Here is a 56748-nt window from a genome sequence, read left to right on the forward strand (position 1 = left end):
TCTGCCGGCCGATTCCACGGCCCATGTAGGCCGGGTCGACGAAGACCGCGTCGACCTGTCCTGACTCAAGGTCGAGGATGGCACTGGCGGCGACCTGGCCGTCGATGACCGCCACATGCCCGCTGCTTTCCAGCCATTCGATGAAGGGCTGGCCAAGGTTGCCAGCGGTCCACACTTGCAGGTCGGCAGCGGGGTAGTACCCCGCGCATTGATGGTTGATGGCCTGGTTGCGAATGTCGAAGACCCGTTGTGCGTCTTCGCCGTGGGCTTTCCTGATGAGCATGGCGTGTCCGTTCCCTGGAGTGAGCCGTTCATCCTGCCAGAGAACTGGAGAGATTGTCCGAGGGTTTCGCTTGTTGTGTTCAGTGAACCACCTTGTTCGGCGGCAGGTGCCCCAGGCGCTCGGTCAGGCGCAGGCGCTGGATCGGATCGTCGCTGAGCAGCAGTGCTCGCTCCAGGTCGAAGCGCTCGGCGTTGGGGCACTCCAGGCGTTGGTAGAGACTGGCCCGGGCCAGATAGTCGGCGGCGCTGCCATCGCCCAATTCCAGTACCCGCTCGGCGTCGATCAGGGCGCCGAGGTGATCGTCATGGGACAAGTGCAGTTGACGCAGGTTACGCGACAGGCGCTGGAACATCTGGCGTGGTTCAGCGGTGAGCAGGTGCTCGGCGTTGAGCTTGAGATGGGCGCCATATTGGCGTTGCAGCAATTCGCGGCAATCGTTGGGGTACAGCCGGCGTCCGCCGCAGGGATCGAGCAGATAATCGGTGCCGGGTATCCGGAGCAGGAAGTGCCCGGGAAAGTTCACGCCGACCAGGGGAATGTGCAGCCGCTGCGCCAGTTCCAGGGCGATCAGGGCCAGGGCCAGGGGCTGCCCCCGGCGCCGCTCCAGGACCTTGTCCATCAAGGCTGCCTGGGGCCTGAGCGGCAGGAATTCGTCCTGCTGGAACCCCAGGTCGTTCATCAGGCGCAACAACGGTTGTCCCAGTTCGTTGGCTGGCAGTGACGGCAGGCTGCCGCCGACCTGTTGCTGGATGTGCTTGAACTCTTCCAATAGCAGGCCGGGCACCAGAGCTGGCTCATGCTCGGCACCAATCCATAACGCTGCCTCCAGCAAGGCAGGCGGTGAGCGGTGCAGGCAGGCGAAGAAAGCTTGACGCGGTTTCATGGCAACCTCCGACGGATGCCTCGTTTTAGCCCCGTCGTCGTGCTTCGTCCAGTCTCTGCGCAGTGGGTAGCGGGTTATTTCCCCTGGGTTGCAAGACGGCGCGGCTTATTCCTGCGTGGCGCAGCAATTTTCAGGCGCAAGCCTATACTGGCGACTACAAGAAGTGATTCGGGAGCCCGTCGATGTTCGCTCTCATGCACAGCACCCGCCTTGAATCGCTGCATCTTAGCGTCGACCCTCGAACCGGGTTGAAGGCAGTGATCGCCATCCATAACAACCGCCTGGGGCCCGCCCTGGGCGGTTGTCGTTATTTGCCCTATCCGGACGATGCCAGCGCTGTGGGCGATGCCGCGCGCCTGGCCCAGGGCATGAGCTACAAGGCCGCGCTGGCCGGTTTGCCCCAGGGCGGCGGGACCGCCGTGATCATCCGACCGGCCCATGTGGAAAGCCGCGCTGCGTTGTTCGAGGCCTTCGGTCGTTGTGTCGAGCAACTGGACGGGCGCTATATCACCGCCATCGACAGCGGCACCTCGGTAGCCGACATGGATTGCATTGCCCAAGAGACTCGTTACGTCACCAGTACCAGTGCCGCTGGCGACCCGGCCCCGCATGCGGCCATGGGCGTGTTCACCGGTATTCGCAGCACCGCCATGGCGCGCCTGGGCAGCGACAACCTGGAGGGCCTGCGGGTGGCGATCCAGGGCCTGGGCAATGTCGGTTATGCCCTGGCCGAACAGCTGCATGCCGCTGGCGCCGAGTTGCTGGTCAGTGATATCGATCCTGGCAAGGTGCAACTGGCCATGGAGCAGTTGGGCGCGCACCCGATCGCCAACGATGCCTTGCTCAGCACACCTTGCGATATTCTCGCGCCCTGTGGCCTGGGAGCGGTGCTCAACAGCCGCAGCGTGGCGCAACTGCGTTGCTCGGCGGTGGCAGGTTCTGCCAACAACCAACTGACCAACCTGCAGGTTGCCGACCAGCTGGAGCGGCGCGGCATCCTCTATGCCCCGGACTACGTGATCAACTCCGGAGGGCTGATCTACGTGTCGCTCAAGCATCACAATGAAGAGCTGCCAGTGATCACCGCCCATCTGTCGCAGATCAGCCTGCGCCTGACGGAGATCTTCGGCCATGCCCAGGCAGAAAAACGTTCACCGGCACGGATCGCCGACGAACTGGCGGAGCGAGTGCTCTATCGCTAGGTCCGCGCACCCGGCCCCTGTCTATGTAACATCGGCACCTGGAGGGTTGGCATGCGAAGGCCAGCCACTGGAGTGCTCAACCACCACGGGAATGAACTGGACGATGCCTGAAGTGCTGGATGCTGAGCTGGACGAACAGCTGTCTTGCGTATTGCACGGTGCCGCGGATCTTGAGGCGATTCGCCAGGTGCTGGTGCTGTACAGGGACAAGGGATTTTCAGCGCAGGCGGTGTACCGCTATCTGGGTCAGGTCAGGGCTGGCGCTGTTGATGCCGTGGAAGACCGAATCCTGGAAGCCATGGACATCGCATCCGGGTATTGCCCGGCAGGTTGCAGGGTGTGGGACACCGCGCGATGACCGTTATGCGGGCCCCCAGGTGGCCTGGCGCAAGCTCGGTCGCCAGGCATGAAAAAAGCCCTGTGCCATTGGCACAGGGCTTGTTCGATCAGGGGCTGCCTATTTGGTGGCCTTGGTCGCTTTCGCAGGCTTGACCGGTGCCTCGGCTTCGGCAGGTTGCTCTTTTTCGACCGTCTCCACGACTGGCGCCGGCTCGCTGAGCAGCTCGGCCAGTGCGTCTGGCTGGCTCTTGAAGGCCCTGGCGAACACATCGCGGTTCTTGGCCATGTAGATCCCAGCCTCTTCCACTTGCTGCTCAGTCAGCGATGGCACAGCCTTTTGCAACACTTGCGCCAGCACTTCAGCCAGTTCGAGCATCTTGTCATGACGGTCAGCTTCGGCTTTATCCATGAACAAGCGCTCCAGATCTCGGCTGCTGCGGTATACCACTTCGACGGCCATTCACCACCTCACATGCCTTCACGATAATGGGTCGATACAAATACTGTATCCATATACAGGTCGAGAGAATAGGCGAAACTATTTCCCTTGGATAGTGGCTTTTTAATGTAGACGGAATTTTTCCCCGAGTTGTACATCCCGCTCCTTGGGGCCAGGTGCACGTGCCTCGCCTGTGATGACCGCCATCTTACCGAGGTGTCCCTGGCCTTTTTTCTGCATGCAGAACAACCGTCACGTCCCATCCGCATCATCCGGTCGAAACGACCTAAGGAATAATCACCGTGAAAATCAATTGGGCCGAAAACCTGCGCCAGAGTGTTCATCAGCTGGCCGAGTCCCTGGGTAACCTGTTCGTCGAGTCGTTCCACTACCTGGCGCTGTTCGCCATCGGCGCGGTGACCGCCTGGGCGGCGGTGATGGAGTTCCTGCAGATGATCGAGGCGGGCCACATCAAGATCGACGACATCCTGCTGCTGTTCATCTACCTGGAATTGGGGGCGATGGTCGGTATCTACTTCAAGACCAACCACATGCCGGTGCGTTTCTTGATCTACGTGGCGATCACGGCGCTGACCCGCCTGCTGATTTCCAACGTTTCCCATCACAACCCGCCGGACCTGGGGATCATCTACCTGTGTGGCGGCATCCTGCTGCTGGCCTTTGCCATCCTGGTGGTGCGCTACGCCTCTTCGCAGTTTCCCTCGGTGAAGATCGAGCATCCACAGCGCAAGCTCGGTGCGGGCTCCAGCGAGCATCCTGAAGTGGAGAAGGGCGAACTCTAGAGCCGCGATGCCCGGGGAGCCTCCTGCGCTCCCGCCGCGGGCGGCAAGGGCAGTGGGTCGCCGTTGGTCATGGCTTCGAGGATGGCCACGGCGCTGTGCCCCTGCTCGATGGCGATGCCGAAGGCAATGCTCTGTACCAGGCGCTCGACACGCCGTGGATCGTTGCGCTGGGCGGCGCTGATCATGCGCTTGGCCACGACCCGACCCGCCTGGGACAAGGTCAGCATGAGGTTGCCATCCAGGCCCTGGATGCTCAGGTTGACCTGATACTGCGGGGTGAAGGTGTCGGTAATCAGTTGCAATGGATTGTCCATGAGGGTCACCGCCTGCTGGGATCGTGCAGTCATTGACCGGCCTGGGGCGAAATTAGTTCGTGATTGCAGACCGTCGGCCGGTCGTTCGTCGAGGCTTGCCAACGTCCGTATTCCTCATGCGGGATCAAGCAAGGGGCATGCCGCGGCCGGCGCCGGCCAATGAATCCGGGAGCAAAAAAAAGCGGACCGCAAGGTCCGCTTTTTCGTTGCCGCCCCGTTTCAGGGCAGGAAGGAGAAGATGATCGCCGACAGGGCGATCAGCCCGATCAACACCACGAACAGGTTCGACAGCTGGCCCGAGTACTGGCGCAGCGACGGTACGCGCTGGATCGCATACATCGGCATCAGGAACAGCAGGCAGGCGATTACCGGGCCGCCCAGGGTCTCGATCATGCCCAGGATGCTCGGGTTGAAGGTTGCCACTGCCCAGCAGCTGAGCACCATGAACAACGCGGTGAGCTTTTCCAGGCGGCTGGAGGACAGGGAGCGGCCGCGACCACGCAGGCTTTTCACGATCAGCCCCTGGAAGCCTTCGCTGGCGCCGATGTAGTGGCCCAGGAACGACTTGGTAATGGCCACCAGCGCGATCAGGGGCGCGGCGTAGGCGATGACCGGGGTCTGGAAGTGGTTGGCCAGGTACGACAGGATCGAGATGTTCTGCGCCTTGGCCGCGGCCAGGTCCGCCGGCGACAGGGCCAGCACGCAACTGAAGCAGAAGAACATCACCGTCAGCACCATCATGGCGTGGGCCATGGCCAGGATGCCGCTGCTCTTGCGCTCGGCCTGCTGGCCATAGTGGCGCTTCTGGTCCACGGCGAAGGCCGAGATGATCGGTGAGTGGTTGAACGAGAACACCATCACCGGGATTGCCAGCCACAGGGTCTTGAGGAACAGCGGCATGGACATGCCGTCGCCGGCGGAGGCGAAGAACGCACCGTTCCAGTTGGGGATCAGGCTCAGGGCCAGCAACAGCAGGGCGGCGACGAAGGGGTAGACCAGCAGGCTCATGGCCCGCACGATCACGCCCTGGCCGCAGCGCACGATGGCCATCAGGCCCAGGATCAGCAGCAACGACAGCACGGCCCGCGGTGGCGGGGCCATGTGCAGCTGGTGCTCCATGAAGCTGCCCAGGGTGTTGGTCAGGGCCACGCTGTACACCAGCAGGATCGGGAAGATGGCGAAGAAATAGAGCAAGGTGATCAGCTTGCCGGCGCCGACCCCGAAGTGTTCCTCCACCACTTCGGTGATGTCCCCGGAGCGTCCGGACAGGACGAAGCGGGTCAGCCCACGGTGGGCGAAGAAGGTCATGGGGAAGGCCAGCAGCGCCAGCACGATCATCGGCCAGAAGCCGCCGACCCCGGCGTTGATCGGCAGGAACAGGGTGCCGGCGCCGATGGCGGTGCCATACAGGCCGAGCATCCAGGTGGTGTCGTGCTTGCTCCAGCCCCGGGAGGCTGGTGCGCTGTCGCGGGGTGTCGCTACGGCAGGATTTTGAGTAGCAGGTGTGGGTACATCGGTCATCGGTATCGCCTCGTTATTATTCTTGCTCGGGCTCACGTGTTACGGACGGTCAGGGAAAGCTCCTCAGCATTCCACCCAGCTCACCGCCAGGCCGCCCCGTGAAGTCTCTTTGTATTTGTCGTGCATGTCGGCGCCGGTATCGCGCATGGTGCGGATCACCCGGTCCAGGGAAATGAAATGCTGGCCGTCGCCGCGCAGGGCCATCTGGGTGGCGTTGATCGCCTTCACCGCGGCAATCGCGTTGCGCTCGATGCAGGGCACTTGCACCAGGCCGCCCACCGGATCGCAGGTCAGGCCGAGGTTGTGCTCCAGGCCGATCTCGGCGGCGTTTTCCAGTTGTTCCGGGGTGGCTCCCAGGACTTCCGCCAGGCCGGCTGCGGCCATGGCGCAGGCCGAACCCACTTCACCCTGGCAGCCGACTTCGGCGCCGGAGATCGAGGCGTTCTTCTTGCACAGGATGCCCACCGCAGCGGCGCCGAGGAAAAAGTTCACGACATCGTCGTCGCAGGCTTGTGGGTTGAATTTCATGTAGTAGTGCAGCACTGCCGGGATGATCCCGGCCGCGCCATTGGTGGGCGCGGTAACCATGCGTCCGCCGGCGGCGTTCTCTTCGTTCACCGCCAGGGCATAGAGGTTGACCCACTCCATGGCCGACAGGGTCGAGGTGATGACGTTGGGCTTGCCGATCTCCAGCAGGTTGCGATGCAGCTTGGCGGCGCGGCGTGGCACGTCGAGACCGCCGGGCAGGATGCCTTCGTGGCTCAGGCCCTGTTCCACGCATTCGCGCATCACCGACCAGATATGCAGAAGGCCGCTGCGGATCTCGGCGTCGCTGCGCCAGGCCCGCTCGTTGGCCATCATCAACTCGCCGACCCGCAGGTCGTGGGTCTTGCACAGGGCCAACAGTTCGGCGGCGCTGTTGAAGTCGTAGGGCAGTTGCACGCTGGCGCCGGCGTCAGTTCCGGCCTCGACTTGCGCGGCCTCGACGATGAAGCCACCGCCCACCGAGTAGTAGGTCTGCTCCAGCAGGGTGCCGTGTTCGCCCAGGGCGACCAGGGTCATGGCGTTGGGGTGGTAGGGCAGGCTTTCGTCCAGCAGGAGCAAGTCCTGCTGCCAATCGAAGGCGATGCTCGAGCGACCGCCCAGCAGCAGTTGGCCGCTTTCGCGCAGTTGCTGGATCCGTGGACCGATGCTGCGCGGGTCGATGCTGTCCGGCCATTCGCCCATCAGGCCCATGACGCTGGCGCGGTCGGTGGCGTGGCCGACACCGGTGGCGGAGAGGGAGCCGTAGAGGCGGATCTGCACGCGCCGTACCTGCTCTTGCAGGCCCTGCTCGAACAGCGCCTGGGCAAAGGTCGCGGCGGCGCGCATCGGGCCGACGGTATGGGAACTGGACGGACCGATGCCAACTTTGAACAGATCGAAAACACTGATAGCCATGCTAAAGCCTTACAAGCAATGGAAGGTAGATCGCTGCCATTTTTTGTAGGCCAAGCGCAATGTCGGCGATACTGCCTCGGTCATTCAGCAGTGACCAACGAAATTTCCTAAGAGATCCTTTAGCAGGGCTAAACGATGAGTCGTCAGTTTCATGCCCAGACCTACGTCTGGCTGCATGTGTTTTCCTGTGCCGCGCGGCACCTGTCCTTCACCCGCTGCGCCGAGGAGTTGCACATCACTCCCGGGGCGGTGAGCCAGCAGATCCGCCAGCTCGAAGAACGCCTGGGGTTTCGCCTGTTCCACCGCCGGGCCCGGGGGGTGGAGCTGAGCGCCGAGGGCCAGCGCCTGGCCCTTACGGTGAGCGAGGCCTACGGCAGCATCGATGCCGAATTGCGCCGCCTGGATGCGGGCATGATCGGCGGTACCTTGCGCCTGCGCTCGATCCCGTCGTTCCTTGGCAAGTGGCTGACCCCGCGTTTGCCGCGCTTGCAGCAGCGCTATCCGGAGATCCAGCTGCGGCTGGTGGCGGAAGACAGCAGCGTGGCCCTGCACGAGGGCGACTTCGACCTGGCCATCGACCTGAACGACGGCAGCTATCCGGGCCTGCAATCCACGGCCCTGCTGGACGAGCAGATCTTCCCGGTGTGCGCGCCGAGCCTGCTGCGCGGGCGACCACCGCTGCATGGTCCGGCGGACCTGGCGCACTTTCCGCTGCTGCACGACATCACCGCCTGGCGTGGCAGCTACGAATATGCCGAATGGGAGTTCTACCTCAATGCCATCGGCTTCGAGGGGGCGGATGTGCGTCGTGGTCATACCTTCAACCGTAACCACCTGACCATCGAGGCGGCGATCGCCGGGATGGGGGTGGCGATCGCCCGGCGCACCCTGCTCAATGACGAGCTGGAGCGCGGCACCCTGATCGTGCCATTCGGTGTTGCGGTGCCCAATCACAAGCGCTATGTGCTGCTCTATGCGCCCGGTGCGCTGAGCCATCCCGGGGTGCGGGCGGTGCATGACTGGTTGGTGGAGGAGGCGGAGATATTTCGTGGTCTGCACCCCCTGGGAGAGGGGCAGGAATGAGCTGTTTCGCGTCGTGTCGCAAGCGCGGCTGACTCCCCACACTAACAGCGCCCTGGCGGTTTGTCCGGCTTTATTTGCGTATGAATATTTATATTTTTCCAGGGGTTGAAATGTTCTTCGCCGTGCCTAATTGTGTAATCAAGAGGTCACGAAATGCTGGTCAAAGCCAGGTTCCAGGCCTCTTGCGAGCAAGCTGAAATAAGGGAAGAACTATGCAAATCCAAGTCCATAGCGATAACCATATTCAAAGCAGCCTTCGGATGGAGGAGTGGGTGCGCAGCACCGTTGAAAGCACGCTCGAACGTTACGAGGAAGACCTGACCCGAGTGGTGGTCCATCTGCGTGACGAGAACGGCGGCAAGTCGGGTCCCGATGACCTGCGTTGCCAGCTGGAGGCCCGGCCCAAGGGGCACCAGCCGATTTCCGTGACCCACAAGGCCGATACCCTGGAGCAGGCCATCGACGGCGCCACCGTCAAGCTGGAGAGTGCCCTGGAGCACATGTTCGGCAAGTTGCGCGCCAAGCGCCCGGCAGCAGTGTCCGACAATGACGGCAGTGAGGCGGATGCCCTGCTCGAAGAAGAATTCCTGGAAAACCAGCAAGCTGCGCTTAATAGCTGATAGCTGGATTTTCCCTCAACCCGACGGGCCTGCATTGCAGGCCCGTTTTCTTTTGTGGGGCCTTAGAACGCGACCGACGTCTGCACGTACAGGGTCCGCGGCTCGCCCACGTACTTGCCCTTGTTGTTGTCGTCGAAGGAGCGGGTGAAGTACTGGTGGTTGAAGATGTTCTTCACCCCCACCGCCACGTTCAGGTCCGACAGTTGCGGCCCGAAGTCATAGCCGGCGCGGGTGCTGAACAGCATGTAGCCGGGAATGCGTCCATTGCTGCCGTCGAGGCTTTCGCGGGAGGTGTTGGCGTTGTCGGCGAACTGGCTGCTCTGGTAGCTGCTGTCGAAGTTGAGCTTCCACGGACCTTCGGTGTAGCTCACCCCCAGGGTGCCCTTGTGCTTGGACGAGAAGGGCACGCGATTGCCCTTGTTCGGCCCGTTCTCGCGGATGGTGGCGTCGACGTAGGCATAGGTGGCATAGACATTGAACCCGGCCAATGCCGGATCCAGGCCGTCGAGGGCGTAGTTGATGCTGCTCTCGATGCCCTGGTGCCGCGTTTGCCCACGGGCGATCACCGTATCGTTGGTCTGGTTGCTGTCGTACTGGTTGTCGAAGTTGATCAGGAAGGCGCCCAGCTCCGCGCGCAGGGTGTCATTGTCGTAGCGAGTGCCGATTTCCCAAGTACGGGCCTTTTCCGGCTTCACCTCACCGCTGGCCACCCGGTTGGGCATCTGGCTGTACTGCACGCTGCCGAACGAACCCTCGGTGTTGGCGTAGAGATTCCAGTTTTCGTCGACGTGGTACATCACGTTCAAGGCTGGCAGCGCGGTGTTGTAGTTGCCCTTGTACTTGACGTTGCTGAGGTTGTTGCTTTGCTGCGACTCGATCATTTCGTAGCGGATGCCCGGGGTCAGTGTCCACTTGCCGATATCGATGCGGTCGTCGACGAACAATGCATGGGCCTCGGTGCCGCCACGGGTGTCGCGGTCGTTGCGGCTGTTGCTGGTGGGCAACTGCTGGTTGGCGCTGATGGGCGTGCGGTAGCGCAGCTCGTGTCCGGCCTCGTTGATGTAGCGATAGCCGATCCCGACTTCGTGGCTACTGTTGCCCAGGTCGAAACCCTGGGCGAGGCGCGTCTCCAGGCCGCGCACCCAGTATTCCCGGGGCGACAGGGAGAGGAAGCTGCCCTGGTCCAGGTAGCCGCTGCGCAGGGTCTTGGTGAAGAAACTGTTGACGGTGAATTCGCGGCGATCCTCCTGGTAGCGATAGCCGAGGTTGAACATCGTCCGCCGGCCCCAGAACTTGTCGTAGGGGCGGGTCGATTGATAAGGGTTGGCCTTGTAGTCCGCCACGTTGAGGCCGCCGGGCATGTCGGCCTCGCCTTCATAGTATTGGGCCATGGCGTTGAGGCTGTTGGCCTCGTCGATCTGGTACTTGCCCTTGAGGATCAGGTCGTCGATCCGCGTACCGCTATGTTCGCGCCAATCGCCGCCGCGGGTGCCGGAGTACAGCAGCGCGCCGCCCAGGCCATTGTCGGCAGTGCCGCCAGCCAGCAGGTTGGCGTTGGTCTTGAAGCCGTCATGGCTGGAGGAGGGGCTGGTCTCGGTCTGGAAGCCGCCCTTGAAGGTCGGCGTCTCGGGAATCGCCCGGGTCACGAAGTTGACGATGCCGCCGACGTTCTGCGGGCCGTAGCGCACGGCACCGCCGCCGCGCACCACGTCCACGGCGTCCATGTTGCCCATGCTGATGGGCGCGAACGAGAGCTGGGGCTGGCCATAAGGGGCGAACGGCACCGGGATGCCATCCATCAGCACCGTGGAGCGCGAAGCCAGGCGTGGGTTGAGCCCGCGGATGCCGAAGTTCAGCGCCATGTCATGGCTGCCGGTGCCGTTGCTGTCCGGCGCGTTGACCCCGGGAATCCGGTTGAGCACGTCCCGCGCCTGGGTGGCGCCCTGGCGCTCGAATTCCTCACGGCGGATCACGTCCCGCGCCCCGGCATGCTCGAAGACATCGACCTGGCGGGCATCGCCCAGCCAATCACCAACCACGCTGGAGGCGCCCAGTTGCAGGGTGGCCGGTGCTGCGCCGGTTGTTGCCGGTTGCAAGCTGAAGGCATTGCCGCCCTCGGCCCGGGCTTGCAGACCAGTACCCTGCAGGAGGATCTGCAAGGCCTGTTCGGTGCTGTACTGCCCATCCAGGCCGTGGCTCTGCACGCCATGGGTGATTTGCGAGCCGAAGGAAATCAGCACGCCTGCTTCACGGCCGAACTGGTTCAGCGCGCTTTCCAGGGACATCGGGGCGATGTGGTAGGACTTGCCCGCTACCTCGGCGGCCTGGAGCTGGGACAGGCTGGCCAGGCCCAGGCTGGCCCCCAGTAGCAGGTGACGCAGTGAGCGGGCCAGGGGCGTGGGGCGAGAGGGTTGCTGAGTCATCGATGGCGATCCTGAGAAGGAGGAATCAAGGTGGCTTTCCCTTCTTGTCACCCGAGCCTGGCAAAACGGCTCATGCCTCATCAAAAAAATGTTCCAGTGTGTACAGACGGCTGTTGCCTATCGCTTCGTGTAGCCGCTGCCGCAGCTGCGCACGGTTCGGCACGAGCCGCTGGATTTGGCGGCCGCTGCGCGCCCGTGCGCAGCCTCGCCGGGGCTCGACAGCGGCTACAGGGGTCAGGCGCGGGCCTCGACGTTGACCCAGTAACGGGTGAAGCGTCGCACCCGGACTGGCAGGCTGACCTGCAACAGGTCGAGGATTCGTTCGCTGTCATCCAGGGGATAGCTGCCGGAAATCAGCAGGTCCGCCACTTGGGGATCGCAATGCAAGCGGCCCCGACGATAACGTCCCAGTTCGGCGAGGAAGTCCTCCAGGCGCATATGGGCCGCCACCAGCATGCCCTCGCTCCAGGCGCCGCTGCCGGCCTCCAGGGCGCGGGGAGCGTCCCAGCCATCGCGGCGAAAGTCCAGTTGCTGCCCGGCCGCTACCTGGGGAGGCGCAACGCTGTAGGTGCCGGGTTCCACACGGGCGATGCCGGCATACACCGCCAGTTGGCTGTGGCCCCTGAACTGGCGCAGATTCAAGCGCGCGGCGCTGGTTTTCACCAGGCCCTCGGCGCTTTGCACCAGCAGTGGCCGCGGGTCCTTGCCGGCGCTGAGCATGATCTCGCCTTCCAGCAGGCGGATCAGCCGTTGCTGGCTGTCGAAGCGCACATCCACCGCGCTGCTGGTGTTGAGCTGCAACTGGCTGCCGTCGCTCAGCTGCAGCTTGCGCCGCTGGCCCCGGGTGCTGCTGTAGTCCGCCAGCAACGGCGGTAGCGGGTTGTGCTCGCGCAGGTTCCAGGCCGCCGCGGAACCGACCCCCAGGACCAGCAGCAACTTGAGAGCCTGGCGTCGGCCGCTGGACCTAGGGGCATTCAAGGCCGCATGGGCTAGGGGCGCGGGCAAACCGCGCAAACGCTGGTTGACCCGCAGGATATGGGCCCATGCCCGCTGATGTTCGCTGTGGGCGTCGTGCCACTGCTGCCAGGCCTGCTGCTGGCGCGGGTCCAACGGGCCGTCCTGCATCTCGATCAACCAGTGCACCGCCTGCTCGGCGACCTGGTTGCTGAACTCAGCTTGGGCATTGAGGTGGGGATTCATCGGCGCTCTCAAAGGGCGAAGTAGCAGCGCATGGCCGCCCTGTTCAGGTGGCGCTTGACCGTGGCGATGGAAATGCCCAGCTCGCGGCCGATCTCGGCGTAGCCCAGGCCATCCAGTTGGCACAGCAGGAACGCACGCTTGATCTGGGCTGGCAGGCCATCGAGCAGGCTGTCCAGCTCCTGCAAGGTCTGCAGGATGATCGCTCGTTCTTCTTCCGATGGCGCGACCTGCTCGGGCAACTGCGCCAGGGCTTCCACATAAGCGCGTTCCAGGTCCTGGCGCCGGTAGTGATTGCACAGCACGCGCTTGGCGATGGTGGTGAGGAAGGCCCGGGGTTCGATCAGGGCCGGGGTTTCCCGGGCGCCCAGGATCCGGATGAAAGTGTCCTGGGCCAGGTCGGCGGCGCTGTCGGGGCAGCCGAGGCGGCGCCGTAACCAAGTGTTCAACCAACTGTGATGGGCCAGGTAGAGGCCTTCGACGGTAGCGGAATGGGACAAGCCGGACGCTCCTGCACTGACAAGACGCATAAGGTAACGAGAATTGTTCGCATTGTAGTGGGGCGATATGAACTTCGGCAATTGGCGCGGATGGACGGGCAGGGCGGTGACCCTCAGCGCTTTTTGCGTATGAGAATATTTATCATTAGTATTGTCCGCCTTCTGTACCCGGGCATGCGCGTCCGGGCTTTCTTTCGCTGCAAGGTCCGAACATGAAAAGCAAGGCCGGCGGGATCTCCGCTTCCTATCGCCTGGCGGTGGCATCGCGGGTTTGCGCCGCGGTCCTGGGCGGCTATCTGCTGGCAGCCCTGGTCACTGCCTGCCTGTCCCTGCTGCTGCCGTTGTCCAAGGTCGACGCGGTGCTCAGTGGGATGATGAGTTCGTTCCTGTTCTACCTGTTGGCGGTGATCTGGTGCTTCGCCTGTCGTACGGCCTGGCACGCCTGGTTCGGCTTGCTCCTGCCTTGCCTGCTACTGGCGTTGGTGGCCGGTAGCGCCTATTGGGTGGCCCTGCCATGAAAGAGGGTTTGCGCCAGTCCATGGCCTGGTTGCACACCTGGACCGGGTTGTTGTTCGGTTGGCTGCTGTTCGCCATCTTCCTCACCGGGACCCTGTCCTATTTCAAGCACGAGATCAGCCACTGGATGCAGCCCGAGATCCCGGCGCGGGCGGTGAATGTCGAGGCCAGCCTGGGTCTGGCCCAGCGCTACCTGGAGCAGCATGGCCAGGGCGCGCAGCGCTGGTTCATCGGCCTGCCCGATGCCCGTGAGCCGGCCCTGTCGGTGGCCTGGCAGGCACCGGGTAAACCGGGCGAACGCGGCGCCTTCAGCGAGAAGCTGCTGGACCCGGCCACGGGCAGCGAGCTGCATGCGCGAGAGACCCGGGGCGGCGAGTTCTTCTATCGCTTCCATTTCCAATTGCAGATGCCCTACCCATGGGGGCGCTGGCTGTCGACCATGGCGGCCATGGTGATGTTCGTCGCCCTGGTCAGCGGCATCATCATCCACAAGAAGATCTTCAAGGACTTCTTCACCTTCCGCCCGCGCAAGGGCCAGCGCACCTGGCTCGATGGGCACAACGCACTGGGCGTGCTGGTGCTGCCGTTCCACCTGATGATCACCTACAGCAGCCTGGTGATCTTCATGTCCATGGTCATGCCGGCGGGTGTCCTGATCGCCTACAAGGGTGACAACAATGCCTTCTTCCAGGACCTGCAACCGGCCGCGCGCAACACCCCGGCTGCAGGTGAACCGGCGCCGCTGGCGCCCTTGCAACCGATGCTCAGGCAAGCCTTGCAGCACTGGTCGGGAGGACGTGCGCAGCGGGTGGTGGTGAACTATCCGGGAGACGCGAGCGCCTCGGTGCAGGTCATGCGCCATGGGGCCGACCAGGTGGCCCGCAACTTCGGCAGCGCGCTGGCGTTCAACGGCGTCACCGGCCAGCCATTGTCGGAAAGTCCCGGGCAGTCGCTGCCCAAGGCCATTGGCGGCAGCTTCTATGGGTTGCACATGGGGGTGTTCGCCGGACCGGTGCTGCGCTGGCTGTACTTCATCTGCGGCCTGGCCAGCACCGCGATGATCGGCACCGGGTTGGTGATCTGGCTCGGCAAGCGCCAGCTCAAGCATGCCAAGAGCCCAGCCATGCCCTTCGAACTGCGCCTGGTGGAGGTGCTGAACATCGCCAGCATGCCTGGGCTGGTGCTGGCGGTGGCGGCCTTTTTCTGGGCCAACCGCCTGTTACCGGTGAGTCTTGCCGGTCGCGCGGACTGGGAGGTCAACGCTTTCTTCATTGCCTGGGGCCTGAGCCTGCTGCACGCCCTGGTGCGCCGCGGTCGTCGTGCCTGGATCGAGCAGTTGAGCCTGGCGGCCTTGCTATTGGCCGGCATCCCGTTGCTGGATGCCTTGACAGGGCCACACCTGGCCGATGGTTTCCTCAGCCGGGGAGACTGGACCCTGGCCGGCTTCGACCTCGCTTGCCTGGTCAGTGGCCTGTTCCTGGGCTGGGCGGCGCGCAAGATGCAGCGCACAACCCCGACGCCCGACTCCCACAAGCGGCGTGCTCGTTCGCGGCTGATTGATACCGAGGTGGATTGAATGCTCCTGGTGCTGTTGCTCTGTTATGCCGGTTTCACCGGTTTGTGCCTGTCCCTGGATCGGCACCACGGCGAGTTGCTGGGCAGCAAGCCGACGCCCCGTCGCCGTCATGGGCTGCGCCTGGGCGGCTGGCTGCTGCTGGGGTTGTCACTGGTCGCTGCCGTGCAGGGCACCGGCTGGAGCCTGGGGTTGGTGCAGTGGTGCGCGGTGTTGATGTGCAGTGCCTTGCTGTTGGTCCTGCTATTGCCGTACCGCCCGCGGCTGGTGCTGTCGATGGCGGGCGCCAGCTTGCTGGCCAGCCCGCTCGCGGCCCTGGCCCAGCTCTGACCGGGAGCTGGCCGATGAATGCCCTGCCTCCGGAACCCGGCAAGCTGGATCACCACGATCCCCTGGGGAGCCGCGCGCATTTTCTCCAGGTATTCCTGTCCCAACGCTCGCAGATGGAAGCCCTGGTCAGCCGTCGGGTCGGCTGCCGGGCGACCGCCGCGGACCTGGTGCAGGACCTGTTCCTGCGTTTCTGGCGTCGCCCCCTGGTGCAGGTCGAGGAGCTGAGCACCTACCTGTTGCGCTGCGCCGCCAACATTGCCATAGACCATTTGCGCAGCGAGGGCGCGCGGGTGCGCGTCAGCGCCGGTTGGGTCCCGGAGCAGCAGGACCAGCATGGCCTGGAGCCCCAGGCCGTGCTGGAGGCCGGCAACGATTTGCGTCATGTGGAGGCTGCCCTGCGCAACCTGCCCCAGCGCACCCGACAGATCTTCCTGCTCAATCGTATCCACGGACGCAAGTACGCCGAGATCGCCAAGGCCATGGACCTGTCCCAAAGCGCCGTGGAAAAACATATGATGCGCGCCCTCGAAGCCTGCAAGGCCAGCCTGCGGGAACCCTCGACCACGCGTACGCCAAGGAATGCCCCGTGAACCAGCGCTCCACCGTCACCCCGACGCCCGCCCAGGAACAGGCCGCCCTGGCCTGGTTGAGCCTGCTCCACGACCAGCCCAGCAGTGGCGACCAGGCCACCTTCAGCCAGTGGTTGCAAGCCGACCCGGCCCATGTCGAGGCCTATGCCCAGGCCCAGGTGCTGTGGGAGTTGAGCGAACAGCCGGCGCGTACCCTGGCCGCCGAAGACGCCCAGGCCCTGCAAGGCTTGCTGCAGCGCATGGATGGGGCCAAGGGGCATGCCCGCCGACGCTGGTCGGTGGGGCTGGCGATGGCTGCCAGTGTGCTGTTGGCAGTGGCCCTGGGAGCTGGCTGGCAACCGCGCCACTGGGTCGACGACCTGGGGGCCGACTACGTTTCGTCCCAGGGGCAGGTGCGCACGGTGGTCCTTGCCGATCACAGTGAAGTCACGTTGGACGCCGACAGCGCCATCGCCGTGGATTTCAGCCACGGCCAGCGGCATGTCCAACTGCGGCGCGGCGTCGCTTTCTTCAAGGTCAGCCATACCGGCGAGTCTTTCGTGGTGAGTGCCGAGCAAGGCGAGGCCCGGGTCCTGGGCACCGAGTTCGAAGTTCGCCTGCAACCCAGGGGTGCCCAGGTCACGGTCCTGTCCGGGCGGGTCGGGGTCACGCCGGCCGAGGGTGCGCCCCTGCAGGTGCTCGGCGCCGGCCAGCAGGTGGCCTACGGCCAGGGCCAAGCCGATCCGTTGCACGCCGCCGACAGCGCGACACAACTGGCCTGGCGCCAGGGCTGGTTGAACTACTATCACGCGCCCCTGGCCGAGGTGGTCGCGGACCTGCGCCGGTATTTTCCCGGACGCATCCTGCTGCTCAACGATGAGCTGGGCTCGCGGCGGATCAGTGGCAGTTTCTCCAGCAAGGACCCACAGGCAGTCCTGGACTCCCTGCAGGCGGTATTGGGTTTCAAACAGCACAAGATGCTCGGCCGGTTCATCGTCCTGCGCTGAGAAGCCTGTCCCAGAGCTCCCGAACATTCATCGATATCACTTCGTTCTGTCACCAAACCGTTACACGAGGCGCGGATGATCTGCGCATTCCTGAGTACATGGTCAGGATCGGAGAGGGTTGTGATTCAGCTCTCGTAGGGGAGGGATGGCTGAAGCAGGAGCAAGTCGATGCGCAGCTGGGATGTAGCTAAAAAGAAAAAAGCCCATATCGAAATCATCCCGATGATCGATGTGATGATGTTTCTCTTGGTGTTCTTCGTACTCATCAGTCTCAACGTGATCCCGGCCGTGGGGATCAAGACGCAGTTGCCGGTCGCCAGCACCGCGCAACAGTTGAAACCGCAAAACAAGGCGGTCATCACCCTGGGCCTGCAGGAACGCCTGCAACTCGATGGCCAGGACCTGGATGAAGGTGCGCTGCTGGCACAACTCAAGGTGCTCAACACCGGCAGCGAAAAGCTGGTGATCATCATCAATAGCGACCAGGGTGTTGAGGTCAAGCGCCTGGTCTCGGTGATGGACCTGCTCAAGGGCAATGGTTTCTCGTCCGTCTCCATCGCCACACGCAAGTCCTGACGCCATGTTCAGTCTCTATCGAACCCGCAAGCTGCTGGCGTGCCTGCTGCCGGCCGGCCTTCTGTTGCTGGTGATCTACAGCAGCCAGTTGCAGCAGTTGCAGATCACGCCGGTGTATGACGAAAGCACCGTGGAAGTGGCCCTGGTGGATGCCAGCGAGCTGTTGGCCGCGGCCGAGCCGCCACCGCCCGAACCGGAGCCGTTGCCCATCGAGCCCGAGCCGCCGGTGGTGGTCCCGGATGAAGAACCCCTGGTGATCGAGCCGCCCAAGCCCAAGCCGGTGGTCAAGCCCAAGCCCATGGTGCCCAAGCCGCTGGTGGCCAAGCCCGAGCCCGCCAAGCCCGTGGCGCCTAAACCGGCCCCGGCACAGGTGGCCAAGAGCACCCCGACGCCGCAGCCCGCCGTGGCCGAGGCGCCAAAACCACCGGTGGCGACACCGGCCCCCGCACCGGCCCCCGCATCCGCGGCGCCAGCCAGTGCCATCAAGGAAAGCCTGTACACCGCTGCTTTGCGCAAGGAACTGGAAAAGCACAAGCAATACCCCAGCGGCCGCGAGGCCTCGTTGCAGCGCCCCCAGGGCGATGTGGTGATCTGGCTGGAAGTCGATCGGGCCGGCAACGTGCTCGACAGTGGCATCGAAAACAAGGCGCCGAACATGTTGCTCAACCGTGCCGCGCAAACCAGTTTGCGTCGCGTGGAAAAGGTCTCGCCATTCCCGGCGGACGCCTTCTCGGGCAAGAACAAGCAACGGTTCACCGCGACCTTTAGTTACAACGTGGAATAACCCATCACCTATTAACGAAAGTTGTAAGCAAGGGATTGACCCGTGAAGATCAATAAACTTTATGCCCTGCTTCTGGCATCGGGCCTGGGCAGTTTTGCGCCATTGGTTCTGGCCGACGATACCGTGGACGTCGGTGCGGTGAACGTTGCCGGCAAACAGTCCCTGGGCAATGGCCACATGATCAAGGAAGAAAGCGCCAAGGCGCGCTCCACCGTGACCAAGGAAGCCATGGACCAGATGGCGCCCACTGCCAACGCCGTGGACAAGCTCAAGTACACCCCGGGGATCAACGTCTCCAGCAGCGATGCCACGGGCCTGAGCGGCACCAGCTTCACCATGCGCGGGATGAACTCCGACCAGGTGGGCCTTTCTTCCGATGGCTTCCCGATCAACGACTCGGGTGACTACGCCATCTACCCGAACCTGATGGGCGACTCGGAAAACTTCAGCGAAGTGTTCGTCACCCAGGGCTCCTCCGAGGCCGATGGCCCGCATATCGGTTCCAGCGGTGGCAACATCGGCCTGGTGAGCATGCGCCCGACCAAGGATTTTGGTGTGTTCGTCAAGCAGTCGGTGGGCTCGAACAACCTGCGCAAATCCTTCGCCCGGCTGAACACCGGCGACCTGGGAGGCTTCAAGACCTGGGTCTCGGCCTCTCATACCGAAGGCGACAAGTGGAAGGGCAAGGGCACCCTGCGTGCCGACAAGGTGGAGTGGAACACCTTGTTCGAAGACGGCAATGGCAACTCCACCAACGCCATCTTCAAGTACAACAAGCAGGAGAACTACAACTACAACAGCGTCAGCAAGGCCCAGTTCCAAACCCAGGGCCGGCGCGTGGACTACTCGGAAAGCACCGTGTTCAAGAACGGTAGCGTGTCCCAGTCCTACAAGCTCAACCGCAACCCCTTTGAAAGCCTGACCGCCTCGGTGACCCAGCGCTTCCAGCTGCGTGACGACCTGAGCCTGACCTTCAACCCGTACTACGTATGGTCCAACGGCGGCAGCTTCAGCGGCCAGACCGCCACGACCTTGTCCAGCTCTTCCAGCAAGGCCGGCAACTATGACCTGAGCGGATTGCCCAGCGGCAGCTACTACCGGCCCTCCTGGACCGAGACCTGGCGCCCGGGGATGACCACCAAGCTCAAGTGGGACCTCAACGAAGAGCACAGCCTGGACTTCGGCTACTGGTACGAGCGTGCCCGCCAGCGCCAGACCCAGCCCTTCATCGGCATCAAGGGCAATGGCGCGCCCGAGAACGTCTGGGGCGACTACAACGGTTCCGACCAACTGGTGGATCGCAATGGCGCTACGGTCCAGGGCCGGCACCAGTACACCGTGACCCCGGCGCAGAAGCTCTGGGTGCAAGACACCTGGCAGGCGACCCCGGACCTGACCCTGACCGGGGCCCTGGCGTACCAGCATGTGGAGCGTGACGGCAACAACCTCGGCAGCCTGACCGACAAGCCGGAAAAGCGTAATGTCCGCTATCACGAGTTCCTGCCCAGCTTCAACGCCAAGTACCAGATCGACCCGAACAACCAGGCGTTCTACAACGTCACCCGCAACATGCGCACGCCGCCCAACTACGTGCTCTACAACAAGGGCGACTCCATCAGCCTGAAACCCGAGCTGAGCTGGAACCAGGAACTGGGCTGGCGCTACAGCGAAGACAACATGGCCCTGAGCGCGACGCTGTTCTACATCACCTTCAAGGACCGGCAGATCTCCACCACCGACCTCAACGGCGACTACGTGGTGGCCAACGTCGGCGAGGTGAAGAACCGCGGCCTGGAGCTGGAGTGGAGCGGGCTGCTGCCGCACAACTTCAACTACTACGCCTCGTACACCTACACCAAGTCCGAACAGATGGACGACCTGACCAACAAGAACGTGCTGCTGCCGACCTCCGGCAAGCAACTGGTCAACGTGCCGGAGAACATGTTCAACCTGAGCCTGGGCTACGACGACTCGCGCTACTACGGCAACGTCGTCGGCAAGTACGTCGGTGCGTTCTACGGCGACCTGACCAACGACGAGAAGATCTCCGGGCGCACCGTGTTCGACCTCAACGCCGGTATCCACCTGCCGGTGGACAAGAAGGTGCTGAAGTCCGCGACCCTGCGTTTCTCGATGCTCAACGTGTTCGACAAGGAATACCTGGCCTCGACCCGCACCGTGTCGTTCAACTCGGTGAAGACCAATGGCCTGGCACCGAGCACCGCCTACTACAACGTCGGCGAGGAGCGGACCGCGATGGTCTCCCTGGAAGCTGCGTTCTGATTCGTTTCAGGCACAAGAGGACATGACGATGGACATGAATCTGCTGCACGACATCACCTTCTACACCATGTACGGCGCCGCCGCGATCGCCGCCTTCATCGCGGTGGAGCGGGGTATCTACTTCAGCTTCAGCCTGCGCCAGGCGAAGAAACTGGAGACCGTGCTCAACCCGAAGATGCACAGCGTCGACGACCTGCCGGCGCAGCTGCGCGAGCGCAACAGCCTGCCGCTGGAGATGGTCGCCGAACTGTTCGCCCACAAGCAGGGGCTGGCCAGCCACAAGGACCTGGAAGACCTCAGCGAGTCGATCTACATCGCCACCCGCAGCAAGCTGATGCATGGCCTGTGGTTGCTGGAGACGGTGGTCACTGCGGCGCCGTTGCTGGGCCTGCTGGGGACCATCCTGGGGATCATCGACACCTTCAAGGCCCTGGCCGAGACCGGTGTCTCCGACCCGGGTGAAGTCTCCAAGGGCATCGGCACCGCGCTGTACGCCACGGCCCTGGGTATCGCCATTGCCCTGGGCAGCATGATCTTCCACAACCACTTCCAGGATCGGGTCGAGCGCATTACCGACCACCTGAAGATCCTGCTGCTGCGCGCCGGCATGGGCACTGCCCTGAAGGCGCCGCCAGCTCCACAAGTGGTCCACGGCAGCCTGCAACCTGCCTGATGGCCTGACCGGTAGCCGCGGGTGCGGGCTGCGATCGACGATGAAACCGGTGCTGTTTCCAGTACCCTTCGCCGACTGATCGCTGCCTTCGCCGGCGGCTTTTTCTTGCCGACAATACAAGGACTTTTTCCATGTCGCGTCCTCGTCCCATGCCCCGGTTGCTGGGGGCACTGACTCTCGCCCTGGTTGCCCTGGCCGGTTGCAGTTCGCTCTCCCATGAGCCGCAGCCAGTGGCGGTGAACATCGTCGCCATCAACGACCTGCACGGTTACCTGCAAGCCAACCCCTTCAGCTTCAAGGACCCGAGCGCCCCAGGCGGCGTGCGCAAGCTCCAGGCCGGTGGTGTGGCCACCCTGGGCGGCATGCTCGGCCAGTTGCGCCAGCAAGACCCCCAGTTGCTGTTTATCGGCGCCGGCGACCTGGTCGGTGGCAGCCCACCCTTGTCGGCCATGTGGGCCGACGAGCCGACCCTGGATGCCCTGCGCCAGATGGGCATGAAGCTCAGCGCCATTGGCAACCATGAACTGGACAACGGCAAGGCCGAGTTCCTGCGCCAGCTCAACGGTGGCTGCCAGTCGTCGCGGCCGGACAAGGCCTGCCAGTTCCGCCCGGACTATCCAGGCGCTGGCTTTCCCTACCTGGCGGCCAACCTGATGGACAGCGATACCGGCAAGCCGCTGCTGCCGGCCTACCGCATCGAACAAGTGCATGGGGTCAAGGTGGCTTTCGTCGGCGCGGTATTGCGTGACGTGGCTTCGGTGGTCAGCGCCAAGGGCATGCGTGGCCTGCAGGTGGCGGATGAGGCCGACTCCATCAACAAGCTCATTCCCGAGCTCAAGGCCCAGGGGGCCAATGCCATCGTCGCCGTGGTGCACCAGGGCGGCTCGACCCCTGAACCGTTCGACAAGCCGGATTGTTCGCAACTTGGCGGCGACATCGTCGATGTGGCCAAGCGCCTCGATCCGGCGGTGGACGTCCTGATCAGCGCCCACTCGCACCAGGGCTACCTGTGCAAGGTCGGACCGTTGCTGGTGACCCAGGGCAACTCCTACGGCCACCTGCTGACTCACCTGACCCTGCAGGTGACTCCAGGCCAGCATCGCGTGACAGGCATCCAGGCGCTCAACCTTGTGGCCGATCCGGCGCGTTATCCACAGGACCCGGCTCTGGCCCGCCTGCAGCAGGACGTCGAGGCGCGGAGTAACCAGGTCTTGCTCAAGCCCGTGGGGGCGATTGCGGCTTCGCCGATTTCTCGTCGCACCGATGCCGCAGGAGAGATGCCCCTGGGCGATCTGATCGCCGACGCCCATCTGGCCGGCGGCCAGGCCAACGGCGCGCGGATCGCCTTCATGAACAATGGTGGCATCCGCAGCGACCTGGCCCTGGAGCCGGGGCAAAGCAAGATCAACTATGGACAGTTGGCGACCTTGCAGCCGTTCAACAACAACCTGATCGCCTTCGACCTTACCGGCCGGCAGATCGAGCAACTGCTCAACCAGCAGTGGAAGGGCACCGAGGACGCGAATATCCTGCAAGTGTCCCGGGGCTTCAGCTATCGCTGGGATGCCAAGCGCCCGGTGGACAGTCGCGTGGTGCCTGGCAGCATCCGCCTCGACGGCCAGCCGCTGCGCGCCGATGCCAGTTACCGGCTGGTGATGAACGGCTTTTTGGCCGATGGCGGTGACCGTTTCAGCCTGTTCAAGAGCGGCATCAACCGCAGCGACCTGGGAATCAGCGACCTGGACGCCATGTTGCGCTACGTCGGTGACATGGATCGCCAGGGCAAGCCGGTAGGGTCCGCCACCAGCGCCGGACGTATCCAGCGCAGCAACTGAGGCATCCGGGCGGCCACCGATTGGTGTTGGCCGCTCGGGCGTTGAAGGTCCTGCGGACCTTGTCGCAGCTTCGCGGGCTCAGCAGCGGCTACAGGTGCGTGCGTTCGCTCGCTTCGTGTAGCCGCTGCCGCAGGCTGCGCCCGGGCGCGCAGCGGCCGTAGATCCGGTTTGCCAGGTCCGCTCGTCGACTCACGCCAACGCGTCGGAAAATATTTTCAAAAAATTGCTGAGGTCTTTGTCCTCGACATCCGTGTACTGCTTGAAAGTGCGACTAATTCGCATTCATAGCGCTCCTACACACGAGTCTCAAGCATGAAGTCCAGGGCAAGTTCGGCGGTAAACGCTTCGGTAAAACGGTGGTTCGGTGCATCCGCGCTGATGGTGTCGGGGTTGGCGCTGTTGCCCCTGGGCGTGGCCCTGGCAGCCGAATCCGGCAGTGCCCAGCACAACACGCTGTTCAATTTCGCCATCGCGGCCAAGCCACTGCCCCAGGCCCTGAGTGATTTCACCCGGGTCACCGGTATCAGCGTGGTCTACACCACCGATACGCCCTATGGCGTCCAGGCGCCGGCGCTGCAAGGCCAGTTCGGGGCCGAACAGGCCTTGCAGCGCCTGCTGGGCGGTTCCGGGTTTACTTACCGGCGCAGCGATGCCCACACCCTGGTCCTCGAACCGCTGCCCCAAGGCGCCGGCTTGAACCTGGGTGCTACCAGCGTCACCGCCCAGGGCCCGGACGACAGCACCAGCTACCAGCCACCGGCCACCACCTCGGTGGCGCGCAGCCAGGCGCTGACCCAGGAGATCCCGCAGATCATCAACGTGGTCCCGGCCCAGGTCCTGAAGGACCAGACCCCGCGCAACCTGGACGACGCGCTGAAGAACGTCAGCGGCATCACCCAGACCAACACCCTGGGCGGCACCCAGGATGCGGTGCTGCTGCGGGGTTTTGGCGACAACCGCAACGGCTCGATCATGCGCGACAGCATGCCGGTGGTGCAGGGCCGCGCCCTGAACGCCACGGCCGAGCGGGTCGAAGTGCTCAAGGGGCCGTCATCGCTGCTCTACGGCATCCAGGACCCGGGCGGGGTGATCAACGTGGTCAGCAAGAAGCCCGAACTGCAGCCATCCACAGCGCTGACCGTTCGCGGCTCGACCTACGGCTCGGGCAAGAACGGCAGCGGCGGCAGCCTCGACACCACCGGGCCGATCGGCGATTCCGGGTTGGCCTATCGCTTGATCGTCGATCATGAGGACGAAGACTACTGGCGCAACTTCGGCACCCATCGCGAATCCCTGGTGGCGCCGTCCCTGGCCTGGTATGGCGAGCGCACCAAGGTCCTGCTGGCCTACGAGCATCGCGAGTTCCTGACCCCGTTCGACCGTGGCACGGCCATCGATCCCAAGACCAATCATCCACTGGACATCCCGGCCACCCGGCGCCTGGACGAGCCGTTCAACAACATGGAGGGCCGCTCGGACCTGTACCGCTTCGAGGTCGACCACGAACTTGGCGACGACTGGAAAGCCCACTTTGGCTACAGCTGGAACCGCGAGACCTACGACGCCAGCCAGGTGCGCCTGACCGCGGTGAATGCCAACGGCACCCTGACCCGGACCATGGACGGCACCCAGGGCGCCCTGACCACCGACCGCTATGCCACCGCCAGCCTCGAAGGCAAGGTGCAGCTGGCCGGCATGCAGCACGACCTGGTGTTCGGCCTAGACGACGAGTACCGCAAGATCTATCGCGCCGACCTGATCCGCGGCAAGAACACCAGTTTCAACTACCGCAACCCGGTGTATGGCCAGCAGGTGGCGGGCACTAACGTCAGCGCCCCGGACAGCGACCAGACCGACCTGCTGCGCAGCGATTCGCTGTTCTTCCAGGACGCCATCCACCTCACCGACCAGTGGATCCTGGTGGGTGGCGGACGCTTCCAGGAGTACGACCAGTACGCCGGCAAGGGCCGGCCGTTCCATGCCAACACCAACAGCAACGGGCAGAAGTTCGTGCCCCGTGCCGGCCTGGTGTATCGCTACACCGACCAGCTGTCGTTCTATGGCAGCTACACCGAATCGTTCAAGCCCAACTCCAGCATCGCCCAGCTGGCCGGTGGCACCGCGGTGCTGGATGGCTCCATCGAGCCTGAAGAAGCCAAGTCCTGGGAGCTGGGGGCCAAGCTTGATATTCCCGGGCGCATCACCGCCAGCGCGGCGCTGTTCGACATCACCAAGCGCAACGTGCTGGTATCCACCGCCACGGCCACCGAGACGGTCACCAGCGTGGCCGGCGAGGTGCACTCCAAGGGCCTGGAGCTGGACCTGACCGGCCAGCTCACTGACCAGTGGAGCCTGATCGGCAGCTATGCCTACACCGATGCCGAAGTGACCAAGGACACCCAGTACAAGGGCAAGCAGTTGCAGAACGTGGCCAAGAACAGCGGCTCGCTGTCGGCGGTCTACGACTTCGGCAGCCTGCTGGGCGGCGATCGCCTGCGGGTCGGTGCCGGTGCCCGTTATGTCGGCGAGCGCGCCGGCGATGCGCCCAACAGCTTCGACCTGCCGGGCTACACCGTGGCCGACGCCTTCGCCACCTACGACACCAAGCTCGAAGGGCAGAAGGTCAAGTTCCAGCTCAACGTGAAGAACCTGTTCGACAAGACTTACTACACCTCCTCGGTGAGCAAGTACTTCGTCTCCCTGGGCGATTCACGCCAAGTGTCGCTGTCCAGCACCCTGGAGTTCTGATGAAGATCCGTCACCTGTGGTTCCTGGCCCTGGGCTTCTGCCACCTGGCCCTGGCGGCGCAGCCCGAGGGTGCGGCGGACGATGCCCGCTGGTATCACCGTGAACACCAGGCGCTGTTGCCGGGCGCCGGTTCGAGCTGGGGCTTCATCGCCCTGGACCCGGTCCGGCCGTACCTGTTCCTGGCCCGGCGTGACAACGGCCTGAGTGTGTTCGATGTGGACAAGCAGCGCCCGCTGCGGACCCTGGAGCAGTCGGCGGGGGCCAATGGCGTGGTGTTCGTGCCCGAACTGGACCGGGTGCTGGTGCTCAATACCGATGGCAGCCTGGGCGTGGTGCAGTTATCCACACTCAAGCCGCTCAAGCGTATCGCCGTGACCCAGAGCAACCTCAACAGCGCGGTGTACGAGCCGAAAACCGGCCAGGTGATCATCGTCAGCGGGCGCCGGGCCGATCGCTCGACGCTGTTCGTCTTCGATCCGCAGCAGGAGCGGATCGTCGCCGCCCATGACCTGGCGGTGAAGAAGATCGACCCGCTGCTGCTCAAGGGCGATGGCAGCTTCTTCTTGCCGATGCGCGACGAAGGTGTGCTGGCGCGGTTGTCGTCCAGCAGCTTTGAGGTCCTGGATCGCTGGCAGTATCCCGATTGCCAGCGGCCCAGTGCCCTGGCCCAGGATGAGCAGCGTGCGCGGTTGTTCCTCGCCTGCCGCGGCGAACAACCGCGGTTGCTGGTGCTCGATCGCGACAACGGCGCGCTCAAGGCCAGCCTGCCGATCACCCGGGACGTCAACGCCCTGGCCTACGACCCGCAGTCCCGGCGCGTGCTGGTGGCCAGCGGGGTGGATGCCAACCTCAGCCTGATCACCCAGCTCGATGCCGACCACTATCAGGCGCTGGGCAGCGTCAGCACCCAACCCATGGCCTATAACATGGCGTTCGACCCGCGTAGCCGGAAGGTCTACCTGGCAGCGATGGACTTCACTCAACCGGCGCCGACCCCGGATGAGCCGAAGCCGGACCCGTTGTTCCATGCCAATACCTTCAGTGTCCTGACCCTGGCGCCCTGAGGCCGGGGTCAGCCGGCGAAAGCCTGGCGGTATTCCCCCGGGGTGCCGCCCAGGGCCTGGCGGAAGCGGTTGGTGAAGTGGCTGGCGCTGGCGAAGCCGCAGGCCAGGGCGATGTCCCCCAGGGGCCGGGTGCTGCTGCGCAACAGCAGGCGCGCCCGCTCCAGGCGCCGGGCCAGCACATATTGGTGCGGCGGCAGGCCGAAGCTTTCGCGGAACATCCGCGCGAAGTGGTACTCGGAGAGGGCGCACAGGCCGGCCAGTTGCCCCAGGCTCAGGGGCGTGTCGAGCTGGCTGTCGATGTAGTCCGCCAGCAGGCGCCTTTGGTGGGCGGCCAGGCCGCCCTTGAGGCGCAAGCCCTGACGCAGGCCAGCCTGGTTGAGCAAGGCGTGGCCGAGCATCTCGTGGGCCAGGCTGCTGGTCAGCAGGCGTTCGCCGGGCTCGTCCCAGTTCAAGCGGATCAGTTGCTGGAAGTGCCGGGTCTGCTGCGGGTCGTCGAGGAACACGCTCTCGCGCAGTTGCATCTCCCGGGGTTCGCGGTCCAGCAGGGTGACGCAGCCCAGGGCGAACTGTTGTGGGCTGAAGTACACGTGGGCCAGGCGAATGTCGCCATTGATCACCCAGGCCGACTGGTGCTCGGCGGGCAGGATGCACAGCTTGCCCGGGCCGCCCATGGTCCCGGGCCGGTCGCGGCGGAAGGTACCGGTGCCGCCGGCGATGTAGCAGGACAGGGTATGGTGGCTCGGCGCGGCATATTCCTGGGCGTCGTGATGGTTGCTCCACATGGCCGCCCACAAGCCGTCCCCCAGTTCGGCGCTGTGCTCCAGGCGCGCGTTGGGCGAGCGGTTCAGGGCTTGGAAGACTTGCAGGCTATCCAGTGCGGACATGATGGTCGAATCGCGAGGTTCGTGTGCCGATGTTGCGCATCCTACTCCGTCGCGTCCGAGCTGCCAGCCGGTTGCCGATAAAAACCGCAAGTTTGTGCAAGCGCAGGCTGCTTGTCGGGCGCGAGACTGTGTTCCTTATACGAGGAGCCGTGCCATGAACCTGTCGTTGTACTTGTTGACCGTGCTGATCTGGGGCACCACCTGGATCGCCCTGAAGCTGCAGTTGGGCGTGGTGGCGATTCCGGTGTCCATCGTCTATCGCTTCGCCCTGGCGGCGCTGGTGCTGTTCGTCCTGCTCCTGGTCAGCGGCAAGCTGCAGGCGATGAACCGCCGCGCCCACCTGATCTGCCTGGCCCAGGGCCTGTGCCTGTTCTGCCTCAACTTCATGTGCTTCCTGCATGCCAGCCAGTGGGTGCCCACTGGCCTGGTGGCCGTGGTGTTCTCCACCGCGACCTTGTGGAACGCCCTCAATGCGCGGTTGTTCTTCGGCCAGAAGATCGCCCGCAATGTGCTGCTCGGTGGCGGCCTGGGCCTGCTGGGGCTGGGGCTGCTGTTCTGGCCGGAGCTGGTGGGCCATAGCGCCAGCCCGCAAACCCTGCTCGGCCTGGGGCTGGGCCTGTTGGGCACCCTGTGTTTCTCGGCCGGCAACATGCTCTCCAGCCTGCAGCAGAAGGCCGGGCTCAAGCCCATGACCACCAACGCCTGGGGCATGGCCTACGGGGCGACGATGCTGGCGCTGTACTGCCTGGCCCAGGGCATTGCCTTCGATGTGGAATGGAGCACGCGCTACATCGGCTCGCTGCTGTACCTGGTGATTCCCGGCTCGGTGATCGGCTTCACCGCCTACCTGACCCTGGTGGGGCGTATGGGACCGGAGCGGGCGGCCTATTGCACCGTGCTGTTTCCGGTGGTGGCGCTGAACGTCTCGGCGGTGGTGGAAGGCTACCAGTGGACCGCCCCGGCCCTGGCCGGCCTGGTGCTGGTGATGTTGGGCAACGTGCTGGTGTTTCGCAAACCCAGGGCCTTGGCGGCAATTCCCGGGAAGTTGGCCTGATTCTCCACGCCGGCCTGTCGCTGCCGGCGGAGGGCGATCACGTCGGTGGGAGCGTTACTGGCAAGGATCGGACCCATAGTCCTGATGGCCCCGGCCCGGGTAGCATTTCACCTGGGTCGTCTTGTCGGTCACGGTCCAGCGCTCGTTCTCGATGGACAGGTTGAATATTGTCTTTTGCGCGAACACCGAGTCATCCAGCAACCCTGACTCCTCGATCTCGACCACCGCCTCGGTCGGGGACTCGCCGGTGACTTTCTGATTCACCATCACGTTGCTGGGTTCTTGCTGGAAGTGGCTGCCCATGGACTCCAGGGCCACTATCAGCGGCGACTTGGCCGTGGCGCTGGTCGCCTGTGCTGGTGATTGCTGATCGCAGGCCGCGAGGAAGAACGCCGGGGCCAGGAGTAGATATTTCAACTTCATGCAGGATCTCTCTGAGACAGTGGCCAGCCTGCGGGCATTGCCTTGGCAGGGCAGGTTGGCCAAGCGGGCTTGGCCATCTGACTGGTGGCGCAGGTTTTCGTTCATCGTCCGCCGGCTGTGCCTGGCTATGCGGTTGTGGGCGCGAAGTGGGCCGGGGGTATCGTTTGCCGGCTGTTACTGGGCCTTCCACACCTGCGGGTTGACCAGGTCTTGCGGGCGCTGGCCCAACAGGGCACTGCGCAGGTTGCTCATGGCGCGCTCGGCCATGGCGTCGCGGGTTTCGCCGGTGGCCGAGCCGACGTGCGGCAGGGTCAGGGCGTTCTTGAGCTGGAACAGCGGCGATTGCGCCAGCGGTTCCTTCTCGTACACGTCCAGGCCGGCACCGCGGATCTGGCCGTTCTGCAGGGCTTGGACCAACGCCGGCTCGTCCACCACCGGGCCACGGGAAATGTTCACCAGGATCGCGCTGGGCTTCATCAACGCCAGTTCGCGCTGGCCGATCAGGTGCCGGGTCTGCTCGCTCAGCGGCACCACCAGGCAGACGAAGTCGGCCTCGGCCAGCAACTGCTCGAGGCTGCGGTACTGCGCGCCGAGCTCCTGTTCCAGGGCGGCCTTGCGGCTGTTGCCGCTATAGAGGATCGGCATGCCGAAGCCCAGGCGCCCACGGCGGGCGATGGCCGCGCCGATATTGCCCATGCCGACGATCCCCAGGGTCTTACCGTGCACATCGCAGCCGAACAGCGCCGGGCCGACGCTGGCCTGCCACTGCCCGGCCTTGGTCCAGGCGTCCAGCTCGGCGACCCGGCGGGCGCTGCCCATGAGCAGGGCGAAGGCCAGGTCGGCGGTGCTTTCGGTGAGCACATCAGGGGTGTTGGTGAGCATCAGCCCACGTTCGTTGAAGTAGTCCAGGTCGTAGTTGTCGTAGCCCACCGAGATGCTCGACACCACTTCCAGTTGCGTGGCGTGCTCGAGCTGCGCGCGGCCCAACTTGCGGCCGACACCGATCAGGCCGTGGGCCCGGGGCAGGGCTTCGTTGAACTGGGCGGCGATATCCCCCTGCTTGGGGTTGGGCACGATGACCTCGAAGTCCTGTTGCAGGCGTTCGGTCATCTGGGCAGTGATGCGGCTGAAGGCAAGTACAGTCTTTTTCATTGCAGGCAGGCTCGTCAGGCAGGCGGAAATGCCAAGCAAGCTAACATCAAACAGCCCGATCCATGGGCTTTTTCTGGCGCTGACAACGGCCCCGGGGCGGGCTGTTCACTTGCCGTGGCGGGTACCGGCCAGGGTGCCGCTCAGTTCATAGGAGGCCAGCTCGGTCTGGTTGGCCGCGAGGATCTCCGGCAGCGAACCTCGCAGGTACTCGACCCAGGTCTTGATCTTGGCATCCAGGTACTGGCGCGACGGGTAGATGGCGTACAGGTTCAGTTCCTGGGAGCGGTACTTGGGCATCACCCGCACCAGGGTGCCGTTGCGCAGGCCCTCGATGGCGGCGTACACCGGCAGCACCCCGACCCCCATGCCGCTGATGATCGCGGTCTTCATGGCATCGGCGGAGTTCACCAGGAACGGCGAGCTGTTGATGGTGACCATCTCCTGGCCTTCGGGTCCGTCGAACAGCCATTTCTCCAGGGGAATCACCGGGCTCACCAGGCGCAGGCAGGCATGGTTCAACAGGTCGCTGGGCTTTTGCGCGCAACCATTGGCCTTCACGTAGGCCGGCGAGGCGCAGACGATGCTGTAGGTGATCCCCAGGCGCTGGGACACGAACCCCGAGTCGGGCAGTTCGCTGGCCAGGACGATGGACACGTCGTAGCCCTCGTCCAGCAGGTCCGGCACGCGGTTGGCCATGGTCAGGTCGAAGGTCACGTCCGGGTGCGACTTGCGATAGCGGGCGATGGCGTCGATCACGAAGTGCTGGCCGATGCCGGTCATGGTGTGCACTTTCAACTGCCCGGCGGGGCGGGCATGGGCGTCGCTGGCCTCGGCCTCGGCTTCCTCGACGTAGGCCAGGATCTGCTCGCAGCGCAGCAGGTAGCGCTTGCCGGCCTCGGTCAGGGCGATACGCCGGGTGGTGCGGTTGAGCAAGCGGGTTTGCAGGTGCGCCTCGAGATTGGAGACGGCGCGCGAGACGTTGGCCGTGGTGGTGTCCAGTTGCACGGCAGCGGCAGTGAAGCTGCCGGCTTCGGCGACACAACTGAAGGCACGCATGTTTTGCAAGGTGTCCATGGGGTGCTCTCAAAGGAGATTGCAAATTGTGACACGAAGTTTCTGTTTTTACAGGCGTCTGGGGATACGACCAAGGGATTATCGCGTTTACGGTAACAAAGATTCACAGGAATCCCAGCTTATCGCCGAACCGGCCGCCCCCTAGAATTGCGCCGATCCGCAGGAGCCTTGCCGACGAAGCGCCGTCCGACCCGATATCCGGGCCTGGACCGTTGGCCAGCCGGCACCTGCGAGAGATTTGCCATCCCCCTCGATCTCAGGAATTCGCAGCAGTGCCGCGTCGCATCAGCAGAGGGTTCAAGACCCTCAGTGTTTGGGCTTTATCGTTAGCAATCAGCGGCTGCATCGGAACCGGAGGCATTGCCCCACAAGGCAAGACACTTCCCGCTAATACATTGGCCACCGACGAGGCGATCCAGAGCGCCGCGCGGGATGCCCGCTGGCCCAGTGCCCAGTGGTGGCAGGCCTATGGCGACCCGCAGCTCAACCGTTGGATCGACCTGGCCATACAAGGCAGCCCGAGCATGGCCATGGCCGCTGCCCGGGTGCGCCAGGCCAAGGCCATGGCCGGCATCGCCGAGTCGGCCGAGTCGCTGCAGGTCAAGGGCGATGCCACCCTCAAGCGCCACAACTGGCCCACCGACCCGTTCTACGGCCCCGGGGCGCTGTCCAACAGCACCACCTGGGACAACAACGCCGCCCTGGGCTTCAGCTATGCGCTGGACCTGTGGGGCCGGGAAAGCAACGCCACCGAGCGCGCCGTGGACCTGGCCCACATGAGCGTGGCCGAGGCCCGCCTGGCCCAGCTGGAGCTGGTGAATAACGTGGTGCGCAGCTATATCCAGCTGTCCCTGCACTTCGCCCAGCGCGATATCGCCCTGGCCACCCTCAAGCAGCAGCAACAGATCCTCGAGCTGGCGCAGCGGCGCCTGGACGCTGGCATCGGCACGCATTTCGAGGTCAGCCAGGCCGAAGCACCGCTGCCGGAAACCCATCGCCAGATCGACGCCCTGGATGAAGAAATCGCCCTGGCCCGCAACCAGCTGGCGGCCCTGGCCGGCAAGGGGCCGGGGGAGGGCGCGCAGTTGCAACGGCCGAGCCTGGTCCTGGGCGCGGCGCTGAAACTGCCGTCGGCCCTGCCCGCCGAGCTCCTGGGCCAGCGCCCGGACGTGGTGGCCAGCCGTTGGCAGGTGGCGGCCCAGGCCCGGGGCATCGATGTGGCCCATGCCGGTTTCTATCCCAACGTCGACCTGGTGGGCAGCATCGGCTTCATGGCCACCGGCGGCGGGGCCCTGGAGTTCCTCACCGGCAAGAAGCTCAACTACAACGTCGGCCCGGCCATCAGCCTGCCGATCTTCGATGGTGGGCGCCTGCGTTCGCAACTGGGTGAAGCCTCGGCTGGCTACGACCTGGCCGTGGCCAAGTACAACCAGACCCTGGTGGATGCGCTCAAGGGCATTTCCGACCAGTTGATTCGTCGTGAGTCCATGGACAAGCAGCAGTCGTTCGCCGCCGAGTCGGTAGCCGCCGCGCAGAAGACCTACGACCTGGCCACCGTGGCGTTCCAGCGCGGCCTGACCGACTACCTCAATGTGCTCAATGCCCAGACCCTGCTGTTGCATCAGCAACACGTGCAGCAGCAAGTCCAGGCCGCGCGCCTGACCGCCCAGGCCGACCTGGTGACCGCCCTGGGCGGTGGCCTGCAAGCCGGTCGCGACGTGCCCTTTGACAAACAGATCCAAGCGCCCAAGACCCCGGCGGCCCTGGCCGTCTTTGATCACTGAAGCAGGTTTCGATGACTTCCTTGCCCGCACCCTTGCGCTGGCTGTATTCCCTTGAGTGGCGCCGGGGTTTCTTCGACTGGGCACGCAGCGATGGCGTGACCTGGGTCTATATCTTCAAGGTCCTGGCGGCAGCGTTCCTCACCCTGTGGCTGGCCATGCGCCTGGAGTTGCCGCAGCCGCGCACGGCGATGATCACCGTGTTCATCGTCATGCAGCCGCAGAGCGGCCAGGTGTTCGCCAAGAGCTTCTATCGCTTCCTCGGCACCCTGGCCGGCTCGGCGGTGATGGTGGCGCTGATCGCCCTGTTCGCCCAGAACACCGAGCTGTTCCTGGGTTCGCTGGCGATCTGGGTCGGTATCTGCTCGGCCGGAGCTGCGCGCTATCGCAACTTCCGCGCCTATGGCTTCGTCCTCGCCGGCTACACCGCGGCCATGGTCGGCCTGCCGGCCCTGGCCCACCCGGAAGGCGCCTTCATGGCGGCGGTCTGGCGGGTGCTGGAGATCTCCCTGGGGATTCTCTGCTCGACCCTGGTCAGCGCCGCGATCCTGCCACAGACCGCCAGTGCCGCCATGCGCAACGCCCTGTACCAGCGCTTCGGGGTGTTCGCGATGTTCGTCACCGATGGGTTGCGTGGGCGCAGTCAGCGCGACATTTTTGAAAGCAGCAACGTGCGCTTCATCGCCGAGGCGGTGGGCCTGGAAGGGCTGCGCAGCGTCACCGTGTTCGAAGACCCGCACATGCGTCGGCGCAACGGTCGCCTGAGCCGCTTGAACAGCGAGTTCATGGGCATCACCACGCGCTTCAACGCCCTGCACCAGTTGCTCGAGCGACTGCGCAGCAGCGGTACCGATCACGTCGTGGCGGCGATCAAGCCCGGGCTCTACGACCTGGCTGAGCTGCTGGACGGGTTCTCCGGCCGGGCCCTGACCAGCCCCGATGCGGCCCGCCTGGCCACGGCGCTGGCGGCCTATAAAGGCGAGCTGCCGGCACGGGTGCGCAGCCTGCGCGCGGCGTTCCAGGAAACCGCCCCCAGCGATGCCGAGCAGCTGGATTTCCACACCGCCTACGAACTGCTGTACCGCTTCGTCGACGAACTGCACAGCTATGCACAGACCCACGCCTCCCTGGCCGAGCACAGCCATGAGCGCGAGCGCTGGGACGAGCCCTACACGCCACAGACCAACTGGCTGGCCTCGGCCGCCTCGGGGATTCGCGCCGCCTTCGTCCTGGTGGTGCTGGGCAGCTACTGGGTGGCCACCGCCTGGCCCAGTGGCGCCACCATGACCCTGATCGCAGCCGCCACCATTGGCCTGTCGGCCGCCACCCCCAACCCCAAGCGTATGGCATTCCAGATGGCCTGCGGCACCTTCATCGGCGCCCTGGTGGGGTTCGTCGAGATGTTCTTCGTGTTCCCCTGGCTCGACGGCTTCCCGCTGCTGTGCCTGACCTTGGCGCCGGTGATCGTGCTGGGCTCGTTCCTGGCCTCGCGGCCCAAGTACGCCGGGGTCGGCCTGGGCCTGCTGATCTTCTTCAGCACCGGCTCGGTGCCGGACAACCTGACGATCTACAACCCCTACACCTTCATCAACGACTACATCGCCATGGTCATGGGCATGCTGGTCTGCGCCGCGGCCGGGGCGATCATCCTGCCGCCCAACAGCCGCTGGCTGTGGCGCCGCCTGGAGCAGGACCTGCGCGGCCAGGTGGTGTACGCCATCAGCGGCAAGCTCAAGGGCCTGGCGTCGAGCTTCGAGAGCCGCACCCGTGACCTGCTGCACCAGGCCTATGGTCTGGCGGTGGGCCAGCCCAAGGTGCAGAGCGAGCTGCTGCGCTGGATGTTCGTGGTGCTGGAGGTTGGCCACGCCATCATCGAGCTGCGCAAGGAGCAGGCGATCCTCCCGGTGCACCCGGCCTATGCCGAATCCCAGCCCTGGCGCCAGGCGATCCGGGTCATGGGCCGCTCCCTGGTGCGGCTGTTCCTGCAACCCAGCCAGAGCAACCTGGAGCGCGGGCTGATCGCCGTGGACCATGCCATCAGCCGGGTCCAGGCCACCGATGAACCCTTCGCCCCGCACTTCGACACCTCGGCCCTGCGCCGGGTGAAGAGCTACCTGCATTTCATCCGTACTTCGTTGCTCGACCCGCAATCGCCGCTGGCGGCCTATGCCGTGGCCACGCCGGCGGTGCCTGCACCCCAAGGACCTGCACATGCCTCGTGAAATCGCCTTCCACGGCGTTTACATGCCGACCATGACCCTGATGTTCTTCATCGCCGCGGCCCTGGCCTGGGCCCTGGACCGGTTCATCTCCGGTTATGACCTGTATCGCTTCTTCTGGCACCCGGCGCTGCTGCGCCTGAGCCTGTTCTGCTGTCTGTTCGGCGCCATGGCGCTCACTGTCTACCGTTGAGACCCCCGCAATGAAAAAGTTCTTCAGCCTGCTCGCCACCCTGCTCGTGCTGGCCCTGGCCCTGTGGATCGGCCGTACCCTGTGGGAGCACTACATGTACACCCCCTGGACTCGCGATGGACGAGTGCGCGCCGACGTCATCAACGTCGCCGCCGACGTCACCGGCGAGGTGGTGGACGTACCGGTCAAGGACAACCAGCTGGTGCACAAGGGCGACTTGCTGATGCAGATCGACCCCGAGCACTACCAGATCGCGGTCAAGCAGGCGCAATCGCTGGTGGCCTCGAAAAAGGCCACCTGGGAGATGCGCAAGGTCAACGCTCGGCGCCGCGCCGACCTGGACAGCCTGGTGATCTCCAAGGAAAACCGCGACGACGCCGGCAACATCGCCGACTCGGCCCTGGCCGACTACCAGCACGCCCAGGCCCAGCTGGAAGCCGCCGAGCTCAACCTGGCGCGCACCCAGGTACGGGCGGCGGTGGACGGCTACGTCACCAACCTCAACGTGCACCGTGGCGACTACGCGCGCATCGGCGAGGCGAAGATGGCGGTGGTGGACATGAATTCGTTCTGGGTCTACGGCTTCTTCGAGGAAACCAAGCTGCCCCACGTACGCGTGGGCGATAAGGCCGACATGCAGTTGATGAGCGGCCAGGTGCTCAAGGGCCATGTGGAAAGCATTTCCCGCGGGATCTACGACCGTGACAACCCCGAGAGCCGCGAGCTGATCGCCGACGTCAACCCGACCTTCAACTGGGTGCGCCTGGCCCAGCGGGTGCCGGTACGCATCCATATCGACGAGGTGCCCGAGGGCGTGCTGCTGGCGGCGGGCATCACCTGCACCGTGGTGGTCAACCAGGAGCCCCAATAGCCCCTGGCTGCTGCATGCAGGCGCTGCAGGCCAGCGAAAGAGGCCTTCAGCCCTGCACCGGGCTTGCTGGCCTCTTGGCTGGCAAGCCGGTTCCTGCGGTAGGGCGGGTTACTTGTAGCTTTTCTGCATGATCGCCAGGGACTTCTTCGCCGCAGCTTCCAAGCCGTCGTTGACGTTGTTGATAATGGCCACGAGCTTCGGGTTCTGCAGCACATCGACGCCGGGGTAACGCTGCTGGGCCAGGCGCGAGACGATGATGTACTGGGTCACCGCGTAATGCAGCTTGAACTGGCCGCTGTCCCGGGCCTTGGCAATGGCGGCTTTGACAAAGGCCTGGCGCTCGGCCGTGGTCATGCCCTTGAACAGGTCGGGGAGATCGAAGTGGATCTCGGCCGAGAAAATCGCCACCTCTTCATCCCGCGCCTCGTCGTACATCACCTGCTTGCTGGTCACGCGCTTCTTGAGGTCGGCAAAGCGCTGTTCGCCTTCGGCCAGTTGCTCAGGGCTCATCTTGCCTTTCAAGGCATCCAGCTGGCTGGTGTCCTCGGTGTTGTCGATGATCTTCAGCCAGGCATAGGCCTTCACCAGGTCGCCGGACTCTTCGGCTGCGTCGGCCAGGTTCTGTTGCGGTTCCGGGTTGCCGTGCAGCGCCGAGCGCTCCAGCCAGCGCAGGGCCAGCTCGCGGTCCTTGGGAATGTCCTTGTCGCCGAACCAGTAGGTGGCGTACATGCCGTACTCGGCGCACCAGTCGTTCTGCGACGCCGAGTAGGCGATGTAGTGGAAGGATTCGCGGTTGCGCTCGGCCTTGGGCTTGTCCGTTTCCTGATCGGTGGTGGTGGACAGGTAGCAGAAGGCCCGGGTGTAGTGCGGCGCGGCCATGGCGAAGCAGCTCTTGGCGCTCTTGTAGTCCTCGGCCTCGTCCAGCTTGTAACCGGCGCCGTACAGCACATCGGCGTCCATGGACGGGTTGCAGTATTCGTTAGGTGTCACCTTGGGCAAGACACTGTCCAGCGTCAGCTTGGGCAAGGTGTCATTCAGGTCGGGGACTTTGGGTTCGGTGTTTTCCGGAGCGGTGGTGGCGCAAGCCGCCAGCAGGACAGCCAATGCCAGTGGCAGTGCGTTGAACAATTTCAATGGATATTCCCTGATCGGCGAATGAAAGAAGTCGCGCATGAAATCAGCCAGGGACGGCAAAGGAGGGGAGCGTGAGCAGTTCCGTGCTTGAGGAGCGACGCCAGCGATTCCATGCTGCATGAACCCAGGGGTTCAAGGGCGGGCATTCTACTGGGATTGAGACGGGGTACAACCTGAACTGCGTGTGCACCGGCATGTCGGTTACCGAGCAAAGCAGAAACGATCGGCAGCTACCAAGCAGTGGCTTCGGGCAGACGCGGATCTCTATATTCGGCGCACGTTGGCGCCCGCCCCGAGCCTTGGTGCAGGGTGGGTGGTTTGAATGAGCAAGGAGTGCGGGTGTGCGTTATGTCGGCAAGGTGCTGGTGGGGCTGGTGATGCTCTGCTGTGCGGCGGGAGCCTTCTTGTGGGGCTGGGATTTCTTTGCACTCAGGTTCACCGGTGTCCATGCCACGGCCCAGGTGGTCGGCGCTTCCCGATCACGAATGGTCGGGGTGCAGAGCGGTAACCTATCACTCCACCAGAACGGTGTCCTATGTGACTGCTGACGGCAGCGTGATGACCCACACCTTCGACAGCGAGTTTCCCGAGACACAAGTGGGCGACACGGTGGGGGTTTTCTACAACCCCACCAAACCCGCCGAGGTGATCCCCGATACCTGGACCCACTTGTACTTCGCTTCGTTGATGAGCATTGGCGCCCTGGCGGCGCTGGGCATGTTATTTGGCCTCTGAATGGCCTGCGGCCGCGGCGTTGTCGGGGTTGCGCTTGGCCAGGATGGCCAGGCCCTGGGCTACGGTGTCCTCCAGGCCGAGGTTTTCATTGACCAGCAGGGCGTGCAGCGCCGGGTCTTGCCACAGGTTCACGGCGGGGGCCGTGAGGTTGGCTTGCCGGGCAATCAGCACGTAGGCGTAGAGCTGGCGGCGCTTCTGGAAGTCCGGATTGGGCTCCAGGGCATCCACCACGTTGGCCATGAACTGCCGACGCTGCAAGGGCGACAGGCCCTCGAATGCCTGGGGGTGGTTCATGTAGACGTCGGCCATGTGCAGGGCGATCAGCTCCTTGCGGTCGGCCTTTTTGCGCAGCTCCTGCGGTGGCAACTGAGTGAGTAGCTGCTGGTAGTGCTGCTCGCCTTCGGCGATTTGTGCCGGGCTCATGGCCTGCTTCAGCGGCTCGATGTTCTCGGCATCGCCCAGCACCCTGGCCCAGGCATAGGCCAACGCCAGCTTGTTCTGCTTCTTGCTCTGGCTGAGCATTTCCTCCTGCGCCTCGAGTGCGCCGTGCCGCGCCGAGCGTTCGAGCCAGGCCATGGCCAGGGCCTTGTCGGGTGGCTGCTTCAATTTGCCGATGCTGTAGATGTCGTACAGCGCCCACTGCGCGCAGCCTTCGTTTCTCCTGGCGGCATAGGCGATGTAGTTGAACGCCTCGCTTTTGACATAGACGTTGGGACGCTCGGCGGTGACCATGGCCAAGCTGCAAAGGCTGCGGGTGTAGCGGGGGGCGGCCATGGCCAGGCAGCTCCTGGCCATTTGCACTGCTTCGCTGGCGAACTGGGTACGCAGCACACCATGGGTTTCCTGGTCTTCATCGATCAGCAGGCGGCCGATGCCAAACAGCAATTCGCTGTCCATGTCCGCCGTGCAATACGCATTGGCCTCGGCCTTGGGCAGGATCTGCTCCAGGCCGAGGTCGGGCAGGCTCTGGTCCAGTTTTTCGTCTGGCGAGGAGGGCTCGCAGCCGGTCAGCAAGGTGAACAGGGCCAGCGGCAGGGCACTACGACAGTTCAATGGCTAGTCTCTGGGGGATCGATCAAGGGCATGGCGTGTCCTGGCGCGTGGCTGTTACGCACAAGCGCCGGGTGAGTTGTTAAGACTCGGCAGGGTCAGAGCTTGGCGGCCAGGCCGAAGCGCTTCATCAGCCCCTTCTCCAGCAAGCCCTTGGGCAAAAGGTTGGCCAGTAGCGGCAGGGCGCGGCTGCCGTTGCCCAGGCGGACCAGGCGCGGCGGGTTGGGTTGTTGCACGGCCTTGAGCAGGCCAGCGGCGAATTCACTGGCCGGGGTCGGCTTGTCCTGGGAGGCCTTGGCCCGGGAGCGGATGCCCTCGCGCAGCGGCCACCAGGGCGATTGTTCGTTGAGCAGTTGTTCGGCTTCATGCCCGGCGTTCTTGGCAAAGCTGGAGGCGATGGCCCCGGGCTGCACTTCCATGACCTTGATGCCGAACGGCGCCAGCTCCATGCGCAGGGCATCGCTCAAGGCGTGCACTGCGGCTTTCGAGGCGCAGTAGGCGCCGGCAAATGGCGTGACCAGCACCCCGGACACACTGCCGATATTCACCACCAGGCCACGGCTGCGGCGCAGCACCGGGAACAGCGCCCGGGTCACCCCGACCACTGCGAACACGTTGGTTTCGAACTGGCGCTGCATGGCTTCCACGCCACCGTCCAGCAGCGGGCCCATGGCGCCGTAGCCGGCGTTGTTGATCAGTACATCGAGGCCGCCGTGCTGCTGGTTGATGTCCTCGGCCAGGGCGGCCAGGGCCGCGCCGTCATTCACATCCAGCTGCACCGCGTGGAAGCCGGCGGCTTGCAGGGCGGCGACGTCCTCGGCCTTGCGGGCGCTGGGCAGGACGGTGTAGCCGGCCTGTTTGAAGGCATCCGCCAGGGCGCGGCCGATGCCGCTGGAACAACCGGTGATCAACGCTACGGGCATGGCGCGGTCCTTGTGCTGGGCGATGGGAAGGGGATCAGCGAGAGAAACTACCCTGTAAACGCTCGGCGCGAAACTCCAGGGTTTGCGGGCGATAGCCCGGGCGTAGCGGTGGCAGGGGCAGGCAGTCCTGCCAGCTGGCGCCGGCCTGCAATTCGCCGGGGCCGCGATAGCGTGGGGCGCTGTATTGGTTGTCGGCAAGGTTGACCGTGTCGCCCGGGGCGTAGGCGGCGACGCGCCAGCGCAGTTCAATCAGGGGGACTTTGTTGCCGTTGTTGAGCTTGACCTGTAGCGGGCGGTCGGCGGGGCAGTGTTCGGGGGCGTAGGCCAGGCGCAGTTCCAGGCGCGCTAGCTGCTGGGCTTCGCGGTTGTCCAGCCAGACCACCCAGCCGGCCACCAGGGCCAGGCCGCAGGCGGCGGCCAGGGACACGGGCAGGGCTTTGGCGGGGTAGCGCAGGAGCAGGATCAGCCAGGTAATGATCAGCAGGACGCCGATGAACATGACGCGAACCTCTGGGGAATGTGGGTGCATCCTACCTAAGCGTAGGTGGGGTTGGCGATGGTGGGGGTTGTGGGGCGGGGCGGCCTGATAGCCGGCCCGGGCTCTTTGGGTTTTGTGTACATATCCGTTGCTGCGGGTGTGGCGGCTGGCGGTTTCGCCCTTACGGCGAGTCCCTTTTGTCAGTCGACACAAAAGGAACCAAAAGGTCTTGCCCCCACGTCCGGCCGCTCGCTGCGCTCGGGTTCCCTCGTTCCGGTACTTCTCAGGGGGCATCGCTTCCAGCGATGTCCTCGACTGCGTCGAGGGGCGCTGCGCGCCATTCCCCTGATAAGCACCTGCACTCGGCCTCCCCAGGGGGCGGGTGAATCAAGATCACAAGCCCCACGGCGCGCCCTACCGGGCGGCGCATCGCGGGTGGGGTGTGCGTGTTTGGCATCGCTTCGTGTAGCCGCTGCCGAAGGCTGCGCATGGGCGCGCAGCGGCCGCTGGGTCTTGAATTCGCTGAAGGTCCTTCGGCTCTTGTCGCAGCCTCGCGGGCTCGGCAGCGGCTACACGAGGTGATGTGCTTTCCAGGTCAATGGCATGGACATAAACTGCGACGCCTTTGTCGTTGCTCCGTGTCGAACCCGGACTAGCCTTTGAGCGTCGCTGCCCATTCAGCGACTGGGCTTGGTAACCCATTTCGATACAGGCGCAAGAGCGCCACATATCACTATTGCAGGCGCTTTTTTTGTGTCTGCACATCCGTGCAATGGCAGCTGTGCGTGGTAGGGCTCGCCCCTGCCGGGTTCCTGTATCTCCGGTTTACCAACCTGCGCGCAGCTGCCCCCCTTCGCTTGGCAGCCCGTTTTGATACAGCTGCCGCAGTGCCCCCTTTCGCTATTGCAAGCTCGTTGTGCGCCTGTGTATTCGTGCAATGGCAGCTGTGCGTGGAAGGGCTTCAGCCCTGCCGGGTTCTTGTATCTCCGGTCGACCAATCCACGCACGGTTGCCCCCCATAGCAGGGCTGTGCATTTTCTGGTGCAGAGGGGCACGGCAGTGATCAATGAGATGGGTTGGAGATGAAGGAGAGGGGATAGGCCTGCAGATCGTTCCCCCCGCATTTGAAGGAGGGAACGATCACGGGGCGTTTTAGTTCAGGTACTGACTATCACGAATCCGCCGACCCAACACGTCCAGCAGATCGCAACCGTCCCGCAGTAGGATGGCGCAGGCATGGGCGAATTGCGTGAGATCCGTGGCATCGGCGTGGCGGCTGTCCATGTGCACGATGCTTTCCATCAGTTGAGTCACCGCGAGGATGCGGTAGGCGGCGCTGGCATGGAGTTCGTCCAAGGGCGCTCGGGTGTCGATAAACAGGGTGGGAGTGGAGGATTCGTTGCTAGTTAGCGCGATACGGTCGGTCATGCTGTGCTCCAAAGAAACAGTGCTGGAAAACTGCGTTCCTGAGAAAACAACCGAGCCGTCAACCTCGATCACGAATGAGTCGTAACAGGCGCGAGGATAGGGAGCGAGAAGAGGGCGGTCAACCCGATATGTGTAGCCTTGAACGACCTTTTGTATCCACAGATGGCTGTTGATCTGGCTTGCCGCTTGAGGCTTGCCCCTTGGCACTGCTTCTGAAAAAAATCCCCCTGTCCAACCGCCTGCGGATAGGGGACGCAGGCGACCGGAAGGGGGTGAAAGGACTCGCTGGCAACGACTATCTGCTTCTACTTGCAGCTTGCCGCTTGAAACTTGCTGCTGCTCTTACTGAGCGATGGTCTTGACCGAGATGCCGCGCTCCAGCGGGGTCGAGCGGCCGTAGATATCCTCAAAGCGTTCGATGTCGTCTTCGCCCAGGTAGCTGCCCGATTGCACTTCGATGATCTCCAGGGGAATCTTGCCGGGGTTGCGCAGGCGGTGCACCGAGGCGATGGGGATGTAGGTGGACTGGTTCTCGGTGAGCAGGAACACGTTCTCGTCACAGGTGACTTCGGCGGTGCCGCTGACCACGATCCAGTGTTCGGCGCGGTGGTGGTGCATCTGCAGGGACAGGCACGCACCCGGCTTGACCGAGATGTGCTTGACCTGGAAGCGCCCGCCCATGTCTACCGAGTCGTAGGAGCCCCACGGACGGTAGACCTCGCAGTGGTTCTGGGTTTCGCTGCGGCCTTGTTCGTTGAGGGTGTTGACCATCTGCTTCACGCCTTGGACCTTGTCCTTGTGGGCGATCATCATGGCGTCCTTGGTCTCGACCACGACGATGTTCTCCAGGCCGATCACCGACACCAGCTTGCCGTTGCCGTGGATCATGCAGTTCTTGCTGTCCTGGATCACCACGTCGCCCTTGCTGACGTTGCCGTCGGCGTCCTTTTCATGCACGTCCCACAGCGATGACCAGCAGCCCACGTCGCTCCAGCCGGCACTGAGCGGCACCACGCAGGCGCGCTGGGTCTTTTCCATCACCGCGTAGTCGATGGAGTTGTCCGGGCAGCAGGCGAAGGTGGCTTCGTCGATCATCACGGTGTCCGGGTCCTGCTGGCTGCGTTCCAGGGTCAGCAGGCAGGTGTCGTAGATGTCCGGATCATGTTTTTTCAGCTCTTCGAGGAAGCGGCTGGCGCGGAACAGGAACATGCCGCTGTTCCAGAAGTAGCCACCGGCCTGGACGAACTCGGTGGCGCGTTTTTCATCGGGCTTCTCGACAAAGTGCGAGACCCGGCTGACGCCCTCCGGCAGTAGCGCATCGTGGGTCGACTTGATGTAGCCGTAGCCGGTTTCCGGCTTGGTCGCCGGTACGCCGAACAGCACCATCTCGCCGCGCTCGGCGGCCACGGTGGCCAGGGCCAGGGCCCGCTGCAGGGCTTTCTGGTCGTCCATCACGTGGTCGGCCGGCAGCACCAGCATCAGCTCGTCGCGACCTTCGTTGACCAGCATCATCGCGGTCAGGGCCACGGCCGGCGCGGTGTTGCGGCCGAAGGGCTCCATCAGGATGCGCTGGGATTCGAGGCTGCGGTTGCTCAATTGTTCGTTGACGATGAAGCGGTGGTCCTTGTTGCAGACCACGATGGGGGTGTCCATGCCTTCGAACACCAGGCGCTCCAGAGTCTGCTGGAACAGCGTGTGTTCGCCGGTCAGGGCGAGGAATTGCTTGGGGAACTGCTTGCGCGAAAGCGGCCAAAGACGTGAGCCGCTACCACCTGACAAGATCACCGGAATCATGTTGTTACTCCTAATAAATGCAGTTGCGAGCCGCAAGCTGCAAGCGACAAGTTAAAAGCTCTTCACTTGCCGCTTGAGGCTTGTGGCTGATAGCTCGCGCGGTTAGCGCGTTGATACGGGGCGCTTGACCCAGACCGGCGACAGGTTGCTGCCGTTGCCGGTGACGTAGAGCACCGCCGCTTCGCCGCGCTCCAGGGCCACGGGCTTGAGGTCGCTGACCTTCTTCTGGCCGTCGTACAGGGCGAAGCTGACCTTCACCGGGTTGATTTCGCGTTCGCCGCGGCCCTTGGCGGCCACGGCCTGGACCACGTCGGTCTTGCCGTCGGCGGTCTTGAGCGTCAGGGCCTGGTCGCTGAGGTTCTGCACTCGCACCAGGGATTTCTGCTTGTTCTTGAACGGCGGCTCCTCGATCAGTTGCGGCTGGCCGCTGGCGTTGTTGACCAGGGTGTAATAGTGGTCGGCGGCCAGTTTCACCGGCACGCTCTGGCTGCCCAGCTTGGCGGTGTAGTCGCCGCCGGGCATGAAGCTGAAGTCGCTGCTGGCCAGGGGCGCGACGTCGTTGACGTTGGTGCTGCCGATGGTGGCGCTGACTTCGCTGTTGCTGGCGTTGTAGATGCGCACGAAGGTCGAGCCCTTGGGCGCGGTGGGGCCGTACAGCGCGGCGTCGCCCCCGGCGAAGGCGGGCAGGGACAGGACGCTCATGCCGGCAGCCAGGGTGATGGCCTTGGCGAGACGACGCGGATTGATAGTGAAAGTCATGGGTGTCACCTCTCTTTTCAGTTGTGTGCCCGGTCGGGCGTCTCGGATTTGTTCAGTGCCACAGTTTGTTGGCGGGCACCGGTTTGCTTGAGCTCTGCGACCCACTGCGGGTCGGCGTCGCCAATTTCGTTGTTCACCGGCAGGTAGCGTTCAGGGAATTCCCAGATCAGCACCTGGGGCGGGTGGTTCTTGAAGTCGTCGCTTTTGAGGTAGCTGAGCATCGGCAGGATCGGGCCGTGGCCGTCCTCGGCGTAGCTCAGCACATCGCTGTGCAGGGCCTGCTTGAGGGCGCCGACGAAGTTCCAGTTGGGGTTGGCGCTGTAGCTGGTGCCCACCAGGGTCACGGGCACTTCGTGGTCGGCGAACAGGTTGTCTGCGGCGCCGGCCTGCTCCCCAGCGGCGTGGGTCTCGCGTTTTTGCAGGGGCTCCGGGGCCGGCATCAGGTTCTCGAACAACGGGTCCAGGGGCAGGAAGCGGCGCAGGTCGCCCTTGTGCTTGACGGTCTCCTGGGTCTGGGTGACGAAGCGTTGTGGCTGGCCACTGAGCGGGGTCTTGGCGGCGATGGCCTGGGCCAGTTGGTGGGCGACGACTTCGGCGCCGGCCGGCGTCCAGTGGGTGTCGGTGCGCAGGAACACTGGCTGGCCCTGTTGCTTGGCCTGTTGCAGGGGCCCCAGCAGGTCGGGGGCGAGGATCTTGTCGGCGGCCACCCGGGCATGGAAGTCCTGGTAGAGGTTGGCGTGGATGCGCGCCGGGCGCACGGCGTCCAGGTGTTCCGGATACAACCGCACCTTGGCCGGGACGATCGCCATCACCAGTTTCACCCCGTGCTGCTTCAAGGTCTGGCGCACACCCTCGACCAGGGCGTAGTTGCCCTGCAGGTTGAGTTCCTCGTTGACCACCGGATGGAATTCTTCATCGCTGTACAGCCACTGGTCGCGGCCGAGGATCACCCCCGGACGACCCTCGTTGAACAGCTTGAAGTCCAGCGCGGCCCAGAGGTTGGTACCCAGGCGCTTGATCGGGAACTGGTCGTCGTAATGGGTTTCCACGGCCTTGGTCCAGCGCCCGTTGAGCACGGTGGCGTCACTGTTGGTGCTGAAGCCGAAGAAGCTGCGCGCCGACCATAGACCCAGGACCAGCAGGGTCACCAGGAACAGTGCGACGTAGAACAGGCGTAATGAGCGGGTCATGGGCGGCCTCCTCAGAACTGGAAGTACAGGAACGGCGAAAAGCTTTGCGCCGAGAGTTTGAGAATCGAGGCGATGAACAGCAGCAGCACCAGGGCGCGCATGGCATAGCGCGACCAGTCGGCGCTCCAGTAGGCCGGTTGCACCTGGGCCTCGCGGCCGACGATGTAGCCCGGCTGGTGGATGCTGCCGGGGTTGTCGCCGGGTGCTGCCTTGATCAGGCCGGGTTGGGCAGTGGCCGGGCCATCGGCTTGGGTGTCCAGGGCCGGGCCGGTTTCGGGCTTGCCCTTGGTCGGCGCCGGGTTGCGATACAGGTCGCGCAGGCCGAAGAACGCCAGGGTCAGGTAGGCCACGACCAGGGTCGCCACTTGCAGGCCGGTGAGGCTGGCGCGGTTGAGTTCCGACAGCGACCAGTCGCCGAAGCTGAACATGGCGCCGTACATGCGCCCGGCCACGTGCAGGTTCTCGGCGCGGAAGATCACCCAGCCCATCACCACCAGCAGGAAGGTCAGGGCCCAGCGGATCGGGTTGAGGCTGCGTGGGCTGGTGTTGATGCCCAGGGCCTTCTCGATGGCCAACCACATGCCGTGCCAGGCGCCCCAGACGATGTAGGTGAAGTTGGCGCCGTGCCACAGGCCGCCCAGGAGCATGGTCAAGAACAGGTTGCGATAGGTGATCAGGGTGCCTTTGCGATTGCCGCCCAGGGTGATGTACAGGTAGTCGCGCAGCCAGGTGGACAGGCTGATGTGCCAGCGCCGCCAGAACTCGGTGATCGACTGGCTGATGTAGGGCTGCTTGAAGTTCTCCATGAAGCGAAAGCCCATCATCAACCCGAGGCCGATGGCCATGTCGCTGTAGCCGGAGAAGTCGAAGTACAGCTGCGCGGTGTAGGCCAGGGCGCCCAGCCAGGCGTCACCCGTGGTGGGGTGTTGCAGGGCGAAGCAATGGTCGGCGACCACCGCCAGGGTGTCGGCGATGAACACCTTCTTGATGAAGCCCTGCATGAAGCGCGTGCAGCCTTCGGAGAACTTGTCCAGGGTGTGGGTGCGGTGGTTGAACTGGTCCGCCAGGTCGCGAAAGCGCAACACCGGGCCGGCGATCAGGTGCGGGAAGATCGCCACGAACGCTGCGAAGTCGATCAGGTTGCGGGTCGCCGGGGTGTCGCCGCGGTAGATGTCGATGATGTAGCTGATGGACTCGAAGATGTAGAACGAGATACCGATCGGCAACAGCACGTGGGTCAGGATGAACGGCTCCAGGCCCATGGAGGTCATGATCGCGTTGAGGCTTTCGACGCCGAAGTTGGCGTACTTGAAGTAGCCGAGGATGCACAGGTCCACCGCCACTCCCAACAGCAGCCAGCGCTGGGCGGGCTTGGTCATGACGCCGGCGGCGCCGACCTTCAGGCCGATCCAGTAGTTCCACAAGGTGACCGCGGCGAACAGCGCGAGGAAGTCCACCCGCCACCAGGCGTAGAACACGTAGCTGGCGATCAGCAGCAACAGGTTGCGATAGCGTTGCCCGCTCACGTAGTACAAGCCGAGGAACACCGGCAAGAACAGGAACAGGAACACATTGGATGAGAAAACCATCCCGAGCTCTCCATGTTTAACCAATAGTCAGGGGCCGCAGCCCCCCCCAAACCCCCCCGTGGAAAACCATGGGAGGCGTATTGCATTCACCGACGCCGTCCGGCGTGCGCATCAACCCTCACAACGTCCCCTGTAGGTTCTGTGCATGGCCTACAGGCCTTTGTTGCCCTTTTCATGGTTCGGGTCGTAGACCTTGGTCAGGTCGCCGCCCAGGCGGAAGGTCTTGAACGGCTGCATCTTGTGCTTGCGTTCCAGCACATCCGGGGCGCAGGTGTAGAGGCTGCAGAAGGGCTCGAGCCAGGCGAATTTCGCGTCGACCTTGAGGTCGGTCATGTCCTGCTGCTTGCCGTTCTTGCGCTCGAAGGTGTCCGGGTCCTTGACCCCGGCCAGCACCCGCTCGCCCAGGCGCTTGAGCGCGCTGTTGTTTTCCTGGCGCAGATCGACGCCGTTGACCTGGGCGAAGCTGGCGATCATCGCCAGCGGCGGCAGGGCGTAGTTGTGGTAGGCCAGGGCCCGTTGCTGGCGCTTGAGTTCGTTGGGCAGGTAGCCGTCGGCGTCGACCTGGCCTGCGCCGACCTTGTATTCCTTGACGGCCCAGTCGAACAGGTCGCGGCGGTTGGTGGCCACGGCGGTGGCCATTACCGACCAGGCGGCCCAGTAGGAATGGTTGTTGGTCTTGTCCAGGGGCAGGTTGTCCCAGTCGCTGACCACCTGGTCGGCCATCTTGCCGAACCAGGCCTCGATCTTCTGCGCCTGCTCCTGGTGAGTGGCCAGGGGATGGGAGTCGGAGAACTTCAGCCGCAGGTAGGCCGAGGCCATGCTGCCCAGGGCCCATTTGCGCATGGACTTGCCGGTGTGGTTGAAGTCCTTGGACATCAACGCGTCGGCCTGGGCCCAGGCACTGAGCCAGTTCAGGGTGCAGTCCAGCTGCTGCGGACGACCGTCGCGCATGAACTGCATGACCTGCTTGCTGGTGCCGCGCTCGATCTTGGTGATGTCCGCGGTGCTGTCATGGAAGGCCTGTTGCGATTGCACGTTGAGGGTCGCCCGGGCCTTGTCCGAGCCTTCGTACTTGCTGCGAAACTGCAGGGCGCCGGTGTAGGGGGCCGGCATCGCATCGCAGCCGTCACTGTTGTCGCCGGTCTTGAACTTGTCTACCGGGGCGTAGTAGCCCTGGGGCGGGCGCAGCGGCGCGGCGGCCTGGGCACTGCCAGCGACCATCGCCAGCCCCAGCAGGCCCGGTATCAGTAGTTGTGTCACGCGTGTGCTTTGCATGGATAACCTCACTGCCCGATCTGCGCGGTGCGTTGCTCGGCGCTCGGGAACACGTTGCGTTTGCAGATTTTCGCTTCGACCTTCTGCAAGGCGGTGCCGGCCTCGGGGCCCTGGATTTCCACCGCCAGCAGGTTTTGCGCGGCCCAGTCCTCGTCGGTACGCAGTTCGAAGGCGAAGCGCCCGTCGGTGTCGGATGTCTCCGGTTTTTCGATCTTGATGTCCTCGTGCCGGCCGTTCATGTACCAGAGGGTGGCCTGCAGGGTTTTCACCGAGGTGTCGGCGAAGCGGATGTCCACCTGGTGGGCGCTGTTGCGCAGGTCCTTGTTCTGGCTGTTGACCAGCAGCTCGTTCTTGCCGGGCTTCAAGGTGGTGCTGGCGCTCATCTGCGCCGGCTTGCCTTCGCAGCCGTTGTCCAGCAGCGCCATCATCTGCCGGTAGATGGTTTCCTGGTCCAGGCGGTACAGCGGCGAGAACTCCCAGATCAGGATCTTCGGCGGGTTCTTCTGGAACTCCTCGCTGCCCAGGTATTGCAGCATCGAGCCTTCCAGGCCGCCGCCGGGGAAGGCGACGTTGAGGATGTCGGCACCGATGGCCTCTTCCAGGAAACCGGCGAAGTTGTAGTTCTTGCCGCTGTGGCTGGTGCCCACCAGGGTGATCTGCGGGTTGCCGGAGTCGCCGAACAGATCGCCATCGCCGGCCTCGCCCTTGGGTTCGGTGGTGAACTGGTCCATGTACTGGATCGCATAGCTGGTGCCGCACAGCTGCCCGGCCATGTTGTGCAGGGTGCCGGTCTTGCCCATGCGCCCGGACTTGTGGGTCTGGAACTCGCGCCGGGGAATGTCGGCGAACGCCGGCAGGTGCTTGACCTTGTCGGCGACGATCCGCGCCGTGCGCTGGGCGCCGTAGGGGGTCCAGTGCTGGTCCCCACGGAAGTAGAAGTCGTGGGCCGGCAGGGTCTCGGGCAATTGCTCGTCGGTCAGCGGCGACAGGTCCGGGACCACGTAGCCCATCTGCGCGAAACGCCCGAGCATGGCCTTGTAGTTGGCCAGGGCCTTGTCGTAGTCGAAGCGGGCTTTTTCCGCCGGGTTGAGCTTGTTGCGGTTCACCAGGCCGCGGGTCGGCTGGTAGACCACCACCAGTTCCACGCCCTTGCTCTTGAAGGCTTCGTGCAACTGCTTGAGGCGGCGATAGCCTTCGGGTGTGGTGTTGAACTCGGTACGCAAATCTTCCTGGGTACGGAACAGCCAGTCGCCCTGTGCCTGTACCAGGGTGGTGAAGTTCTGCTGGTAGCGGGTCACGTAGTTCTTCGCATCGTGGGCGGCCGGGCACAGGTTGCAGCATGGCTCGGCCTTGAACGACGGCGCGGCGACCTCATCGGCCCGGGCCGTGGCGCTGGCAGCGAGGATGCCCGCGGCGAGGGCCGACAAGCCCAGGAATTTGATCAAGTGTGGGTGCATGCAAGTCATCCTCAATCGCGCATTTCGGTCTGGCGTTCGACGGGGTCGATCAATACGGCTTTGCGCTGGCGTACCAGCAGGTCGAGAATTTCGTCCTGGCGCTCGCCCAGCACGCCGGAGAAGCTGATGCCGCTGCTCTTGGTCGGTGCCAGCATCGACACCCGGTACAGCTCCACACTCAGGGGCGAGTCGATGGACATCGGTCCGCTGCCGTTGGCCGCCAGCTCGCCGCCGACCACGATCAGCGAGACCTGGGCATCGAACGGGTCGAGCTTGATGTCGCGGTCGGTGTTGGTCAGGTCCTTGATGTGGCCGTAGACCCCGGTCAGACCGTTGGCCATGGCGATGTTTTCGTACAGGCGGATGTTGACGCTGTTGCGGATGCGGATGCCGTGGCGGCGGTTGCTGACTACCTTGTTGCCGTAGATCAGGTTGTCGGCACTCTCGTAGAGGGTGATGCCGTCGGTGTGGTTGCGGTAGATCTCGTTGTAGGCGATCAGGTTGTTGATGCTGTTACGGTCGATCACCAGCCCCGAGAGGTGGTTGTCGTAGCTGCGGTTGTTGAAGATGAAGCTGTCGTTCACCTCCCGGGAAATGATGATGCCGTGCTTCTTCCGGGTGCCGTAGACGGTGTTCTCGGCAATGATCAGACCGTGGGAACGGTCGTGGGGGTCGATGCCGTAGACGATGTTGTCGCGGTAGGTATTGCCTTTGAGCACGAAGCCTTCGGTCTCGTAGCAATAGAAGCCGTACCACATGTCCGAGAACGCAGAATCGATGATCCAGCCGGTGGGCTCGGGGCGCTTGAGTACCTTGGCCATGTTCGGCGTGTACTGGGAAATGCTCACCCCGTAGGACTTGGAATTGGCGTAGCCGAAGCTGGCCATCTTGCTGTTGGCGATGTAGGTCTGGGTGCCGCCCCAGGCCAGCAGGAAGGGGCGAAACTCCTTGGCCGAGCGGAAGGTCGCCGGGCCGTTGTCCTTCTCGCGCCAGCCGGTGACCTGGGTATCGCGCACGAACAGCTGGCCATCGTTGACCAGGAACGCGCCGGCTTCCTGGGACAGGCGCAGCTCGCGGGTCTGCTGGTCGATCTCCAGGATGCCGTGGCGCCCGACCACGATCGGCAGGCGGGCCAGGTAGACCCCAGGGGCGGTTTCGCTGATGTACTGCTTGGGCAGCTTGCCTACCAGGTCCTTGAGGTTGACGTAGCCATCGTCGACGAAGATCGCCTGGGGAATGCCGTGTTGGCGCACCACCCATTCGGCCATCTTGTTGTCGCCGCCGATGAAGTCCTTCAGGGCGTCTTCCTGCATCATCCGCCGCACGCTGATCTTGCCCGGCTTGCTGCGCACGATCTTCGCCGCCACGGCTTCGGCGGTGTAGCCGGAGAGGTCGGGCAGGGTCGGCTTGGCCAGGGCCAGCGGTTCGGTGGGGGCGCTGCTGACGGTATAGGTCTTGGCCTGTTGCAGCTCTTTGGCAACGATCGGCGCCTTGGCCGCCTCGACGTTGCCCAGGGCTGTGCCGCTGGCCAGCAGCAGGGCGCCGGCCAGCAGGCCCAGGGAGCCTTTGTGCAGCGGGGTGTGGGGATGGCGATGCATCTGGGGGACTCCGTTCATGGCTGGCCTCAGAAGCGCCAGATCACGTCGATGAAGGCGCGGTGCATATAGGAGTCGACGTCCTTGCCGTAGGCGTCGCCGGGCTTGAACACGCCACCGCGAAAACGCACCAGGGCCGCGGGCTCGTCGATCGACTGGCTCAGGGCCGCCGGCAACAGGCCTTGCTTGAAGTACTTGGTGACCACCAGGTCCATCTCCTGGCCGAGGTCCTTCTTGCCGTCTTGCAGGGGGAGCGAGGTGCTGCCCAGCAGGGCGCCGGTGGTGTCGTCGTAGTTGTTGTCCACCGCGTTGATACCGTTGCTGCCCACCGGCTTGTTGCCGTCCACGCGCCAGAACTTGTGGTAGACCAGGCTGGCGTCGTAGTCCTCGCGCAACTGCCAGGCGCCGAACAGGGTGGCGGTCTGGGTGTTGTTCATTTCGCCCCGGAAGGCTTCGCCGAAGCGGTGCACCCGGGAGCGGGTGCCGGTGTAGTTGGAACGGTTGCTTTGCAGGCCGTTCTGCTCGTACTCGGCGCTGGCCCGGGCATAGGCCGCGCCCACTTGCCAGTTCGGGTCCAGGCGCAGGCGCACCCCCAGGTCGGTGGCCCAGCCGTTGAGGTTGTCCCCGCGCTTGGCCTGGGTCGGGCGACTGCCGTCGGCGTTCAGCGGGTTGACCGTGTCGCGGTCGCCGCGCATGCCGGTGAGGCTGGCCCAGTAGTTGACGGTATTGGTGTTGCGCCAGTTATAGGCGTCGCTGTTGGCTTCCAGGCCGAGCCAGGTCAGGTCGCCGTTCTGCTTCTTGTCCAGCGGGTCGCTGGCGACTCCGGGCTCGGCATAGTCGAGCTTGCCGTCATCGTGGGTGTGATGGGCGCGAATGCCCACCCATTGGCCGGGCGTCCACTGGTAGGCGACGTCGGCGTAGGCGTGCAGGCGGTCCTTGTCCTTGGGCGCCAGTTCCTTGAGGTCGGTGCGGTATTCGCTGAAGCGCTCGGCCAGGCCCAGGTTGGCCCGCAGCAGGGTGGTGTCGAAGGTCCAGTTCAGCGCTTCGATGTTGGTGTCGCGCCATTGGCCGTCGTCGTTGCGCAGGCGCTGGCGGCCGAACTTCAGTTGCTCGCCGGGGTAGGCGGTGAAGCCGCTGTAGCCGACCCAGAACTCGCGCAGGGCCAGGTAGTTCTTCTTGGCCTTGCGGTCGTCGTTGGCCGACTGCTGGCTGGCATCGTCGCTGGATTGTTGCAGGGTGTCGGTCTCGATCACATCGGTGGAGGTCACCGCCTGGCCCATGGCATAGGCGCTCCAGTTGCCGCTTTCGCCATAGACCCAGGGACGCAGGTCCAGGCCGATGCCGTTGACGTCGCCGCCACGCTGGGTACCCAGGTCGCGGTCGTCCTCGGATTGCGCGGTGATCTTCACTTCCAGACCGAAGTTCTTGGTTTCGCTCAGTGCCGCGAAAGAGGGTGTCGACCAGGCCAGGGCGCAACCCAGGGCAAGCCCCAGCTTCGACAGGCGCAAGGGGGCCTGGCGGTCGCAGCCTGCGGCAGCGGCTACAAGGTGAGTAGAGCGTTTCATAGGGATTCCTCGCCGTCTTCTTCCTGCAGGGCCTGCAGTTGCAGCGTGCTCTGGGCCAGGGTGCCGCGTACGGCCTGTTCCTGTTGCAGCAGGCGCTGGGCTTCGGCGCGTTGGCCGGGGGGCAGTTGTTCATCGAGTTGCTGGGCCAGTTCGTTGGCCTGGGGGGTGTCCTGGACCTTGGCCAGCTGGCTGAAGACGTAGGCATTGACCGGATCGGGGCGGGTGCCGCGGCCCTGGGAAAACAGCTGGGCAATGGCGAAGTCGGCGCTGTTCTGGCCGTTGCGGGCAGCGGTCAGCAGATGGTCCAGGGCCTTTTGCGGATACACCTGGCCCAGGTAGCCACGGCGGTAGATCTGCCCCAGGTAGTAGTCGGCGGCGACCTCGCGGCCCAGGGCTTGCTTGAAGTGTTGCTCGGCCACCTTGGCATCGGCCGGCACCCACTTGCCCTCGTAGTAGAGCTTGCCCAGCAGCAGTTCGGCGCGGGGCTGGTCGGCGGCGCGGCCGTTGTCCAGGTACTTGATCATTTGCTCGACGTCGCCCAGTTCGGGGAAGTCGTAGAGCAGTTGCGCCAGGCTGACCCAGGACGCCGGGTACACCGGGGCCACTTGCTCGAGCAGGGCCTGGGCGGTTTTTTCGTCGGGCTTGCCGAGGCTGGCGTCGCCCAGGACCCGGGCCACGCTGTCGACCCGCTGGGCGCTGACGGTGCCACGGCCATGGCTGGCTTGCAGTTGCTTGACCAGATCGGCTTGCTGCTCGGCCTGGCCGCGCTTCTGGTAGACGGTGGCCAGCTCGACGTAGCAGATATCGGTGCTGTTCAAGGAGGCCTTGCAGATCTTCTCCACCTCATCCAGGTGCTGGTCGTAGGTGCCCTGGGTGCGATACAGCAGGACCTGGGCCAGCCCGGCCTCGGGGTAGCCGGCGGCGCGCCATTGGCCGATCTGCCGCTGGGCGTCGACATTGGGGAAGCTGTGGGGATATTGCAGGTAGAGCATCGCCAGGGGGATCAGGGTGTTGCCTTCGCCGTTGGCGAAGGCCTTCTTCAACAGGCCCTCGGCTTCGTGCTGTTCGGCGTCGCTGGCCCCGGGCTTGGCCGCCAGCAACCGGCCCAGGCGCGCCTGGGCCCGTGGCGAGGTATCGGCGGCGGCGCGGTAGGTGGCCTCGGCCTGCTTGACCTGCGCCGGGTCGCGGCTTTCCACCTGGATATCCGCCAGGCCCACTTGCGCCTCGCTATAACCCAGGTCCGCCAGCTGGCGATAGTTCTGCTGGGCCAGGGCGGTATCGCCGCGCTTGAGGGCTTCGTTGGCCAGGCGCTGGTCCGGCAGGCCGGCGCAACCGGCCAGGGCCAGGGCAGCCACCAACGGCAACACCGCGAGTTGGGTAGGCGTGTTCATGGTTACAGACCCGCGGCCATGGCTTTGTCGATCAGCCAGTTCATCGAAGGCCCGCGGTCGCTGCTGACCTCCACCGGACGGCCGGCGAACTCGCTGCCCAGGGGCGCGTCGGGCTTGATCTGTACGCGGATATCCGAAGACAGGTCGTTGCCGTTGAGGCTGGTGCTGCTGACGATGGTGCCGGTGCGCACCTGGTCTTCGCCGGCGACCTGCAAGTTGACCTTGGTGCCCGGGCGCACGTCGCCGAACTGGCGGTAGGAGAAGCGCGCCTCGACAGTGGCCAGGCTGCCCCGTGGCACCAGTTGGTAGATCACGTCGCCCTTGCTGGCGTACTGACCGTCGGCCACCAGTTGCTGGGCCACGGTGCAGTCACAGGGCGAGGTCAGGGTGCCGGTCATCTGCTTGCCGAACAGCTCCTCGACCTTGGCTGGTTGTAGCTGGTTTTCGTCCAGGTGGCCCTTGAGCACATCCAGCATGCTGGTGCTGAAGCTGGCCAGGGGCGCGCCCTTGGCCACGTTGCCGTTGGCTTGCACCAGGCTTTGCACGGTGCCGTCGCGGGGCATGGTCACGTTCATTCCCGGCACATTCACCAGGCCAGCCTCGGCGTGGCTGACGAAGTACATGCCATACACCGACTTGAGGATGAAGCCGAAGGCGGCCAGGCCGACGATGAAGATCCCGGCACTGAAGGTCACGGCCCGCAGGCGGCCCAGGGGGCTCATGCCGCTGCTGTTGTCCTTGCTCTTGCGCGCCTTGGTGAAGTTGTCGCGCTGCAGGGTGGCGAGCACGTCGCCCATGCTGACGAGGTCGCCGGCCAGGTGCGAGGTGATCAGGTGGCGCAGGGTGGCGATGTCCTGGGGTTCCAGGTTCTGGAACTGGCAGCCGACGCGGCCGTTCTGGCGGTCGAAGGAGCGCACTTGCAGCTCCACGTCCATGGCCAGGCCGAGGTTGTCGATGACGAATTGCAGGCGGCCCTTGTGCACGCTGCCCACGGCCAGCAGTTGTTGCCTGGCGTTGAAGCTCAGGCCGCCGGCGGAGAGGTCGTGGATCCGCACCTCCAGGGGCTTGGCCTCGGTGCCGAAGAAGCGCAGCTTGGCCGGGATCCTGACCCGGGCGTGCTGGCGCTGGGCTTCGGATTCATGCACTACGTTGACGTTGACGGCGGTGTTCATAGGGTCGATTTCCTAGTTCATTCGGGCAGGGCGGTTCAGACCATCAGCAGCAGTACGGCGACGAATACGCTGCCGGCCGAGAAGGTCATGGTCCGGGACGACCAGGTGTTGAACCAACGTTGAAAACTGGCGAGGTCGCGGGTCAGCTTGGTGTCCTGGCGGGTCCAGGATTGCTGGTCGAGGCGGAAGAACACGTAGATCTTCACCAGGGCCCCGACGATCTGGTTGTAATAGAGGATCAGCGGATAGGCCGGGCCGATCCGGTGCCCCGAGCAGGACAACAGCAGGGTCAAGATCAGCCGGGTGATGCCGATCCACAGCAGGTAGGCGAGGATGAACGCGGTGCCGTACTTGAAGCTGGCGATGATGGCCACCGTCAGGCCCAGCAGCGAGGTCCACATCGATACCCTCTGGTCGAACAGCACCACGCTGGTGAACAGGCCCAGGCGCTTGATCCCCAGGCCCAGGGCCCGGGAGTTCTGCCGCAGGTTGTTGCCGTACCAGCGGAACATCAGCTTGCGGCTGGCCTTGATGAAGCTCTTCTCCGGCGGGTGCTC

51 protein-coding genes and 1 pseudogene (2 of these 52 cut by a window edge) are annotated in these 56748 nt (G+C 64.3%); 23 read left to right on the forward strand and 29 right to left on the reverse strand.

The window, feature by feature from the left end; genetic code table 11:
• Together ATY02_RS06000 and ATY02_RS06005 are read right to left on the reverse strand one after the other, a co-directional pair.
• On the reverse strand, positions 1-283 hold the 5' portion of the coding sequence (locus tag ATY02_RS06000) for a GNAT family N-acetyltransferase (protein ID WP_068584092.1). The gene continues 185 nt to the left of window position 1, outside the view; 283 of the gene's 468 nt are visible here — the first part of the coding sequence; its start codon is at positions 281-283; the stop codon falls past the left edge of the window.
• A 79-nt stretch (positions 284-362) separates the two neighbouring features.
• Positions 363-1166: a SirB1 family protein gene (locus tag ATY02_RS06005; protein WP_068584087.1), complete on the reverse strand. Its 804-nt coding sequence runs from the start codon at positions 1164-1166 to the stop codon at positions 363-365.
• A gap of 182 nt (positions 1167-1348) precedes the next feature.
• On the opposite strand from ATY02_RS06005, the gene ATY02_RS06010 reads away from it, so the two are divergent.
• Positions 1349-2368 (forward strand): Leu/Phe/Val dehydrogenase, encoded by a 1020-nt coding sequence (locus ATY02_RS06010; RefSeq protein ID WP_068584084.1) that lies wholly within the window; start codon positions 1349-1351, stop codon positions 2366-2368.
• A 103-nt stretch (positions 2369-2471) separates the two neighbouring features.
• Positions 2472-2726, forward strand: a complete 255-nt coding sequence (locus ATY02_RS06015; protein ID WP_068584081.1) for a hypothetical protein — start codon at positions 2472-2474, stop codon at positions 2724-2726.
• A 186-nt stretch (positions 2727-2912) separates the two neighbouring features.
• Here the strand turns inward: ATY02_RS06015 and ATY02_RS06020 are convergent.
• A pseudogene (locus tag ATY02_RS06020) lies at positions 2913-3167 on the reverse strand (YebG family protein); the annotation flags it as partial.
• A 281-nt stretch (positions 3168-3448) separates the two neighbouring features.
• Here ATY02_RS06020 and ATY02_RS06025 point away from each other — a divergent pair.
• Positions 3449-3949, forward strand: coding sequence for a phosphate-starvation-inducible protein PsiE (locus tag ATY02_RS06025; RefSeq protein WP_068584076.1), 501 nt, complete (start codon positions 3449-3451; stop codon positions 3947-3949).
• Here the strand turns inward: ATY02_RS06025 and ATY02_RS06030 are convergent.
• The 3 genes from ATY02_RS06030 to ATY02_RS06040 form a co-directional block, all read right to left on the reverse strand.
• Positions 3946-4263 carry a DUF3509 domain-containing protein gene (locus tag ATY02_RS06030; RefSeq protein WP_068584073.1) on the reverse strand — a complete coding sequence of 106 codons (318 nt, stop codon included), beginning with the start codon at positions 4261-4263 and terminating at the stop codon, positions 3946-3948. The genes ATY02_RS06025 and ATY02_RS06030 overlap by 4 nt on opposite strands.
• Positions 4264-4482: 219 nt before the next feature.
• Positions 4483-5784, reverse strand: a complete 1302-nt coding sequence (locus ATY02_RS06035) for a serine/threonine transporter (protein WP_068584070.1) — start codon at positions 5782-5784, stop codon at positions 4483-4485.
• 63 nt (positions 5785-5847) lie between these two features.
• Positions 5848-7224, reverse strand: coding sequence for an L-serine ammonia-lyase (locus ATY02_RS06040; protein ID WP_068584066.1), 1377 nt, complete (start codon positions 7222-7224; stop codon positions 5848-5850).
• A 135-nt stretch (positions 7225-7359) separates the two neighbouring features.
• On the opposite strand from ATY02_RS06040, the gene ATY02_RS06045 reads away from it, so the two are divergent.
• Positions 7360-8307 carry a LysR substrate-binding domain-containing protein gene (locus ATY02_RS06045; protein WP_068584064.1) on the forward strand — a complete coding sequence of 316 codons (948 nt, stop codon included), beginning with the start codon at positions 7360-7362 and terminating at the stop codon, positions 8305-8307.
• Between the two features lie 212 nt (positions 8308-8519).
• The gene (locus ATY02_RS06050; protein ID WP_031320917.1) at positions 8520-8927 is read left to right on the forward strand and encodes an HPF/RaiA family ribosome-associated protein; all 408 of its coding nucleotides are present in this window, start codon (positions 8520-8522) and stop codon (positions 8925-8927) included.
• A gap of 62 nt (positions 8928-8989) precedes the next feature.
• Here ATY02_RS06050 and fecA read toward each other — a convergent pair whose 3' ends face one another.
• The 3 genes from fecA to ATY02_RS06065 form a co-directional block, all read right to left on the reverse strand.
• Positions 8990-11350 carry a TonB-dependent Fe(3+) dicitrate receptor FecA gene (fecA, locus tag ATY02_RS06055; RefSeq protein ID WP_068584060.1) on the reverse strand — a complete coding sequence of 787 codons (2361 nt, stop codon included), beginning with the start codon at positions 11348-11350 and terminating at the stop codon, positions 8990-8992.
• 234 nt (positions 11351-11584) lie between these two features.
• On the reverse strand, positions 11585-12550 hold the full coding sequence (locus ATY02_RS06060) for a FecR domain-containing protein (RefSeq protein WP_068584058.1): 966 nt from the start codon (positions 12548-12550) through the stop codon (positions 11585-11587).
• A gap of 8 nt (positions 12551-12558) precedes the next feature.
• Positions 12559-13047 (reverse strand): sigma-70 family RNA polymerase sigma factor, encoded by a 489-nt coding sequence (locus ATY02_RS06065; protein ID WP_068584055.1) that lies wholly within the window; start codon positions 13045-13047, stop codon positions 12559-12561.
• 212 nt (positions 13048-13259) lie between these two features.
• On the opposite strand from ATY02_RS06065, the gene ATY02_RS06070 reads away from it, so the two are divergent.
• The 12 genes from ATY02_RS06070 (at position 13260) to ATY02_RS06125 (ending at position 27005) form a co-directional block, all read left to right on the forward strand.
• Positions 13260-13565, forward strand: coding sequence for a DUF3649 domain-containing protein (locus ATY02_RS06070; protein WP_068584052.1), 306 nt, complete (start codon positions 13260-13262; stop codon positions 13563-13565).
• Positions 13562-15139, forward strand: coding sequence for a PepSY-associated TM helix domain-containing protein (locus ATY02_RS06075; RefSeq protein ID WP_068584049.1), 1578 nt, complete (start codon positions 13562-13564; stop codon positions 15137-15139). The genes ATY02_RS06070 and ATY02_RS06075 overlap by 4 nt, the downstream gene beginning before the upstream one ends.
• Positions 15140-15466 carry a DUF3325 domain-containing protein gene (locus ATY02_RS06080; RefSeq protein ID WP_068584046.1) on the forward strand — a complete coding sequence of 109 codons (327 nt, stop codon included), beginning with the start codon at positions 15140-15142 and terminating at the stop codon, positions 15464-15466.
• A gap of 14 nt (positions 15467-15480) precedes the next feature.
• Complete coding sequence (locus ATY02_RS06085) at positions 15481-16056, forward strand: RNA polymerase sigma factor (protein WP_068584041.1); 576 nt, start codon at positions 15481-15483, stop codon at positions 16054-16056.
• On the forward strand, positions 16053-17042 hold the full coding sequence (locus ATY02_RS06090) for a FecR family protein (protein WP_068584038.1): 990 nt from the start codon (positions 16053-16055) through the stop codon (positions 17040-17042). Before ATY02_RS06085 ends, ATY02_RS06090 begins: the two co-directional genes overlap by 4 nt.
• A gap of 168 nt (positions 17043-17210) precedes the next feature.
• Complete coding sequence (locus tag ATY02_RS06095; RefSeq protein WP_068584035.1) at positions 17211-17618, forward strand: ExbD/TolR family protein; 408 nt, start codon at positions 17211-17213, stop codon at positions 17616-17618.
• Between the two features lie 4 nt (positions 17619-17622).
• A complete protein-coding gene (locus ATY02_RS06100; protein WP_068584032.1) occupies positions 17623-18402 on the forward strand; it encodes an energy transducer TonB family protein in 780 nt (259 codons plus the stop codon).
• Between the two features lie 42 nt (positions 18403-18444).
• Positions 18445-20685: a TonB-dependent receptor family protein gene (locus ATY02_RS06105; RefSeq protein ID WP_068584030.1), complete on the forward strand. Its 2241-nt coding sequence runs from the start codon at positions 18445-18447 to the stop codon at positions 20683-20685.
• Between the two features lie 28 nt (positions 20686-20713).
• Positions 20714-21358 carry a MotA/TolQ/ExbB proton channel family protein gene (locus tag ATY02_RS06110; protein ID WP_068584027.1) on the forward strand — a complete coding sequence of 215 codons (645 nt, stop codon included), beginning with the start codon at positions 20714-20716 and terminating at the stop codon, positions 21356-21358.
• A gap of 131 nt (positions 21359-21489) precedes the next feature.
• Complete coding sequence (locus ATY02_RS06115) at positions 21490-23193, forward strand: bifunctional metallophosphatase/5'-nucleotidase (protein ID WP_068584024.1); 1704 nt, start codon at positions 21490-21492, stop codon at positions 23191-23193.
• 312 nt (positions 23194-23505) lie between these two features.
• Positions 23506-25941, forward strand: coding sequence for a TonB-dependent siderophore receptor (locus tag ATY02_RS06120; RefSeq protein WP_068584021.1), 2436 nt, complete (start codon positions 23506-23508; stop codon positions 25939-25941).
• Complete coding sequence (locus ATY02_RS06125) at positions 25941-27005, forward strand: YncE family protein (protein WP_068584019.1); 1065 nt, start codon at positions 25941-25943, stop codon at positions 27003-27005. The genes ATY02_RS06120 and ATY02_RS06125 overlap by 1 nt, the downstream gene beginning before the upstream one ends.
• 8 nt (positions 27006-27013) lie before the next feature.
• Here ATY02_RS06125 and ATY02_RS06130 read toward each other — a convergent pair whose 3' ends face one another.
• Positions 27014-27889 carry a helix-turn-helix domain-containing protein gene (locus ATY02_RS06130; RefSeq protein WP_068584016.1) on the reverse strand — a complete coding sequence of 292 codons (876 nt, stop codon included), beginning with the start codon at positions 27887-27889 and terminating at the stop codon, positions 27014-27016.
• A gap of 154 nt (positions 27890-28043) precedes the next feature.
• On the opposite strand from ATY02_RS06130, the gene ATY02_RS06135 reads away from it, so the two are divergent.
• On the forward strand, positions 28044-28943 hold the full coding sequence (locus ATY02_RS06135) for a DMT family transporter (RefSeq protein WP_068584013.1): 900 nt from the start codon (positions 28044-28046) through the stop codon (positions 28941-28943).
• Between the two features lie 54 nt (positions 28944-28997).
• Here the strand turns inward: ATY02_RS06135 and ATY02_RS06140 are convergent, their stop codons facing one another.
• The 3 genes from ATY02_RS06140 to ATY02_RS06150 form a co-directional block, all read right to left on the reverse strand.
• Positions 28998-29366 (reverse strand): hypothetical protein, encoded by a 369-nt coding sequence (locus tag ATY02_RS06140; protein ID WP_124345789.1) that lies wholly within the window; start codon positions 29364-29366, stop codon positions 28998-29000.
• 174 nt (positions 29367-29540) lie between these two features.
• The gene (locus ATY02_RS06145; RefSeq protein ID WP_068605608.1) at positions 29541-30518 is read right to left on the reverse strand and encodes a 2-hydroxyacid dehydrogenase; all 978 of its coding nucleotides are present in this window, start codon (positions 30516-30518) and stop codon (positions 29541-29543) included.
• A 105-nt stretch (positions 30519-30623) separates the two neighbouring features.
• Positions 30624-31592, reverse strand: a complete 969-nt coding sequence (locus ATY02_RS06150; protein WP_068583251.1) for a LysR family transcriptional regulator — start codon at positions 31590-31592, stop codon at positions 30624-30626.
• 272 nt (positions 31593-31864) lie between these two features.
• Between ATY02_RS06150 and ATY02_RS06155 the strand changes: the two genes are divergently transcribed.
• From ATY02_RS06155 to ATY02_RS06170, 4 genes are read left to right on the forward strand one after another with little or no spacing between them, the layout of a single operon-like run.
• Positions 31865-33376 carry an efflux transporter outer membrane subunit gene (locus ATY02_RS06155; protein WP_068583248.1) on the forward strand — a complete coding sequence of 504 codons (1512 nt, stop codon included), beginning with the start codon at positions 31865-31867 and terminating at the stop codon, positions 33374-33376.
• A gap of 11 nt (positions 33377-33387) precedes the next feature.
• Entirely contained in the window at positions 33388-35595 is a 2208-nt protein-coding gene (locus tag ATY02_RS06160; protein WP_068583245.1) for an FUSC family protein, read from the forward strand.
• The gene (locus ATY02_RS06165; RefSeq protein WP_007930063.1) at positions 35585-35785 is read left to right on the forward strand and encodes a DUF1656 domain-containing protein; all 201 of its coding nucleotides are present in this window, start codon (positions 35585-35587) and stop codon (positions 35783-35785) included. The genes ATY02_RS06160 and ATY02_RS06165 overlap by 11 nt, the downstream gene beginning before the upstream one ends.
• A 10-nt stretch (positions 35786-35795) precedes the next feature.
• Positions 35796-36656 carry an HlyD family secretion protein gene (locus ATY02_RS06170; RefSeq protein ID WP_068583242.1) on the forward strand — a complete coding sequence of 287 codons (861 nt, stop codon included), beginning with the start codon at positions 35796-35798 and terminating at the stop codon, positions 36654-36656.
• 108 nt (positions 36657-36764) lie between these two features.
• Here the strand turns inward: ATY02_RS06170 and ATY02_RS06175 are convergent, their stop codons facing one another.
• On the reverse strand, positions 36765-37790 hold the full coding sequence (locus tag ATY02_RS06175; RefSeq protein WP_225926558.1) for a sel1 repeat family protein: 1026 nt from the start codon (positions 37788-37790) through the stop codon (positions 36765-36767).
• Positions 37791-38327: 537 nt separating this feature from the next.
• Here ATY02_RS06175 and ATY02_RS06180 point away from each other — a divergent pair.
• On the forward strand, positions 38328-38525 hold the full coding sequence (locus ATY02_RS06180) for a DUF3592 domain-containing protein (protein ID WP_164823628.1): 198 nt from the start codon (positions 38328-38330) through the stop codon (positions 38523-38525).
• Here ATY02_RS06180 and ATY02_RS06185 read toward each other — a convergent pair.
• From ATY02_RS06185 to alg8, 15 genes are all read right to left on the reverse strand, one after another.
• Entirely contained in the window at positions 38511-39578 is a 1068-nt protein-coding gene (locus ATY02_RS06185) for a hypothetical protein (protein WP_068583237.1), read from the reverse strand. The genes ATY02_RS06180 and ATY02_RS06185 overlap by 15 nt on opposite strands.
• A 95-nt stretch (positions 39579-39673) precedes the next feature.
• Positions 39674-40498: an SDR family oxidoreductase gene (locus ATY02_RS06190; RefSeq protein WP_022642425.1), complete on the reverse strand. Its 825-nt coding sequence runs from the start codon at positions 40496-40498 to the stop codon at positions 39674-39676.
• Between the two features lie 34 nt (positions 40499-40532).
• Positions 40533-40997 (reverse strand): multidrug transporter, encoded by a 465-nt coding sequence (locus ATY02_RS06195; protein ID WP_068583234.1) that lies wholly within the window; start codon positions 40995-40997, stop codon positions 40533-40535.
• Positions 40998-42128: 1131 nt separating this feature from the next.
• Complete coding sequence (locus tag ATY02_RS06200) at positions 42129-42404, reverse strand: short-chain dehydrogenase (RefSeq protein WP_068583231.1); 276 nt, start codon at positions 42402-42404, stop codon at positions 42129-42131.
• Between the two features lie 342 nt (positions 42405-42746).
• Positions 42747-44198, reverse strand: a complete 1452-nt coding sequence (locus ATY02_RS06205; RefSeq protein ID WP_068583228.1) for a mannose-1-phosphate guanylyltransferase/mannose-6-phosphate isomerase — start codon at positions 44196-44198, stop codon at positions 42747-42749.
• 102 nt (positions 44199-44300) lie between these two features.
• The gene (locus ATY02_RS06210) at positions 44301-44957 is read right to left on the reverse strand and encodes an alginate O-acetyltransferase AlgF (RefSeq protein ID WP_053134255.1); all 657 of its coding nucleotides are present in this window, start codon (positions 44955-44957) and stop codon (positions 44301-44303) included.
• Positions 44958-44974: 17 nt separating this feature from the next.
• A complete protein-coding gene (locus tag ATY02_RS06215) occupies positions 44975-46147 on the reverse strand; it encodes an alginate O-acetyltransferase (RefSeq protein ID WP_068583225.1) in 1173 nt (390 codons plus the stop codon).
• An 11-nt stretch (positions 46148-46158) separates the two neighbouring features.
• Complete coding sequence (locus ATY02_RS06220) at positions 46159-47736, reverse strand: MBOAT family O-acyltransferase (RefSeq protein WP_068583222.1); 1578 nt, start codon at positions 47734-47736, stop codon at positions 46159-46161.
• 150 nt (positions 47737-47886) lie between these two features.
• Positions 47887-49011, reverse strand: coding sequence for a mannuronate-specific alginate lyase (locus ATY02_RS06225; protein ID WP_068583220.1), 1125 nt, complete (start codon positions 49009-49011; stop codon positions 47887-47889).
• An 8-nt stretch (positions 49012-49019) separates the two neighbouring features.
• A complete protein-coding gene (locus tag ATY02_RS06230) occupies positions 49020-50468 on the reverse strand; it encodes an alginate O-acetyltransferase (protein WP_068583217.1) in 1449 nt (482 codons plus the stop codon).
• Between the two features lie 11 nt (positions 50469-50479).
• A complete protein-coding gene (algG, locus tag ATY02_RS06235) occupies positions 50480-52066 on the reverse strand; it encodes a mannuronan 5-epimerase AlgG (protein ID WP_068583215.1) in 1587 nt (528 codons plus the stop codon).
• Positions 52067-52092: 26 nt separating this feature from the next.
• Positions 52093-53628 (reverse strand): alginate export family protein, encoded by a 1536-nt coding sequence (locus tag ATY02_RS06240; protein WP_416220654.1) that lies wholly within the window; start codon positions 53626-53628, stop codon positions 52093-52095.
• Positions 53625-55019, reverse strand: coding sequence for an alginate biosynthesis TPR repeat lipoprotein AlgK (gene algK, locus ATY02_RS06245; protein WP_068583210.1), 1395 nt, complete (start codon positions 55017-55019; stop codon positions 53625-53627). Before algK ends, ATY02_RS06240 begins: the two co-directional genes overlap by 4 nt.
• Before the next feature lie 2 nt (positions 55020-55021).
• The gene (locus ATY02_RS06250; RefSeq protein ID WP_068583205.1) at positions 55022-56191 is read right to left on the reverse strand and encodes an alginate biosynthesis protein Alg44; all 1170 of its coding nucleotides are present in this window, start codon (positions 56189-56191) and stop codon (positions 55022-55024) included.
• Between the two features lie 35 nt (positions 56192-56226).
• On the reverse strand, positions 56227-56748 hold the 3' portion of the coding sequence (alg8, locus tag ATY02_RS06255; RefSeq protein WP_068583202.1) for a mannuronan synthase. It continues 960 nt past the right edge of the window; only the last 522 of its 1482 coding nucleotides appear in the window; its start codon lies off the right edge, out of view; its stop codon occupies positions 56227-56229.

The sequence above is a fragment of the Pseudomonas sp. BIOMIG1BAC genome (assembly GCF_001705995.2).
Classification (GTDB): Bacteria; Pseudomonadota; Gammaproteobacteria; order Pseudomonadales; family Pseudomonadaceae; genus Aquipseudomonas; species Aquipseudomonas sessilinigenes.

Coding starts and splice junctions, on each gene's coding strand:
- ATY02_RS06130 (WP_068584016.1), bottom strand. CDS start 27,889: ATGTCCGCACTGGATAGCCTGCAAGTCTTCCAAGCCCTGAACCGCTCG.
- ATY02_RS06085 (WP_068584041.1), top strand. CDS start 15,481: ATGAATGCCCTGCCTCCGGAACCCGGCAAGCTGGATCACCACGATCCC.
- ATY02_RS06060 (WP_068584058.1), bottom strand. CDS start 12,550: ATGAATCCCCACCTCAATGCCCAAGCTGAGTTCAGCAACCAGGTCGCC.
- ATY02_RS06110 (WP_068584027.1), top strand. CDS start 20,714: ATGGACATGAATCTGCTGCACGACATCACCTTCTACACCATGTACGGC.
- ATY02_RS06145 (WP_068605608.1), bottom strand. CDS start 30,518: ATGAAAAAGACTGTACTTGCCTTCAGCCGCATCACTGCCCAGATGACC.
- ATY02_RS06225 (WP_068583220.1), bottom strand. CDS start 49,011: ATGCAAAGCACACGCGTGACACAACTACTGATACCGGGCCTGCTGGGG.
- ATY02_RS06120 (WP_068584021.1), top strand. CDS start 23,506: ATGAAGTCCAGGGCAAGTTCGGCGGTAAACGCTTCGGTAAAACGGTGG.
- ATY02_RS06010 (WP_068584084.1), top strand. CDS start 1,349: ATGTTCGCTCTCATGCACAGCACCCGCCTTGAATCGCTGCATCTTAGC.
- ATY02_RS06070 (WP_068584052.1), top strand. CDS start 13,260: ATGAAAAGCAAGGCCGGCGGGATCTCCGCTTCCTATCGCCTGGCGGTG.
- ATY02_RS06115 (WP_068584024.1), top strand. CDS start 21,490: ATGTCGCGTCCTCGTCCCATGCCCCGGTTGCTGGGGGCACTGACTCTC.
- ATY02_RS06100 (WP_068584032.1), top strand. CDS start 17,623: ATGTTCAGTCTCTATCGAACCCGCAAGCTGCTGGCGTGCCTGCTGCCG.
- fecA (WP_068584060.1), bottom strand. CDS start 11,350: ATGACTCAGCAACCCTCTCGCCCCACGCCCCTGGCCCGCTCACTGCGT.
- ATY02_RS06135 (WP_068584013.1), top strand. CDS start 28,044: ATGAACCTGTCGTTGTACTTGTTGACCGTGCTGATCTGGGGCACCACC.
- ATY02_RS06215 (WP_068583225.1), bottom strand. CDS start 46,147: ATGACCCGCTCATTACGCCTGTTCTACGTCGCACTGTTCCTGGTGACC.
- ATY02_RS06035 (WP_068584070.1), bottom strand. CDS start 5,784: ATGACCGATGTACCCACACCTGCTACTCAAAATCCTGCCGTAGCGACA.
- ATY02_RS06045 (WP_068584064.1), top strand. CDS start 7,360: ATGAGTCGTCAGTTTCATGCCCAGACCTACGTCTGGCTGCATGTGTTT.
- ATY02_RS06005 (WP_068584087.1), bottom strand. CDS start 1,166: ATGAAACCGCGTCAAGCTTTCTTCGCCTGCCTGCACCGCTCACCGCCT.
- ATY02_RS06195 (WP_068583234.1), bottom strand. CDS start 40,997: ATGTTCATCGGCGTCCTGCTGATCATTACCTGGCTGATCCTGCTCCTG.
- ATY02_RS06140 (WP_124345789.1), bottom strand. CDS start 29,366: ATGAAGTTGAAATATCTACTCCTGGCCCCGGCGTTCTTCCTCGCGGCC.
- ATY02_RS06050 (WP_031320917.1), top strand. CDS start 8,520: ATGCAAATCCAAGTCCATAGCGATAACCATATTCAAAGCAGCCTTCGG.
- ATY02_RS06040 (WP_068584066.1), bottom strand. CDS start 7,224: ATGGCTATCAGTGTTTTCGATCTGTTCAAAGTTGGCATCGGTCCGTCC.
- algG (WP_068583215.1), bottom strand. CDS start 52,066: ATGCATCGCCATCCCCACACCCCGCTGCACAAAGGCTCCCTGGGCCTG.
- ATY02_RS06230 (WP_068583217.1), bottom strand. CDS start 50,468: ATGCACCCACACTTGATCAAATTCCTGGGCTTGTCGGCCCTCGCCGCG.
- ATY02_RS06030 (WP_068584073.1), bottom strand. CDS start 4,263: ATGGACAATCCATTGCAACTGATTACCGACACCTTCACCCCGCAGTAT.
- ATY02_RS06150 (WP_068583251.1), bottom strand. CDS start 31,592: ATGGACACCTTGCAAAACATGCGTGCCTTCAGTTGTGTCGCCGAAGCC.
- ATY02_RS06160 (WP_068583245.1), top strand. CDS start 33,388: ATGACTTCCTTGCCCGCACCCTTGCGCTGGCTGTATTCCCTTGAGTGG.
- ATY02_RS06240 (WP_416220654.1), bottom strand. CDS start 53,628: ATGAAACGCTCTACTCACCTTGTAGCCGCTGCCGCAGGCTGCGACCGC.
- ATY02_RS06205 (WP_068583228.1), bottom strand. CDS start 44,198: ATGATTCCGGTGATCTTGTCAGGTGGTAGCGGCTCACGTCTTTGGCCG.
- ATY02_RS06200 (WP_068583231.1), bottom strand. CDS start 42,404: ATGACCGACCGTATCGCGCTAACTAGCAACGAATCCTCCACTCCCACC.
- ATY02_RS06125 (WP_068584019.1), top strand. CDS start 25,941: ATGAAGATCCGTCACCTGTGGTTCCTGGCCCTGGGCTTCTGCCACCTG.
- ATY02_RS06190 (WP_022642425.1), bottom strand. CDS start 40,498: ATGCCCGTAGCGTTGATCACCGGTTGTTCCAGCGGCATCGGCCGCGCC.
- ATY02_RS06165 (WP_007930063.1), top strand. CDS start 35,585: ATGCCTCGTGAAATCGCCTTCCACGGCGTTTACATGCCGACCATGACC.
- ATY02_RS06075 (WP_068584049.1), top strand. CDS start 13,562: ATGAAAGAGGGTTTGCGCCAGTCCATGGCCTGGTTGCACACCTGGACC.
- ATY02_RS06095 (WP_068584035.1), top strand. CDS start 17,211: ATGCGCAGCTGGGATGTAGCTAAAAAGAAAAAAGCCCATATCGAAATC.
- algK (WP_068583210.1), bottom strand. CDS start 55,019: ATGAACACGCCTACCCAACTCGCGGTGTTGCCGTTGGTGGCTGCCCTG.
- ATY02_RS06250 (WP_068583205.1), bottom strand. CDS start 56,191: ATGAACACCGCCGTCAACGTCAACGTAGTGCATGAATCCGAAGCCCAG.
- ATY02_RS06015 (WP_068584081.1), top strand. CDS start 2,472: ATGCCTGAAGTGCTGGATGCTGAGCTGGACGAACAGCTGTCTTGCGTA.
- ATY02_RS06220 (WP_068583222.1), bottom strand. CDS start 47,736: ATGGTTTTCTCATCCAATGTGTTCCTGTTCCTGTTCTTGCCGGTGTTC.
- ATY02_RS06210 (WP_053134255.1), bottom strand. CDS start 44,957: ATGACTTTCACTATCAATCCGCGTCGTCTCGCCAAGGCCATCACCCTG.
- ATY02_RS06170 (WP_068583242.1), top strand. CDS start 35,796: ATGAAAAAGTTCTTCAGCCTGCTCGCCACCCTGCTCGTGCTGGCCCTG.
- ATY02_RS06080 (WP_068584046.1), top strand. CDS start 15,140: ATGCTCCTGGTGCTGTTGCTCTGTTATGCCGGTTTCACCGGTTTGTGC.